This is a genomic window from Bradyrhizobium nitroreducens, assembly GCF_002776695.1.
Taxonomy (GTDB): domain Bacteria; phylum Pseudomonadota; class Alphaproteobacteria; order Rhizobiales; family Xanthobacteraceae; genus Bradyrhizobium; species Bradyrhizobium nitroreducens.
Genome location: NZ_LFJC01000003.1, coordinates 4,733,928 through 4,791,598, shown reverse-complemented (window position 1 = coordinate 4,791,598; position 57,671 = coordinate 4,733,928). Strand labels below are relative to the sequence as shown.

The window sequence follows — 57,671 nt, the reverse complement described above, 5'->3', positions numbered from 1 at the left end:
GCCCGACCAGCGCCGCGGTCTCGCAATCGCCGATCAGCGCATAGTCTTCGATCTTCTGGGTCAATGTCTTCCGAGCCTGGAAATCCCCGGCCGATCAACTCCCGCCATTCGACGAACGTTCCCGCGTCGCTGCTCGCAAGGCCGTGAGGTCAATCTTCGCGGCGATCTTGTCGAGCGCGACGGGAAGACGCTGGCGCCAGTTCGGGTGCTCGTCGATGGTGCCGGGAATATTGGGCTGGTCGATCACGCCGAGCAGATCCTCCATGGACACCGCGAGCAGCCGCGACGGCGTACGCGACAGGAAGGCGAGCACCGAATAGAGATCGTTGGCCTTGATGCCGTTCTGGCGCAGGATCTCGTCGAGGGCACCGAGCGCATCCCAGCGCGCCTGGTCGTTCTCGCCGGGATCGAGCCCGAGCGAGCGCTTCATCTTGAGGTCGCCGAAGGAGCGCCAGCCGGCATAGGTCGACAGGTCGTGCGTGTTCAGCGTGACCAGCGCATTGGGCCGGTAATGCTCGACGTTGCGGAAATGACCGGCTTCGTCACGCTCGAACATCATGACGAGGTAGGACCAGATGCCGAAATCCTGCATCATCTCGCGGAAGCCTTCCGGCACGGTGCCGAGGTCCTCGCCGATCACGATGCATTTGTGGGCCGCGCTCTCGCATGCCACGGCGCCGAGCAGCGCTTCGAACGGCATCTGCACATAGGCGCCGTTATCGGGCTTGAAGCCACGCGGCACGAGATAGAGCCGCTTCAGGCCGAGCACGTGGTCGAGCCTGATCGCGCCGGCATGGCGCATCGAGGCCGCGAGCATGTCGGCGAACGGCACGAAGGATTGTGCTTCCAGGCCGCCGGCATTAAAGCCCGCAAGGCCCCAGTCCTGGCCGATGGTGTTGAGCACGTCGGGCGGCGCGCCGACGGCGAGATGGCGGGAGATCGCCATCTGCTCGTTCCAGGCATCGAAGCCGTTGGACTGCACGCCGACGGCGACGTCGAGATAGAGCCCGACCCGCATGCCGAGCTGGCTGGCGAGATCCTTGGCCGCATGCAACTGGCTATCCGCCGTCCATTGCACGAATTCCACAAACTCGACCTCGCGCTTGTCGGGGCCGTTGCGCAAGCCTGCGCATTTAGCTTCGTCCGGTTGCCGCCATTCCGCGGGCCATTCCCACCACGGGCCGGTGAAACGATGACGCAACACCTCGAAACAGGCAAAGCGGGACAAGAGCGGCGCGCGGGCGGCGCGGAAGGCGTCGAACGCCTTGCGACGCGCCTCGCTCGCACTCGTCACGAAGCTGTTGAAGGCAGCCCGCAAGGCCAGCCATTTCAATGCCGCCATGTCCGCATAAGGCACGCGATCGCCTTCGCGCAGACGGGCGGCAGTCGCGGCCGCGTCGGGCACGAGGTCCGCCGAGAATTCGGGAATAGCCTCGACGTCGATATAGAGCGGATTGAGGAACAGCCGGCTGTTCGGCGAATACGGACTGCAATCGGCCGGGTGGTCGTCGAACAGCACGTGCAGCGGATTGAGCCCGACGCCGTCGGCCCCGAGCTGCTTGGCGAGCCGGACCAGATCGGCAAGGTCGGTGAAGTCGCCGATGCCCCAATTGCGGTTCGAGCGGACGCTGTAGAGCTGCACGGCGAGCAGCCAGCCGCGGTCGAAATCGCCGCCGAAGGCCCGCTCCGGCGCCACGATCATCGGCACCTCCTCCGTCCCACCCTCGGCATCGGTCAGGGCCAACCGGTGATAGCCGAGCGGCAGGCCGGCGGGCCAGGCGATCACGGGCTCGCGTGTCTCGCCTTGGGCAATCGATTTGCCGTTTGCGGTCAAATTCCATTTGAGCGGCGGCGCGCCGATTGCCGCCAATTCCGTGCGCGGATGTCCGAGCGCTCGGACCACGACCGGCCCGTTGACGAAGCGGTAAACCCGCTTCTCCGGCAGGGCGTCGAGGATGGACTTCAGGGCCACGGGGTCGGTGACCCGCAGCTTCCCGAGGGCATCGATGAATTCGGATTGAACGCCCTTGATCCGGGCTTGAGCTAAAAGATCCATACGGCACGCAGCTTGCAGGCCATGGTTTGGCCGGGGGCATCAATTTTAAGGAGGTCACAGAAGAGGTTAGTCAGGGGTAACTCGCAAACTGCGCTTGCCGTTCCCCAGGGAACCAATGACACACAAGCGGCTTTCTATAGTGGTACCAAGCGCGGGTTCCCGACAAGGGAAACGGGCTCCTGCTTTCTTGTCAATGGCATCACCGTGAACAAGACAATTCAAACTGTCGAAAGTGCCGCAGCCGGCAGCGCTTTCCTCATCGAAGACGTCTATCCCGCGATCGACGGCGGTCGCTTCCCCGTGAAGCGGATCGCGGGCGACCGCGTCGAGGTGTGGGCCGACGTCTACCGCGATGGCGACGCCGTGGTCCGGGCCGCGCTGATCTGGCGCCCCGAGCAGGAGCGGGACTGGCGGCATGAGCCCATGACCCATCACGGCAATGACCGCTGGTCCGGTGCGTTCACGCCGGTGGAGCCCGGCCAATATGTCTATGCGATCGAGGCCTGGACCGACGAGTACGCCACCTGGTCCCACGCCGTCCTGCGCAAGCAGCGGGCCGGCGCCGATATCAGCCTCGATGCGATCGAAGGGGCGGGCCTCCTGACCAAGGCGCATGGCGCGCAGGCCGCCGCGGCGATCATCGTCAGACAATGCGAGGATTATCTTCAAACCGGCGATGTCACCTCGCTGCTTGCGACCGAGCTCGGCGATGCCATGGCCGAGAGCCAGTCCCGGCCCGACCTGACCCGCTCACAGCCGTTCCCGCTGATGATCGACCGCGACAGAGCGCGATTTGGCGCCTGGTATCAGATGATGCCGCGCAGCCAGAGCCGGATCGCCGGCCAGCACGGCACGCTCCGCGACTGCATCGCGCGGGTGCCCGACATCGCGGCGATGGGTTTTGACGTACTCTATTTCACGCCGATCCATCCCATCGGCCGCAGCCGCCGCAAGGGCCGCAACAATGCGCCGGTGGCCACCGACGGCGAACCCGGCTCGCCCTACGCGATCGGCGCCGCCGAGGGCGGCCATGACGCGCTTCACCCCGACCTCGGCACCATCGAGGATTTTCGCGCGCTGGTCGCGACCTGCCTGGAATACGGCCTCGAGCTGGCCCTCGACTTCGCCGTGCAATGCTCGCCGGATCATCCCTGGCTGGCGCAGCATCCGGAATGGTTCAAATGGCGGCCGGACCGCTCGGTGCGGACGGCGGACGGCCCTTACTCCGACATCGTGATCCCCGATTTCAGCTCGGTCGACCGCATTGGGCTGTGGAATGCGTTTCGCGACGCCGTGCTGTTCTGGATCGACCATGGCGTCACCATCTTTGCCATCGACAATCACGACACCGCGCCGCTGGCGTTCTGGGACTGGCTGATCCGCGACATCCGCCGACGGCATCCCGAGGTAATCCTGTTCTCCAAGACGTTTGCGCGACCGAAGCTGATGCAGGGCCTCGCCAAGCTCGGCTTTGCGCAGTCATTTAGCTATTTTCCCTGGCGCACCTCGCGATGGGAGCTGGAGCAATATTTCGGCGAGCTGACGCGCTATCCCGCGCGCGACTTCTATCGTCCGAACCTGTTCGTCAACACGCCCGACCTGCTGCCCTATCATCTCCAGGGCGGAGAGGGCTGGGCCTTCAAGTCGCGCGTTGCGCTGGCGGCGACGTTGTCGGGCAGTTACGGCGTGTACAGCGGCTTCGAGCTGCTGGAGCACGAGGCCATTCCCGGCCGCGAGGAATATCTCGATTCCGAGAAATATCAGATCAAGCAGCGCGACTGGGACAAGGCCGGCAACATCAAGTCCTACATTGCCGAGCTCAACCGCATCCGCCACGACAACGCCGCGCTCCAGCAAACGGCGAATTTGCGTTTTCTGGACGCCGAAGACGGCGAGACGATCGCCTTCGTCAAGGAGGCGGCGGAGCCCGCCAACATTGTTCTCGTCGTGATTGCGCTCTCGGGCCACGTACGCGAGTTTTGGCTGCCGCTCGGCGACGTCACCGTTGACGCGAGCGGTCAGCGGCATCATGTCACGACACTCGAAAATCTCATCACCGGCGAACAGTCCCGCATCGAATGGGGCGGGATCAAATTGCGTATCGATCCCGACCGCGATCCGGCGCTCTTGTTCCGCTGCCTGGCGTAAGGGGTCACGCCATGAATGTTCTATCTTCCGTCGACACCAAGAAGGCCGAGGCTGCAGAAGTCGTGGACGAGCTCTGGTACAAGGACGCCATCATCTACCAGCTCCACGTCAAGGCCTTTGCCGACAGCAACAATGACGGCATCGGCGATTTCGCGGGCCTGACCGAGAAGCTGCCTTACCTCCAGGAGCTCGGCGTCACCGCGCTGTGGCTGCTGCCGTTCTACCCTTCGCCCGGCCGCGACGACGGCTACGACATCGCCGACTACGGCTCGGTCAATCCCGACTTCGGGACGATGAAGGACTTCAAGCGCTTCATCCAGGAAGCGCAGAAGCGGGGCTTGCGCGTCATCACCGAGCTCGTCGTCAACCACACCTCGGACCAGCACAAATGGTTCAAGCGCGCGCGCCGCAGCCATCCCGGCTCGAGCGCCCGCAACTGGTATGTCTGGAGTGACACCGACCAGAAATACCAGGGCACGCGCATCATCTTCACCGACACGGAAAAGTCGAACTGGACCTGGGATCACGAGGCCGGCGCGTTTTACTGGCACCGCTTCTTCTCGCACCAGCCGGATCTGAACTTCGACAATCCGCGCGTCGTCAGCGCGCTGATCCAGGTGATGAAGCGCTGGCTGGACGCCGGCGTCGACGGCTTCCGGCTCGACGCCATTCCCTATCTTTGCGAACGTGAGGGCACCTCGAACGAAAACCTTCCCGAGACGCATGCGATCATCAAGCGTCTACGCCAGGAGCTGGACTCCTACTCCAAGGGCAAGCTGCTGCTGGCCGAGGCCAATCAATGGCCGGAGGACGTGCAGGAATATTTCGGCCGTGGCGACGAGTGCCACATGGCCTATCATTTCCCGCTGATGCCGCGCATCTACATGGCGATCGCGCAGGAAGACCGTTTCCCGATCACCGACATCCTGCGCCAGACGCCCGACATTCCGGCGAGCTGCCAATGGGCGCTGTTCCTGCGCAACCATGACGAGCTGACGCTGGAGATGGTCACCGACGTCGAGCGCGATTATCTCTGGACCACCTACGCCAACGATCCGCGCGCCCGCATCAATGTCGGCATCCGCCGGCGCCTCGCGCCGCTGATGGACAACGACCGCCGCAAGATCGAGCTGATGAACTCGCTGTTGCTGTCCTTCCCGGGGACGCCGATCATCTATTACGGCGACGAGATCGGGATGGGCGACAACATCTATCTCGGCGACCGCAACGGCGTCCGCACGCCGATGCAGTGGAGCCCGGATCGCAACGGCGGCTTCTCGCGCTGCGACCCTGCCCGCCTCTACGCGCCGCTGATCATGGACCCGGTCTATGGCTACGAATCCGTGAACGTCGAGGCGCAGTCGCGCAGCCTGTCCTCGCTGCTCAGCGCCACCAAGCGGCTGATCTCGGTGCGCAAGTCGACGCTCGCCTTCGGCCGCGGCACCATGACCTTCATCCGCCCGGCCAACCGCGCCGTGCTCGCCTATGTCCGGCAATACCGTGACGAGGTGATCCTGTGCGTCGCCAATCTGTCGCGCGCGGCGCAGGCCACCGAGCTCGACCTGTCGCCGTGGAAGGACCGCATCCCGCAGGAGATGCTCGGACGGACGCGTTTCCCGGCGATCGGCGAATTGCCCTACATGATCACGCTGGGGCCGTATGGTTTCTACTGGTTCCAGCTTCAGGAGCGCGACAAGTCCGAGCCGGTCACGCCGCGCGCGGTGCCGGAGTTCGAGACGCTGGTGGTGCCCGTGAACTCCAACTGGGTGTCGCTCGCCCGCGAACGCGGCGTGTTCGAGCGCGACGTGCTGCCTGGCTTCCTGTCACGGACGCGGTGGTATCCCGAGCACAATCCCAAGCACATCAATACCACGCTGACCTCGGCGGTACCTTTCAGCGACATCGGCGACAACAGACCCTGGATCGCGTTCTTCGAGACGACGCGAGATGACGTCACGACGCGGTACGTGCTGCCCATGCAGATCGAGTGGGTGCGCTTCGACCGCGAGCGCTTCAACCCGAAGGCGCTCGCCGCCGTCCGCCAGGGCGCGCGCGAAGGCACCCTGCTCGACGTTGCCACCGACCAGATCTTCATCGGGCTTTTCCTGCGGGGTTTGTCGCAGAATTTGGTGGTGGACGAGAACAATCTGCGGCTCGAGTTCAAGTCGACCAGCCGGTTCGCCGACTATTCCATCAAGGAGCCCGAGCGCATCCGTGCAATCGAGCAGTCGAACAGCACGGCGCTGGTCGACAACCAGTACGTCGCCAAGATCTACCGGCGGCTGGAAAGCGGCATCAGCCCCGAGATCGAGATCGGCCATTATCTCACCGAGGTCGCGCGCTTTGCCAATACGCCGGCATTGCTCGGCAGCGTCGAGCTGCTCGAAGGCGATCGGCGCAGCGCACTCGGGGTGCTGCATGCCTTCGTCGAGAACCAGGGCGATGGCTGGACCGTGACCACCGGCTATCTCGATCGCTATATCGACGAGCAGCGCGTGATGGCGGCGGGCGAAGCACCGCGCGAGACCCAGGAGCAGACGCTTTATCTGCACTTCATCGCGCAGATCGGCAAACGGCTCGCCGAGATGCACGTCGCCCTGGCCGCGGCCAGGGCGACCGAGCTTGCTCCGGAGCCGGTCGGCTCTGCGCAGGTCGAACGGTTCGTGTCCGGTCTCAAGGCGCGGGCCGAGCGGGTTCTCCAGCGACTGGCCGACAGCCGCGACGGCCTGCGGGAGACGGACCGGCCGCTGATCGACCAGCTCATGTCGGTGCGCGCGGCCCTGCCCGACCACCTCAATGCGCTCTTGCCTTCCGGGATCGGCGGGTTGAACATCCGTCATCATGGCGACTTCCGCCTCGGGCAAACTCTGATCGTGAAGGACGATATCTTCATCATCGACTTCGACGGCGATCCGCGTCTGCCGCTGGCCGACAAGCGGCGCAAGGCGCCTGCCGCGCGCGACGTCGCCGGCCTGATCCGCTCGATCGATCTTTCGGTCAACGCAGCCCAGGGCCGCGCACTCACGGGCGCCTCCGACGAGCAAGGCCGGCTCACGGCCGCGCTCCGCGAATGGCGCGAGCGAGCCGTCGCAACCTTCCTCTCCGCCTATCGCGAAGCCACGACCGATCGGCGACTGTGGCCGGAGAACCGGCAATCCGCAGAAGGCCTGTTAAGGTTTTTCCTGCTTGATCAAGCGTTCGAAGACGTAGAGTACGAGCTGTCCCACCGGCCCGAGGGGCTTCATGCGCCGCTGACCGGACTGCTTCGCATTCTGTCCAGCACCGAGAGCGAAGCCCATGCCTAAATTGCCTGCCGAGGCCTATGCGATCATCGAGGGCCGCCACTCCGACCCCTTCCACTATCTCGGGCTGCATCCCGAGGGCGGCAGAAGCGTGGTGCGCGCGTTCTTGCCCGAGGCCTCCAATGTCGAGGCGGTCGGCGAACATGGCGAGGTCGCATCGCTCGACCGCGTGCACGATGCCGGGCTGTTCATCGGCGCCCTGCCGAACGGCTCGAAGCACTACCAGCTGCGCGCAAAGTTCGGCAACGACGTCGTCGAATTCGAGGACGCCTATCGCTTCCCGCCGATCCTGACCGATTTCGACCTCTATCTGCTCGGAGAAGGCACCCACCAGCGCCTCTATGACAAGCTCGGCGCGCATCCGATGCGGCTCGAGGGCATCGACGGCATCGGCTTCGTCGTGCTGGCCCCGAATGCGCGACGCGTATCCGTGGTCGGCGATTTCAATTTCTGGGACGGGCGGCGCCATCCGATGCGGGTGCGCGGCGCCGGCTATTGGGAATTGTTCATTCCGCACGCGAAGGCCGGCGATCACTACAAGTTCGAGATCATCGGACCTCACGGTCATCTGCTGCCGCTGAAATCCGATCCGCTGGCGTTTGCGAGCGAAGTGCGTCCGAAGACGGCCTCCGTCGTGTTCGACGAGGCGCATCTGCCGCGCCCACGACCCGCGCCCGACGGCATCAACGCGCTCTCGGCTCCGATGTCGATCTACGAGGTTCATCTCGGCTCCTGGCGGCGCAAGAACGGCGAAGAATGGCTCACCTATCGCGAGCTGGCCGAACAATTGCCGGCCTACGCCCGCGACATGGGCTTTACCCATCTCGAATTCCTGCCCGTCAGCGAGCATCCGTTCGACGGCTCCTGGGGCTATCAGCCGACCGGCCTCTATGCCCCGACCAGCCGCTTCGGGACCCCCGAGGATTTCGCCGCGCTGGTCGATGCCTGTCACCGCGAGGGCGTCGGCGTGTTGCTGGACTGGGTGCCCGGCCACTTCCCGGACGATCCGCACGGCCTCGGCAGCTTCGACGGCACCGCGCTCTACGAGCACGCCAATCCGCTGCAGGGCCGGCACCTCGATTGGGGCACGCTGATCTACAATTACGGCCGCACCGAAGTGACGAACTTCCTGGTATCGAACGCACTATTCTGGATGGAGCGCTATGCAATCGACGGCTTACGCGTCGATGCGGTCGCCTCCATGCTCTATCTCGACTACAGCCGGCCGCCCGGCGCGTGGATTCCGAACCAGTATGGCGGCCGCGAGAACATCGAGGCGATCAATTTCCTGCGCCGCTTCAACACCGAGGTCTTCGCCCGCTTCCCGCAGGCGACCACGGCGGCCGAGGAGTCCACCGCCTGGCCGCAGGTCTCGCGACCGGTCGAATTCGGCGGGCTCGGCTTCGGCTACAAGTGGAACATGGGCTGGATGCACGACACTCTGAACTACATCAGCAAGGATCCGATCCACCGCAAGCATCATCACGGCGAGATCCTGTTCGGCCTGCACTACGCGTTCTCGGAGAACTTCATCCTGCCGCTCTCGCACGACGAGGTCGTGCACGGCAAGCGCTCGATCCTCGGCCGCATGCCCGGCGACGAATGGCAGCGCTTTGCGAACCTGCGCGCTTATTACAGCTTCATGTTCGGCCATCCCGGCAAGAAGCTCCTGTTCATGGGTGCGGAAATCGCGCAGAGCCGCGAGTGGAATCACGACCAGTCGCTGGACTGGCACCTGCTCGAATACAAATACCATTCCGGCATTCAGGCGCTGATCCGGGACCTCAACCGTCTCTACCGCGCGGTGCCGGCGCTGCACCAGATGGACTGCGACCAGGCCGGCTTCGAATGGCTGATCACGGATGACGCCAACCGCAACGTGTTCGCCTGGCTGCGCAAGGGATTCGACGAGCACGCGCGGTGTCTCGTGATCATCAACTTCTCGCCCAACGTCTATCGCAACTATCGCGTTCGCGTGCCCTTCGCCGGAAAATGGAAGGAAGTTTTCAATTCGGACTCCGCCCATTATGGCGGCAGCAATGTCGGGAACATCGGCGAAGTTCATGCCGTTGAAGGCAAGACGCCCGAGCTCCGCCTCACCATTCCACCGCTCGCCGCGATCTTCCTCGTTCCGGAAAGTTGAAACATGCGCCTGACTGCTGGATCGCCCGCACGCCTCGGTGCAAGCTGGGACGGACGCGGCACCAATTTCGCGCTGTTCTCCGCCAACGCACAGAAGGTCGAGCTCTGCCTGTTCGACACCCAGGGCCGCCGCGAGCTCGAGCGTATCGAGCTGCCCGAGAGAACCGAGGACGTCTGGCACGGCTATCTCAACGACGTGTCCCCCGGCCAGCTCTACGGCTATCGCGTGCACGGCCCCTACGAGCCCGAGCACGGCCACCGTTTCAACGCCAACAAGCTACTGCTCGACCCCTATGCCAAGCGTCTGTCGGGGCGTCTGGTCTGGAGCGATGCGCACTTCGCCTATCGCACCGGAAGCCCGCGCGAGGATCTGTCGTTCGACCGGCGCGACAACGCGCGCGGCATGCCCAAGGCCGTCGTGGTTGACGAGACCTTCAACTGGGGCCGCCGCGAGATCCGCCCCAACGTTCCCTGGGAAGACACCGTGATCTACGAGGCTCACGTCAAGGGCCTGACCCAGAAGCGCGACGACGTGCCGCCGAACCTGCGCGGCACCTATGGCGGCCTGTCCTCACCGGCGATGATCGAGCATCTGAAGAAGCTCGGCGTCACCACAGTCGAGCTATTGCCGGTCCACAGCTTCGTCGACGACCGCATCCTGGTGGAGAAGAAGCTCGCCAATTACTGGGGCTACAACACACTGTCCTTCTTCGCGCCCGAGCCGCGCTACGCTCAGGACAACGCTCTCGATTCCTTCCGCACCACGGTGGCGCGGCTGCACGATGCCGGCATCGAGGTGATGTTAGATGTCGTCTACAATCACACCGCCGAGGGCAACCATCTCGGCCCGACGCTGTGCTACCGCGGCATCGACAACGCCTCCTATTACTGGCTGAACCGGGAGAATCCGCGCTATTACGACGACTTCACCGGCTGCGGCTCGTCGGTGAACCTGACCCATCCGCGCGTGCTGCAGATGGTGATGGATTCACTTCGCTACTGGGTCGAGGTCTGCCATGTCGACGGCTTCCGCTTCGACCTCGCCACCACGCTCGCACGTGGCCCGAACGGATTTGATCGCGGCATCTCCTTCCTGACCGCGATCCGGCAGGATCCGGTGCTGGCGAGCGTCAAGCTCGTCGCCGAGCCCTGGGATCTCGGCCTCGGTGGCTACCAGGTCGGCGCATTCCCGTCGCAATGGTCGGAATGGAACGATCGGTATCGCAGCGCCATGCGCCGCTACTGGAGTGGCGAAGGCAGCCTGATTGGCGACATCTCCAGCCGGATGACGGCGTCCTCCGATCTGTTCAACCACGACGGACGACGCCCGCGCGCCAGCATCAACCACATCACGGTGCATGACGGCTTCACGCTCGCCGACCTCTTCAGCTACAACGAGAAGCACAACGAGGCCAACGGCGAGGACAATCGCGACGGCTCCAACGACAACCACAGCAACAATTGCGGTGTCGAGGGGCCGACCGACGATCCTCAGATCCTCGGCTTGCGGCGTCAGCTTCGCAAGAACGTGCTGGCCTGCCTGATGCTGGCGCAAGGCGTTCCGCTGATCCTCGCCGGCGACGAGGTCGGCAACTCGCAATCCGGCAACAACAACGCCTATTGCCAGGACAACGAGATCGGCTGGGTCGGCTGGGACAATCTCGGCAAGGAGGGCGACGACATGGTCGATTTCGTCGCCCATCTCGCCGACATCCGCCGCCGGTTCTCGCAGCTGCGCAGCCACCGCTGGCTCGACGGCCGTCCCGCGGACGGCGTGTCCTACGGCGCGCTGTGGCTGACACCTGCCGGCGACGAGATGACGGAGAGCGACTGGACGTTCCCGGATGGACGGTTTCTCTCCTATGTGATGGGGCCGATGGAACCCGGCGGGGCCGCGATCTTTATCGTACTGAACGCCGCCCCCGAAGAGATCGCATTCAAATTGCCCAAGATGACCGAATACAAGAGCTGGCAGCAAATCCTGAACACGACGGATGCCAAGCTGAACACGATCGACTTCCTGCCCGGAAGCGACAGCAAGGCGCCGCCGCGCTCGGTGCTCGCCTTCGCGGGGGCGCTATGAGGCCATCCTTCGGGGCGAGGCCGACGAAGGACGGCGTTTCGTTCCGCCTGTGGGCGCCTGCCGCGCGCCGTGTCGATCTGCTGCTCGGCCGCAGACACGCGATGCAGCGCCGGCAGGATGGCTGGTACGTCACCGAGATTGCCGGCCTCACCGCCGGCACCCCCTACAAGTTCAGGATCGACGACGAGATCGACGTGCCCGATCCGGCTTCGGCTTTCCAGCCCGAAGATGTGTTCGGCCCCAGCGAGGTGATCGATCACGATGCCTATCCCTGGCGTGCGCGCGATTGGCGCGGCCGCCCGTGGGAAGAGACGGTGCTGATCGAGACCCACGTCGGCACGTTCACGCCGAAGGGCTCTTACCGCGCCATGATCGAAAAGCTCGATCATCTCGCCGCAACCGGCATCACCGCGCTGGAATTGATGCCGCTGGCGGATTTCGCTGGGCGCCGCGGCTGGGGCTATGACGGCGTGCTGTGGTATGCGCCCGACAGCGCCTATGGCCGCCCCGAAGACCTGAAGACGCTGATCGACGAAGCGCACCTGCGCGGGCTGATGGTGTTCCTCGACGTCGTCTACAATCATTTCGGCCCCGAGGGGAATTACCTCGGCCGCTATGCGCCGGCCTTCTTCACCGACGCGCATACGCCCTGGGGCAGCGCGATCGACTATCGCGTGCCGCAGGTGCGCGCCTTCGCGGTCGAGAATGCACTGTCCTGGCTCGGCGATTACCGTTTCGACGGCTTGAGGCTGGATGCCGCAAACCACATCATGGCAATCCCCGGCGAGCAGTCGATGCTGCAGGACCTCAGCGTCGCCGCCGGCGAGCTCGCCAAGGCGACCGGGCGGCACATCCATCTCGTGCTGGAGAACGGCGACAATCGCGCCAGCCTGCTCGATGCCGCGCAGCAGCCGCCGAACGGCAAATATCGGGCGCAATGGAACGACGACTACCACCACGTCTGGCACGTAATGCTGACGGGCGAGCTCGCCGGCTACTATGCTGATTACCAGACGCCGCGCATGGACCTCGCGCGCGCGCTCGCCTCCGGCTTCGTCTATCAGGGCGAGGTTTCGGAGTTCTGGGGCAAGAAACCACGCGGCGAGCCGAGCGGCGAGCTGCCGCCGGCGACATTCGTCAACTTCCTGCAAAACCACGATCAGATCGGCAACCGCCCGCTCGGCGACCGGCTCGAAAGCCTGGCTTCGCCGCAGCAGATCGAAGCGGCGCTCGCGGTGACCTTGCTGGCGCCGATGGTGCCGATGCTGTTTCAAGGCGAGGAATGGGGCTCGACGGTGCCATTCCCGTTCTTCTGCGACTTCCAGGGCGGGCTTGCCGACGCCGTGCGCAAAGGGCGCAGGCAGGAATATGCCTGGGCTTACGAGAAATACGGCGACGAGGTGCCCGATCCGCTCGACCCAGCCACGCTGCAATCGGCCGTGCTCGACTGGACCGGCCGCACCGAACAGCAAGATGCGCGACTTGCGCTGGTCCGTGACCTGCTCGCGCTTCGCGCCAAGGAGATCATGCCGCGGCTCAAGGGTGCGCGTTTTGGCGATGCCGAGGCAGCCGACAGCGGCCTGCTCACCGCGCATTGGCCGATGGGCGACGGCACGACGTTGCGGCTCGTCGCCAATCTCTCGGGCAAGGACATCGTGCGTCCCGGCGGAGCAACGGGCACGCCAATTTGGGGCGATGCGAGCGGCGACCGGCTGCCGCCGTGGTCGGTGACCTGGCATCTCGGAGGTTAGCGTGCCTCCTGCTATTCCTCTTGCGACCTATCGGCTTCAGCTCACCGCGAATTTCGACTTCGACAAGGCCGCGGCGGTCGTTCCCTATCTGAAGGCACTTGGGATCACGCATCTTTACGCCTCGCCGGTGATGAAGTCGCGCAAGGGCTCGACCCACGGCTACGACACCGTCGATCACAGCCAGTTCAATCCCGAGCTTGGCGGCGCGGCCGGCTTTGCCCGGCTGAGCGAGGCGCTCAAGGCACACGATCTCGGGCTCATCGTCGATTTCGTGCCGAACCATGTCGGCGTGCACTTCGCCGACAATCCGTGGTGGCTGGACGTGCTCGAATGGGGCCAGGCCTCGCCGCATGCGGTCTCCTTCGACATCGACTGGGATCTTCTGCCCTATCGCGCCCGCGGCGGCGTGCTGCTGCCGATCCTGGGGGCATCCTACGGCGAGGCGCTCGAGCGCGGCGATATCGAGCTGCGCTACGATCCGGATCAGGGCAGCTTCTCCGCCTGGTATTTCGAGCATCGCTTGCCGATCGCGCCTGAGCGCTATGGCGAGATCCTGCGCATGGTCGTGAAGGAAGCGGATGCCGCCGAGACGGAGGCCGGCAAACGCCTGCTGTCGCTAGCGGCGCGCTATACCGGACTGCGCCGCCCCAACCGCAAGGAAGCGCCCGCGTTCAAGACCGAGCTCATGGAGATCACGGGTGCCGCCGAGATCATCGCAGGCGGCCTCGGCGCCTATCGTGCCGGCAAGGATCGTCCCGCGCAGACGCTGGCGCTGCATCATCTTCTGGAGCGCCAGCATTACAAGCTCGGGCACTGGCGGCTCGCCTCCAGCGACATCAATTATCGCCGCTTCTTCGACGTCAACGGGCTCGCGGGTCTGCGCGTCGAGGACGCGAGCACGTTTGCCGCCACGCATCGGCTGGTGAAGCAGCTGATCGCCGACGGCAAATTGCACGGCATCCGGCTCGATCACATCGACGGCCTGCGCGACCCCGCACAATATTGCCAGCGGCTGCGCCGGCTGGTCCGCGACGCGCAAGGCAACGCAAAGCCGTTCTACACCGTGATCGAGAAGATCCTGTGCGAGCACGAAAGGCTGCCGCACTTCGCCGGCGTCCAGGGCACCACCGGCTATGAATGGATGAACGTCATCACCCAGGTGCTGGTGGACGCCAAGGGACTGGGGGCGCTGGACGAGACCTGGCGCCAGATCAGCAACCGACCACCACAGCTCGCGCCTTACGTCAAGGACGCCAAGCGGCGCGTGCTGGAGACGCTGCTCACCAGCGAATTCACCGTGCTGACGCGCCTGCTCGCGCGCATCGCCAACGGGCATTACTCGACCCGGGATTTCTCCGCCGACAGCCTGCGGCAGGCGCTCGAGCTCTATGTGCTGCATTTCCCGGTGTACCGCACCTATCTGACCAACAGCGGACCGACGGCCGCCGACCGCAAGCTGATCGACGACACCATCGCGCGCGCCCGTGCGGAATGGTTCGCTGCCGACGAAGGCATCTTCGACTTCCTGCGCGACGCGCTGACCATGGATCTGCTCAAGCCAGGTCGTCCGCCGCACAGCGCGCCGCGCGTGCGCCGCTTTGCGCTGAAGGTGCAGCAATTCACCGGGCCGGTGATGGCGAAGTCGCTGGAGGACACCGCGTTCTATCAGTTTCACCGGCTGCTGGCGCTGAACGAGGTCGGCGGCGATCCCGCCAGCACCGGCCTCGCCGTTCCCGCCTTCCACGAGGCCATGCAGGCCCGGGCCAGGGAATGGCCGCTGGGAATGACGGCGACCGCCACGCATGACACCAAACGCGGCGAGGATGCCCGCGCGCGGATCGCGGTACTCAGCGAAATGCCGGGCGAATGGACCAGCGCAGTTTCGCGCTGGAAGGTCTTGAACGCGCCGCACCTCGCGCTCCACGGCGATCTACGTGCGCCATCAGCGACGTTCGAATACATGCTCTACCAGACGATGCTCGGGGCATGGTCACTCCAGGAGCCGGTCGATGCAGGCTTCGTCGAGCGTATCCAGGCCTACGCGCTGAAGGCCGCGCGTGAGGGCAAGGAAGAGACCAGCTGGCTCAATCCGCACGAGGCGTATGAGAACGGCGTCAAGAGCTTCGTCGACAAGATCCTCGATCCCGTACTGTCGGGCGAATTCCTGAATTCACTGCAAACGCTGGCCCGGCGCGTGGCTCTCTTGGGCGCGCTGAACGCCATCAGCCAGCTCACTCTCAAGGCGACGCTGCCCGGCGTGCCCGACTTCTATCAGGGCACCGAATTCTGGGACCTGTCGCTGGTCGATCCCGACAACCGCCGTCCGATCGACTTCGCCGCTCGGCAGACGTCGCTGGGCGCGCTGGACGATCCGGATTGGAGCAATCTGACAAAGAGCTGGCCGGACGGTCAGATCAAGCTGGCCTGGACACGGCGTCTCCTCAGGTTGCGCAACGAGCTCGCCGACGTCTTCGCGCAGGGCAACTACCAGCCGCTCGCGGTACGCGGCACACATGCCGATCATGTCATCGCCTTCGCTCGCCGCCATGGCCGCAGCGCGGCGATCGTCGTGGTCGGGCGTCACTTCGCGCCGTTCACGCAAGCGGGCCGGGAATGGCCCGCGTCGGAAGGATTTGACGCCACAATCGACATTACCGGCTACAGCGCGAGGGGATTTGTCGGCCATGAATTGCCGCTCGCGCTGGCGTTCCGGGACTTACCCGCTTTCGTCATCGAGGCCCGCACGGCCAATGCGATCAGGCCGGCACGGCCGCGCGCGCGCGCCTGAAATCACGTTCCGCCGTCCTTGGTCAACAGCAACTGCCCGCGCTTCTTGATCGTGGCCTGCGCCATCTCGGCAAAGCGCTGCAACAGCCAGGGCAGCACAACCTGAACCTTGACATGGTCATCGCCGACATCGACCTGCCCCGTCGCGATCTGCCCCAGCGCGCGAATCCGAAAGGCCATGCTGTCGCCGGTCCAGCGCTCTTCCTCGACCTGCATCACGGGAATGCTGGAGGCGGCGCGACCCAGCCCGGTCTTGAGCCGGCGTACCGCCTCCTCCCGGCCGAGACGGTGCGGAATTGAAACAACAAGCGGTGCTGACATGGCCCTGCCCTATGGTGACGGATACTCACATAGTCATGCCGGCGGCGCGCCCAATGGTTCCATGCCAAGTTGATGAGCCGGCCGTGTTTCAAAGATGGAACTTTAAAACCTGCGGCAAGTTGCCCTCGCACAACGGGACAGGTTTATAACGACCCTTTCAACGAAGGGCTGGAGGAGATTCGCATGTCTATCGGCACGATCATTCTGATCATTCTGGTCATCGCCCTGCTTGGCGGCTTCAGCGGCATCGGCGGCGGACCGTTCTACGGCACCGGCTATTACGGCGGCGGCGGCCTCGGGCTCGTCATCGTCATCCTGCTGATCCTGCTGCTGCTGGGGCGGATCTAGGCGATATCTCGTAAGGTGGGCAAAGGCGCAACGCGCCGTGCCCACCTTCCCGTCGTGACGACAAAGATCGTGGGCACGCTTGCGCTTTGCCCACCCCACGGGAGTTGCGGCCGGAGCTGCGGCCTATTTCACTTTCCCCGCCAGCTTCTTGATCGCAGCTTTGATCGAGGTCGCGGCATCCTCATACCCTTCCCACGCCTTCGAGCGCGCCAGCAGGCCCGGCACTGTCCGCACCGTATATCGCTTCGGATCGAGATCGCTCTTCACCTGAGCCCACGTGACGGGCATCGAGACCGTCGCTCCCGCGCGGGCCCGCGGTGACAGCGGCGCAACCGCCGTCGACATCCGGTCGTTACGGAGATAGTCGAGAAAAATCTTTCCGCTGCGCAGCTTCTTGGACATGTTGAGCAGATAGCGCTCCGGATCGTCGTCGGCCATCCACTGGCAGATGCCCTGCGCGAAGGCCTTGGCTTCCTTCCAGCTCGCTTTTTCGCGGGCGCCATGCAGCAGCGGCACCACCACGTGCAGGCCCTTGCCGCCCGTGGTCTTGCAGAAGCTCTCCATGCCAATGGCGGTCAGACGCTGCCGCATCTCTTTGGCGGCATCCACGACATCGGCGAACTCGACGTCCGGCGCCGGATCGAGATCGAACACCAGCCGGCCCGGCGTATCATAGGCGTTTGGCGCGCAATTCCAGGGATGCAGCTCGACGCCACCGATCTGCGCGACGGCGGCGAGCCCTTCGACGCGGTCGATCTGCAAGTAAGGCTTACGATCACCCGAGACCTTGGCGAGCTCGAGCAGGTTCGACGTGCCCTGCATGGCGTGACGCTGAAAGAATGTCTCGCCGCCGATACCGTCGGGCGCACGCACGATCGAGCACGGACGCCCCGTCAGATGTGCGATCATCCAGGCCCCGACCGCCTCGAAATAGCGGGCCAGATCGAGCTTCGTCACGCCCTCGCCGTCACCGCCATCCGGCCACAGCTCCTTGTCCGGCTTGGAGATGACGACGCCCATCACCTCGGCGGTGCCAGCGTCCGTCGATCGCTTGGCCGTCTTCGCTGCGCGCTTGCTGGCTGCGGGTTCGGCGAGCACGGTGTCGACGGGCGTCTCCGCCTCGACCTCCTCGGCGGGCTTGTCCTGCCGCAGGCCCTTGAACGCGGCCTGGCGGATATTGCCATCCGCGGTGAAGCCGGCGAACTCGATCTCGGCGACGAGCTCCGGCTTCAGCCAGTGCACCTCGCGCGTCTTCTTCGGCGCATTCTTGCCGCCGAAGGGGCTTTCCTTGGCGGCCATGGCCTTCAGCGACGGCATGATCCGCTTGACCTTGTCGGCACCAAAACCAGTACCGACCATGCCGACGAAGGCGAGATGATCGCCGCGATGCACGCCCGCCATCAGCGAGCGGAATTTGCCGTTGGTGGTCTTCCAGCCGCCGATCACGACCTCATGACCGGCGCGGCACTTGGCCTTGGTCCAGCTCTCGGTGCGGCCGGAGCGATAAGGGGCGTCCAGCTTCTTCGAGACCACGCCTTCGAGCTCGAGCTTGCAGGCCGATTGCAGCACCGCATCGCCGCCGCTTTCGAAATGCTCGACATAGCGGATCTGGCTCGCCTTGCGCTTGCGCGCCCCCAGCAGCTTCTTCAGCTGCGCCTTGCGTTCGCCGAGCGGCGAGCGGCGATAATCTTGCCCCTCGGCGAATAGCAGGTCGAAGGCGAAGAAGATCAGCTCGTCGGTCTTGCCATCCGACAATGCAGCCTGAAGCGAGGAGAAATTCGGTGCGCCGTTGTGGTCGAGCGCGACGATCTCGCCGTCGATCATCACGTCCGGGAGCGACCCCGCCTCTTTCGCGATCGCCGCGAACTTGCCGGTCCAGTCGAGGCCCTTGCGCGTCTTCAGCGTTGCCTCGCCGTCCTCGACCCGAAGCTGCACGCGATAGCCGTCGAACTTGATCTCGTGGCACCAGCCCTCACCGGCTGGCGGCCGCTCCACGATCGTGCAGAGCTGCGGCGCCACGAAGTCCGGCATCTCCGCAACCTTCCTGGCGTTCGTCGCCGTCGTCGCTTTCTTCTTCACCGCCTTGCTCTTGACGGGCTTGCCGTCCTTCGCCGCCGTGCGCCGGGCCGGCTTGACCATGTGCCTTTTGGCTTCCTCGGCCCGGTTGGATTGCCAGACCGCGTCGGCCTTGCCCTTGGTGCCCTTCGCCAGCATGAACGGCCTTGGCGCTCGGCCCTTGCCCTCGGCGATCTGCTCCATCGCACGGCCAGAGGCGACCGACCTGTCCTCCTCGAGGATGTCGTTGTCCTTGCCTTCGCGGACGTATTCGTCGCGATGCTTGATCAGGAGCCAGTTGGTGCGCTTGCCGCCGCTGCGGTCGTTGCGCATGCGCACCAACACCCAGCTTCCGTGCAGCTTGTCGCCATGAAGGGTGAACTTCAAATCGCCCTTCTTGAAGCCGGCTTCCGGATCGTCGCACTCCCAGGTGCCGCGATCCCACAGCATCACCGTGCCGCCGCCATATTGCCCTTCCGGAATCGTTCCTTCGAAATCGCCATAGTCGAGCGGATGGTCTTCAACCTCGACCGCCAGGCGCTTGTCGTGCGGATCGAGCGAGGGCCCCTTCGTCACGGCCCAGGACTTGAAGACACCGTCAAGCTCGAGCCTGAGATCGTAATGCAGCCGGCTGGCATCGTGCTTTTGGATCACGAAACGCCGCTGCTTCGATGGCGCCACCGCTGTCTTGCCCGATGGCTCTGGCGTCTTCTCGAAGTCACGCTTCTTTCGGTAGGTCGAGAGTTTCTGCAGCACGACTGGTCCCGCTTCTCTTTCGGCATTGAGCCTATCACGGCCAAAGTCCCATCCGGAACCAAAACCCTGCGGGAGGGTTGGGGTTCCAAAACGCCTTGAAAACGCTGGAGAATGGAATGGCCCCGCGCGCCTATTGGAAGGGAACGTTGAAGCTGTCGCTGGTCAGCTGCCCCGTCGTGCTCTATCCCGCGACCACGGCGGCCGAGAAGACGCGGTTTCACTTGATCAATCGGGAAACCGGCAACCGGCTCAAGCAGCAGATGATCGATTCCGAGACCGGCGACGTCGTCGAGAGCGACCAGAAGGGCCGCGGCTATGAGTTGCGCAAGGGCAGATATGTCGAGATCGAGCCGGAGGAGCTCGAGGCGGTGCAGATCGAGAGCAACCACACCATCGACATCGAGAGCTTCGTGCCGAGCGAGGAGATCGACCAGCGCTACCTCAACCATCCCTACTACATCGCGCCCGACGGCAAGGCGGCGGTCGACGCCTTCGCCGTGATCCGCGACGCCATGAAGGACCAGGAGCGCGTGGCGCTCGCCAAGATCGTGCTCACCAACCGCGAGCACGTCATGGCGATCGAGCCGCTCGGCAAGGGCCTGCTCGGCACCACGCTGCGCTTTCCTTACGAGCTGCGCGACGAGGACCAGTTCTTCGACGACATCAAGAGCCCGAAGATCACCAAGGACATGGTCGAGCTCGCCGGCCACATCCTGCACACCAAGGCAGCGCATTTCGACCCCGGCAAGTTCAAGGACGACTACGAGACCGCGCTGAAGGCGCTGGTGAAGCGCAAGGCCAGCGGCAAGAAGATCGAATTGCCCGCCCCCGAGGAGCGGCCAAGCAACGTCGTCAGTCTGATGGACGCGCTGAAGCAGAGCCTGAAGGGCGGTGGCGGGAAGAAGACGGCGAAGTCGCACGCGCGCCGTGCCACCGGGCGACGGCCGGCTGCGAAGAAAGCGCACCGGTCGACGGCGCGGCACAGGAAGGCGGGCTAGCAACCCCACCGTCATTCCGGGGCGCCTCGAAGAGGCGAACCCGGAATCTCGAGGTTCCGGGCTCGATGCTTCGCATCGCCCCGGAACGACAGCTAGATCAATCCCCCGCCTTCAGCCGGTACCCGATCCCCGTCTCGGTCAGCACATATTGCGGCCGCTCCGGATCGGCTTCGATCTTCTGGCGGAGCTGGCGGACATAGACGCGCAGATATTGCGCGTCGGTCAGCTCGTCCCAGAGCTCCCTGAGCAGGAAGCGGTGGGTGAGCACCTTGCCGGCGTGCTGCACCAGCACGCGCAACAGATCATATTCCTTCGGCGAGAGCTTCACGTCACGATCCCCGACCTTGACGATGCGGCGGACGAGATCGACCGAGAGATCGCCGGTGCGGAACACCGGGCGCTCGCCCTTGACCTGAAGCTGGTGGCGCAGCGCAGCGCGCAGGCGCGCCAGGAGCTCGTCCATACCGAACGGCTTTGTCAGATAATCGTCGGCGCCGAGATCGAGCGCCTGAACCTTGCCGGCTTCGTCGCCGCGGCTCGACAGCACCACGATCGGCACGCCTTCGTTCCGGGCGCGGATGGTGCGCAGCAGCTCGTGTCCCTGAACGTCGGGCAGGCCGAGGTCGAGGATGATCAGTGCCGGTCCTTCGGCAAGCTTCTCCAGCGCGGTCTTTCCGTTCGACGCCTCCAGGATTTCGTAGCCTTGCGTCGTCAGCCCCATCCGCAGCAATTTTCGGATCGGCGGCTCGTCGTCGATGACCAGGACCTTGATCGGAGCAGCGCTCATGCGGCGGTATCCAATGCGCGGCTTTCTGCCGGAACGGGAAGACGGATTGTGAGGACAGCGCCACTCCGCTCGCTGCGATTGGCGGCCGAGATCGTGCCGCGCATTGCCTCGACGAAGCCGCGGGAGATGGCGAGGCCGAGGCCGGTGCCGGGGCGGACGTGATCGCCCTTCTGCACGCGATAGAACTTGTCGAACACGCTCTCGAGCTCCTCGGGCGGAATGCCGGCGCCCTCGTCCGCGATCTCAAGCACGACATGACCGCCGTCGCGCCGGCCGCGGATCGAGATCGTGGTCTCGGGTGGCGAGTATTTGGCGGCATTGTCGAGCAGATTGAACAGCACCTGCTCGAACAGCACGGCATCGAGCAGGAGCATCGGCAGATCGGCGGCCAGCTCCAGCTCGACCTTGTGCGCGGTGAGAATCTTGCTGGCGCGCCGCAGCGCGCTGCCGACGATCTCGCCGAGATCGTGCAGCGTCGCATTGGGCACGATGGCGCCGGATTCGAGCTTGGTCATGTCGAGCAGATTGGCAATGAAGCGGTTGAGCCGCTCGGACTCGTCGATGACGGTGGCGAGCAGATCGCGCTTCTCGGTGTCGGACAAGGCGCCGGCGAGATCGCGCATGGTCGAGGCCGCTCCCAACACGGAGGCGAGCGGCGTCTTCAAATCGTGGGAGATCGAGGTCAGGAGCGCGGAGCGAAGCCGTTCGGATTCGACGGTTCGCTTGACGCGGTCCATGTCCTCGACCAGCAGCACACGCTCGATCGCCAGCGCGCCCTGGTCGACGAGCGCATCCAGCAGCCGGCGCTGGTCCGGCGTCAGCAGCGGCCCGGTGCGGTCGTCGTCGATGCCGATGACGCCGATCGGGCCGCGCCCGGTGCGCATCGGCAGGAACAGCCGTTTTGCACCAGGTAGCGTGTCGGAGCCGCGGCCCGCCGGCCGATCGTTGCTCCAGGCCCAATTGGCCGCGGCGAGGTCGGCCTGGTCGAGCTGGTCCTCCGGCGGATAGCCGGATTTCACCGTGAGCAGCCCATCCTCAGGCAGCAACAGCACCACGCGAACTTTCAGCATCAATGCGATCTGATAGGCGGTCGCCCACAGGACGTCGTCGAGCGTGGCGGTACCGGCAAGCTTGCGGCTGAAGGCATAGAGCTGCTCGGTGGTCCTGATACGGCCGATCGCAGCATCGGCCTGCGTGCGCACGCGCGCCGCGACATTGGAGACGATCATCGCCACCGCCATGAACAGTACGAAGGCCGCGACATTCGTCGGATCGGTGATCGTGAAGGTGTAGATCGGCGGGATGAAGAAGAAATTGTAGCAGAGCGACGCCGCCACCGTCGCCAGCAGGGACGGCCACAGACCATAGCGCACGGCAACTGCCACCACCGCAGTCAGCAGCACGAGATCGACATTCTCGATGCCGAAATATGGCTGGATCAGCTTGGCGGCGCCAAGGCCGATCAGCACGATCCCGAGTGCCTTCAGATGTGGCAGCGGATTGAATGGCTCGGATCGCGCGGCGGTCTGCACCGCCGTCTTGGGCGCGTCCCCTGCCGGAAGCTCGTCGCCGGGAATGACATGAACGCTGATATTGCCGGCACGACGAACCAGATCGTGCACGACCGAGCCGCGCGTCAACTCGAACCAGCGCGAGCGGGTCGACTTTCCGATCACGATCTGGGTGACGTTGTTGCCTTGGGCGAAATTGACGACGTCGTCGGCTATGCGACCGCCGACAGCAGGAATCGTCAGTGCCTCGCCGCCCAGCGATTCCGCAAGCCGCAGCGTGTCCGCCAGCCGGTCGCGCTCCTCGTCGGACAATTGCAGGGACCGCCGGGTCTCGATCGAGATCGCGGTGAAGGGCGCATGCAGTCGGTCGGCCAGCCGCTTGGTGTAGCGCACGAGGCCGGCGGCGCGCGGGTCCTCGCTGACACAGACCAGGATGCGCTCGCCCACAGCCCAGGGACCGGCAATCGCGTTCGCCTGCATGTGGGTGAGAAGCTGCTCGTCGACCCGTTCGGCCGTCCGGCGCAGCGCAAGCTCGCGCAATGCCGTCAGATTGCCGGGCGAGAAATAGTGCTCCAGCGCCCGTTCGGCCTGCCTGGGCACATAGACCTTGCCCTCCTTCAGCCGCTGGATCAGGTCGTCGGGCGTGAGGTCGATCAGCTCAATCGCATCCGCGCGGTCGAACACCGAATCCGGCACGGTCTCGCGCACCCGCACATGGGTGATCTGGGCGACGACGTCGTTCAGGCTCTCGATGTGCTGGATGTTGACGGCAGTGTAGACGTCGATACCGTGGGAAAGCAACTCCTCGACATCGAGATAGCGCTTGGGATGGCGGCTGCCGGTCGCATTGGTGTGGGCAAGCTCGTCGACCAGCGCGATTTGCGGCCGGCGTGCGATCACGGCGTCGAGGTCCATCTCTTCGACCGTCTGACCGCGGTAGTCGAGCCTCTTGCGCGGGACGACTTCGAGCCCGCGCACCAGCGCCTCGGTCTCGGCGCGGCCATGGGTTTCGACAAAGCCGACCACGACGTCGATACCGGCCTTGCGCTTGGCGTGAGCGCTTTGCAGCATCTCGTAGGTCTTGCCGACGCCGGGGGCGGCGCCGACGAAGATCTTCAGCTTGCCGCTGACGCTGTCCTCCCGGCGCGCCGCTTCCAGCAGCGCCTCGGGGGACGGTCGTTGTTCGGGATCGCGGCGCTCTCGGACCATCAGGACGGCTTACTCGATTTGTCTTGTCCGGCTGCTTCCTTCACCTCTCCCGCGAAAGCGGGGCGAGGGAGAAGAAGGCTTTGCCGGCAACTATAATCGTCCGCGCGCCGCGAGCCTAGACCGCTACTTCGCCGCCACCCGATCGAGCGCAAGGTTCAATGCCAATACGTTAACCCGGGGTTCGCCAAGCAGGCCGAGCAGACGGCCCTGGATGTTGGAAGCCACAAGCTGTTTCACCGCCTCCTCCGGCATATTCCTGGCCTTGGCCACGCGGGGGATCTGGAATTCCGCGGCCTCCGGCGAGATATCCGGATCGAGGCCGCTGGCCGAGGTGGTGACGAGGTCGACCGGGACGGCGGCGTTCGGATTCTCGCCCTTGAGCTTGTCCACGTCCTCCTTCAGCCGGTCGGCCAGCGCCTTGCTGGTCGGACCGAGATTGGAGCCGCCCGAATTGGCGGCATTGTAGGGCGCGGACACCGTCTTGGTCGAATCATTCGGGTCCGGCGCGAGCGTCGCCGAGGGGCGGCCGTGGAAATATTTGTCGTCCTTGAACTCCTGTCCGATCAGGGCGGAGCCAACCACCTTGCCGTCCTTCTCGATCAGGCTGCCTTGCGCCTTCGCGGGGAAGAGCGCGCCGGCGATGCCGGTCATCGCGAGCGGATAGGCAAGGCCGGTGATGGCGGTGAGCACCAGCAAGAGGACGATGGCGGGGCGGATTTCTCTGAGCATGTTGGGTCTCCTGTTTCTTCCGTCATTGCGAGGAGCGAAGCGACGAAGCAATTCAGGCTCTCGATCGCGGATGCATCTCTGGATTGCTTCGCTTCGCTCGCGATGACGGGGTTAGGCCAGGTGCAAGGCGGTGACGACGAGGTCGATCGCCTTGATACCGATGAAGGGAATGGCGATGCCGCCGAGGCCGTAGATCAAGAGGTTGCGGCGGAGCAGCGCGCCGGCGCCGACTGCACGGTAAGCGACGCCTTTCAGCGCCAGCGGAATCAGCGCGATGATGACGAGCGCGTTGAAGATGATCGCCGACAGGATGGCGCTCTGCGGGCTCGACAGGTTCATGACGTTGAGCACATTGAGCTGCGGGTAGAACGCCAGGAACATCGCCGGGATGATCGCAAAGTACTTTGCGACGTCGTTGGCGATCGAGAACGTCGTCAGCGCGCCGCGCGTCATCAGCAGCTGCTTGCCGATCTCGACCACCTCGATCAGCTTGGTCGGGTTGGAATCGAGGTCGACCATGTTGCCGGCCTCGCGCGCCGCCTGGGTGCCGGTGTTCATGGCGACACCGACGTCGGCCTGCGCGAGCGCCGGCGCGTCGTTGGTGCCGTCGCCGCACATCGCAACCAGCTTGCCCTTGGCCTGCTCGTCGCGGATCAGCTTCAGCTTGTCCTCGGGCGTGGCCTGTGCCAGGAAGTCGTCGACGCCGGCCTCCGCCGCGATCGCGGCCGCCGTCATCGGGTTGTCGCCGGTGATCATGATGGTGCGGATGCCCATGCGGCGCAGCTCGGCAAAACGCTCGCGGATGCCGCCCTTGACGATGTCCTTGAGCTGGATGACGCCGAGCAGCTTGCCGTCCTTGGCCACAGCAAGCGGCGTGCCGCCGGCCTTGGCGATGTCATCAGCAATGGTCTGAACCTCGCGGCCGAGATCCGACAGCGCGGCCGGCTGGATTGCCCGTGCCGCGTTGCCCGAAGCAACCGCCAGCGGCGCACCGCCACTGACGTAGTTCAGCATGGCATCGACCGCGCCCTTGCGCACCGACGAGCCGCCGGCATCGACTCCGCTCATGCGGGTCTGCGCCGTGAACGGGATGAAGGTGGCACCTAACTCGGCCATGTCGCGGCCACGGATGCCGTACTTCTCCTTCGCCAGCACGACGATGGAACGGCCTTCCGGCGTCTCGTCGGCGAGCGAGGCGAGCTGGGCTGCATCCGCCAGCTCCTGCTCGGTCACGCCGCGCACGGGGCGGAACGCGGTGGCCTGCCTGTTGCCGAGCGTGATGGTGCCGGTCTTGTCGAGCAGCAGCGTGTCGACGTCGCCGGCGGCCTCGACGGCGCGGCCGGACATCGCCAGCACGTTGAAGCGCACCAGACGATCCATGCCGGCGATGCCGATTGCGGACAACAGCGCACCAATCGTCGTCGGAATCAGCGTCACGAACAGGGCGACCAGCACGATCACCGAGATCGAGCCGCCGGCATAGGCCGCGTAGCTCGGAATGGTAACGGTGGCGAACACGAAGATGATGGTGAGGCCGGCGAGCAGGATGTTGAGCGCGATCTCGTTCGGCGTCTTCTGCCGTTCGGCGCCCTCGACCAGCTTGATCATGCGATCGATGAAGGTCGAGCCCTGGGCGGCCGTGATGCGGACGCGGATCCAGTCGGACAGCACCTGCGTGCCGCCGGTCACGGCCGAGCGGTCACCGCCGGACTCGCGAATGACGGGCGCAGATTCGCCGGTGATGGCGGCCTCGTTGACGGAGGCGACGCCCTCGATCACCTCGCCGTCGGAGGGAATGGTGTCGCCGGCCTCGACCAGCACGAGATCGCCGACCTTCAGGCTCGTGCCCGGCACGAGCTTGACGTCCTGTCCGGCACCGGTCAGGAGCTTGGCCTGGCTCTCGGTCCGCGTCTTGCGCAGCGACTCGGCCTGCGCCTTGCCGCGGCCTTCGGCGACGGCTTCGGCAAGATTGGCGAACAGCACCGTGAACCACAGCCAGAGGATGATCTGGAAGGTGAAGCCGAGGCCCTCGCCGCCGGTGACGAGATCGCGCAGAAAAATCACGGTGGTGAGCGCGGCCACGATCTCGACCACGAACATCACGGGATTCTTGATCATGGACCGCGGATCGAGCTTGGCGAACGCCGCGCCGATGGCCGGCAACACGATCTTGGGATCCAGCATGGCCGAGACCGGCATGCGCTTGTTGGCTTTAGAAACTGGTTCCATGGAGGTCACTCCGAGAGATCTGGATCAGAAGACGTTGCCGGCATTCATCGCGAGATGCTCGACGATGGGACCGAGGGCAAGCGCCGGGAAGAAGGTCAGGCCGCCCATGATCAGGATGACGCCGACCACGAGGCCGACGAACAGGCCGCCGGTGGTGGGGAACGTGCCCATCGACGGCGGGATGGATTTCTTCTCGGCGAGCGCGCCCGCGATCGCCATGGCCGGAACGATCATCAGAAAGCGGCCGACGAACATCGCGGATGCGCCCGTCAGATTGTAGAACAGCGTATTGCCGGTAAGCCCTGCAAAGGCCGAGCCGTTGTTGCCGGTCTGCGATGAGTAGGCATAGAGCACCTCGGTGAAGCCGTGCGGGCCGGCATTGGCCATCGAGGCGACGCCCGTCGGCAACACGACCGCGACGGCCGACCAGCCCAGGATCATCAGCGGCAGGATCAGGATCGCGAGCATCGCCATCTTGACCTCGCGCGCCTCGATCTTCTTGCCGACATATTCCGGCGTGCGGCCGACCATCAGGCCTGCGACGAAGATCGCGAGGATCACGAACAGCAGCATGCCGTACATGCCGGCGCCGACGCCACCGACGATGATCTCGCCGAGCTCGATGTTGATCAGCGGGATCATGCCACCGAGCGCGGTGAAGCTGTCATGCATCGCGTTGACCGCGCCGCAGGAAGCGGCCGTGGTGATCACGGCGAACAGCGAGGACGCGACGATGCCGAAGCGGACTTCCTTGCCCTCCATGTTGCCGGTCAGGCCGAGCGCATGCAGCGTCGAGGTGCCGCTGGCTTCCGCCCAATAGGTGACGGCGACACCGGCCAGGAACAGCACGCCCATCACGGCGAGGATGGCCCAGCCCTGGCGCTGGTTGCCGACCATGCGGCCGAACACGTTGGTCAGCGCCGCGCCGAGCAGGAAGATCGACAGCATCTGCACGAAATTCGACAGCGCGGTCGGGTTCTCGAACGGATGCGCGGCATTGGCGTTGAAGAAGCCGCCGCCATTGGTGCCGAGCATCTTGATCGCGACCTGGGACGCCACCGGGCCAACCGCGATGGTCTGCTTGGCGCCTTCGAGCGTAGTGGCCTCGACATAATCGCCAAGTGTCTGCGGCATGCCTTGCGAGACCAGGAACAGCGTGAACACCACACAGATCGGCAGCAGGACATAGAGGGTGCAACGGGTCACGTCGACCCAGAAATTGCCGACCGTGCGCATCGATGCGCGCGCAAAGCCGCGGATCAGCGCCACCGCCAGCACAATGCCGGTCGCCGCCGAGAGGAAGTTCTGGTGCGTCAGGCCGACCATCTGGGTCAGATAGGACAGCGTGCTTTCGCCACCATAGTTCTGCCAGTTGGTGTTGGTGATGAACGAGATCGCCGTGTTGAAGGACAGATCCTCCGCGACCGCGCCCTGCCCGGCCGGGTTGAACGGCAGCACGGCCTGGAGCCGCATCACGCCGTAGATGATGAGGAAGCCGCCGACGTGAAACAGCAGCATGGCGACCGTGTAGGTCACCCAGTGTTGCTCGCGCTTCTCGTCGACGCCGGAAATCCAGTAGATGCCGGCCTCGATCGGCCGCAGCACCGGCGACAGGAACGTGCGCTCGCCGTTGAACACGCGCGTCATGTACCAGCCGAGCGGCTTGGTCAGTGCGACGATGATGACGCAGAAAAGAATGATCTGGAGCCAACCGATCACAGTCATGGCATTAACCCTTCAGACTTTGTGTCCGCCGTAGAAGCGGCAGGAACAACGCAAGCAGGCAGGCGACGAGCGCAGCGTCGGCCAGCAGCAGTTCGACAATCAGCAGCACGGGTCAGAACCGCTCGGGCCGCAGCAGCGCATAAGTGAGGTAGATCAGGAGGCCAAGCGACACGGCACCGGCGAGCAAATAATCGAAGATCATGATCCGCTCCGTCACAGCCGTTCGCAGGCATAGGTGTAGCCGATCGCAAGGGCGAAGAACGCGAAGCCCAGCGCCAGCATCAGAATGTCCATCATGGGGATACTCCTCGTTGCACTCCGCCAAGGAGGCAACTGTGTCTTTGTTTTCCAGCAGTCCGCTTGCGATGGATCATGCGCAACGCGGCTCCTGGCCGGAACTTTCACCGCGTTCAAGTGCCACCGCGGACATAGGTTTTCGAGATGAGGGCTATGGCGAAGTTATAGGAATCTCATAAAGGCGGGGCTGGTGGCGCCGGCCGAAGGCCGCGCGCGACGCGAGGCGGTCCATCGCGCCCCCTCCCCGCCCCATCCCCACACTTATGAAATCCCTATACTTTCCATCCCTTTCTCATCTCGTTTTCAAATGCCCTTTCAGCCATTTTGGGGAGGCCGGCCGACTGACCGACACCAATTCCGGGAGGCCTGACATGACCGCCGCTCTCCGACGCTATGATCCGTCATCACTCAGCGAACGTCTGCGCGATGCGCATACGATGTCGCGACCGCTGATGCTCGAAATCATCAACACGGTGTGCCGGCGCTTCCCCTCACTCGGACAGAGCGAGCGCACCGCGCGTGTGATGCGCCTGGTCGATGTGGAGGCCTGGGCCGACGCCGCGCTGGCGCTGATGGAGCTCGAACTGCCGCTGTGGCAGGTCCGTCGCATCGCCTATGACGAGGGTGAGTGGCATTGCGCACTCTCGCGCGAGCGCGAGTTGCCGGATTGGCTCGACGCTGCGGTGGAGGCTCGGCACGCCGACCTGGCGCTCGCGCTGCTGTCGGCCTTCCTCGAGGTCCAGGCATTGGCCGTTGAGACGGCGCGGCCAAGCGTTCCCACCGTGCGGCCTGCTCCGGACCCGTTCTACGAGCCCGTCGGCTGCGAAAATTTCAGCTGAGCCAGCGGGAGGTTCGCGCTTTGCCGCGATCTTCGGACATATCGCCGGCCCTGAGCCCGTCACGGGTGATCGCGCGCTTTGCCGTCCGCGTCGTACTCCTCTCCGGGTTTGCCGCGTTCGGCAGCATCGGCTTCGGACGGAGCCTCAAAGCCCTGCTCTGGATGTCCATCATCCTGTGTGCGGCTGTCGCCCTTCTGCGGCGCGAGCCGCCGTTCGGGGCCGCCCTCAACCATTGGGACGAATGCGCTTCGTTCGGCGCGCTGTTCGCGCTGGTTCATGTGGTCGATGGGATGAGCTGATCGCTGGCCTTTATGGCGCGCTTATGAGATCGCCGCGCAGCCTCACTCGAAATCATATCAGCTTGAAACGATATTGATCGGACGGTTGCGGGACATGCCCGCTACCTCCGTCAATCGGAAGGAACACATCCGTGAAACTCGTTGAACCTCCCTCGTGCAGCTCGCCCTCGACCATCGTCTTCATCGGCCGCAATCATAGCGGACAGTGGGTCGCGCAGGAACAGAACGGGCTCTATGGCGGCCTGTTCGTCAGCCGCGCCCAGGCCATCAAATACGCACTGTTCGAGAACGGCCAGCATCCCGAAACCATCGTCGAGCTGCCGCGCGAGATCGAGCTCGACATGGGCAAGAGCCCACGCAGCAACAACGCACGCCGCGCCGCCTGAGCGGGCGCAGACAAGCGAAAAGCCATGTTCACTCCCCCCTCAGCGTGGTTCACCGGCTTCATCCCGGACATGCCTACTCCGTTCGAAGCGGCGGGTACGATCGACCTCAAGGCGTTCGCAGCTCTTTGCGAGCGCCAGATCGCGGCCGGCGTTCCTGCGCTGGTGGTCTGCGAGACCGCTGGCGAGGCGCCGACGCTCTCGCCGGCCGAACAGGAGCTCGTCATTCGTACCGCGGTCGATGTCGCCCGCGGGCGTGTACGGATCATCGCCGGCGCGATGTCGAATGCGACCAGCCATGCCATCGAACTCGCGCGGCGGGCCGAAGCAGCCGCGGCCGACGCCGTCATGACGGTGGTGCCCGCCTACAACAAGCCGATGCAGGAGGGGATGCTGGCGCACTTCCGCGCGATCGCCGGCGCGACAGGCTTGCCCGTGATCCTGCACGACATTCCCTCCCGCACGTTGCGCCCGCTCGCCGACGAGACGCTTCTGCGTCTCGTCGAGTCCCGCCAGTTCGTGGGCCTGCGCGATGCAAGCTGCGACATCACCCGCCCGATGCGCATGGGCCGGCTGCTGCCAGCCGGCTTCCGCTTTCTTTCCGGCGACGACGTCACCGCCTTCGGCTACATCGCCGATGGCGGCGACGGCGCGATCTCGGAAATCTCCAACATCGCCCCCGACCTGTGCCGCACGATCTTCTCGCAGATCAGGCAGGGACGGCTGCAATCGGCACGTTACCTGCACAAACGCCTCATTCCGCTCATCGCCTGTCTCGTCAAGGACAGCCCGGCGGCGCTCAAGAACGCCCTGAGCGTGCTGGGTCTGATGTCGCCGGCCACAAGATTGCCGATCGTGCCGCTGGACGCTGCCGCGCAGCGGGAGATGGTGCGAGCCTTCGCCGCGATCGCCGACGAGGAACTGATCGATGGCGTCGGCGCCTGACGCGGCGCAGCCATTCGGTTGTCGCATGGCGCCATCAGCCGACGGACCTCGCAGGCTGCTTCGGGCCTGGCAACTGGCCATGCTGCGCTTTGCAGTGACGCTGGACGAATCCGACAGGCTCAACGTTGCGGCGCTTGCCGCGGAGCTCGATCGTCTCGGCGGCCGGCGCGAGCTTGACGATGCCCCGCATTTCTTCCGGCGGACCACCTCAAAACTCAGCGCGGCGATCAACGGGCAGCAACGGAACGCGGAAGCGACGCTGGACGATTTCTGCAACCAGATCGAAGAACCACGGCTGCGGCTCGCTTTCGCCGCAGCCATCGGCATCACGCATTCGGCCCCAGCGCCGTCCGAGGTTCGATCGAAGCAGCGCGCCGACCTCTTCAAAGGCTTGCCGTCACGACGTCCGGTTTCCTTATGACATTCCTATACGGCGGCCCCGACGCTCATCTCGCAATCCTACGCCACGAACATCATCATACGGGACAGATCGGCGCGGCTCTCGCCGCACCAAAGACGAGGACTTCCGAAAATGTCGATGCTGACCCATGGCCTCGAGCAGCCTGTCGCCTGGGCGGAGCGCCCGATGCGAATCCTGACGGCGCGCAAGGCGCAGCTCAAGCGCCTGGCGCTCGGCGCGCTGACCCTGCTCTCGATGGGCAGCGTGCTCACCGCGCTCATCGCACTGAGGACCGCAATCTATGTCTGGCGTCTGCCCGCCTGACCCGGCGCGGCAGATATCATGACCTTGCAGATGTGTGAGGAGGCCGCCATGGCCGCGATCGCTCTCCAAGCCGTACGCCACCTGCCGGAGACACGAACGACGGCGCCCGACATTGGCGCTGGAACGGCGCTCAAGCCGCTCGATCCCGATGTCGTCAGTGCCGCCATTCCCGCCTTCTTCATCGGGCATAACCATGCGGGCCTCTGGGTTGCCCGCGAGGCAAACGGACGTGCCGGCGGCCTCTTCCTGTTCAAGAGCTCGGCGATGGAATTCGCCAACCGCTGGAGCGCGCCGGTACGATGCGCATTGGTGTTTCCTGCCGGGACCTTCGAACTCGACATCGACAACCAGGGAAATCCGCTGGTCGCGCTGGCGGCACGATGGCTGGACGGGGTGAAGCGACATCTGGCCCGGCTTGGGAGGTAACGACATGATCGAGTTCAAGATCGTCATCCTGGTCGCGTTGATGGGCGCATTGCTGCTGGGCATGCACGTCACCGCGAGCCCAGCCTCGGACGGCTAGCATGCCGCTCATCAAGGGAAATCTGGAGCAGGCGGTCACGGTGACCATCCTGACCATGACGCTGAGCCTGATCTGGGGCGCGATCCTGACCCTCGTGATCACGCTTGTCGCGCGTGGGCTCGGCGTCTAGCTCCTCCGCTCCGCCTCGATCAGCCGCGCCAATTCCACCGCCGTGACCTCGATCGGCCGGCCGCTGCGCTCGACGCGGGCCTGGATCAACGCGCCCTGGAGCGCCGAGGTGCAGAGCACGGCCAGCGCTTCGGCGCGAGGTCTGGCAAAGCCGTCCGCGAGCAGCTTGTCGCGCAGGATCGATAATCGCGCCGCATAGGCCTTGCGACCGGCATCGGACACGGCTCGCTCGCGCGGCGCAAGCTCGAGCAGCACGGTCGTGATCGGGCAACCATTGCGAAAGCCGGAGCCCTGCATCCAGCCTGCCAGCAATCTGGCGTGCGCTCGCAACAGGTCGGCGGTCGTGCCGCACTCCTCCGCGAGCTTGGCGACCGTCGCCGCGACGCGGCGGCCCGCCTCCTCCACCGCCGCCACCGCGATCGAGGACTTCCCATCCGGAAAGTAATGGTAGAGCGAGCCCTTGGGCGCCCCGCTGACGTCGACGATGTCGTTCAGCCCGGTCCGGGCAAAACCCTGGCGGCGGAACAGCGTCACCGCGGCATTGATGATGGGCTGGCGGTGTTTCGGCACGGCCGGCATGGCGCTCTCCCGTCGCAAAAAATTATATTGATTGGTCTACATCAGCCTTCGACAGTCAAGCCGTAACAATGACAGGGAGCGGCAGATGACCAAGGGAGTGAGCTACCAGCTGAAAGACGGCGTCGCCCAGATCGGGCTCGACGACGGCAAGGTCAATGTGATGTCAACCGAGATGCTGGCGGCGATCGGCGCCGCCTTCGGTCGCGCCGAGACGGAAGCAGAGATCGTGGTGCTGCGCTCGGCGCGGCCCGGCATCTTCTCTGCCGGCTTCGACCTGAAGGTATTCGCGTCGGGCGATGCCGCCAACAGCCTCGAAATGGTCCGGGCCGGCGCCGAGCTCGCGCTGCGGCTGATGGCGTTTCCGCATCCGACGATCGGCGTGATGGAGGGCCACGCCTTTCCGATGGGAACGTTCCTGCTGCTCGCCTGCGACGTCAGGCTGGGCGCGCGCGGGCCGCATCGCATGGGGCTGAACGAGGTCGCGATCGGCATCGCGCCGCCGAGCTTTGCCATCGAGCTCGCGCGCAGCCGCCTGCATCCGGCCTGGCTCAGCCGCACCGCCACGCTCGGTGAAATGTACGAGCCCGAGGAGGCGCTGACCGCCGGCTTCCTCGATCGCGTGGTTGCACCGGAAGCCATCGAGGGCGCCCTTGCGGAGACCATCGCCGCGCTACGCGCCATCCACAAGCCATCACATGCAACCGCGAAGCAACGCCTGCGTCAGCCCGCGATGGATGCGATGCGCAGGGCGATCGACCGTGAATTGACCATGGCTGCCTACGCGGCGAGCAACCGGGCCCGCAGCGCGGTGGCGATGCCCGGTTGAGGCCATCCGTCTCGCGGAAAAGGCTTGAGCGAAAAGCTTTGGGCGAAGAACCTGGCCGATCTGGCGCAATTTCGCGGAACCGTGTAGAGCGGTTTCATGAGCACCAGCCACGTCAACGTCGTCGCCCACCCCCTGGTCCAGCACAAGCTCTCGCTGATGCGGGAGAAGGACCGCTCGACCAAGAGCTTTCGCGAAATCCTGAACGAGATCGGGATGCTGCTGGGCTACGAGGTGACGCGCGACCTGCCGCTGGAGCTGGTCGAGATCGAGACGCCGATCGCGGCGATGCAGGCGCCCAAGATCGCCGGCAAGAAGCTCACGCTGGCGCCGATCCTGCGCGCCGGCGTCGGCTTCCTCGACGGCATGCTCGCTTTGATGCCTTCGGCGCGCATCGCCCATATCGGGCTCTACCGCGACCCCGAGACATTGCAGGCCGTGGAATATTACTTCAAGGCGCCGCAGGACCTGTCCGACCGCACCGTGATCCTGATGGACCCGATGCTGGCGACCGGCAACTCGGCCTGCGCCGGCGCCTCCCTGCTCAAGGCTCGCGGCGCCCGCGACATCCGCTTCGTGTGCCTTCTGGCCGCGCCCGAGGGCATTGCGCAGTTCCAGAGCGAGCACCCCGACGTGCCGATCTGGACCGCCGCGATCGACGAGCGACTGAACGACCACGGCTACATCGTGCCAGGCCTGGGCGATGCCGGCGACCGGATGTTCGGCACCAAGTAGACAGGTCCGCACGATCGGGTTAGTTCGGTTGCCATGAATGCCAACGCGTTTTCACTGCAATCGCTGATCCGGTCAGATCCCGCCACCGATCCCGCCTTCGTATTCGACGGCACGCCGGTGTCACGCGCGGAATTCGCAGCCAAGATAGAGCAGACCGCGGCCTGGCTGGCGGCGCAGGGCATCGGCAAGGGCGACGTGGTCGCCGTCTGGCTGATCAACCGGATCGAGTGGCTTGCGCTGCTGTTCGCCGCCGCAAGGCGTGGCGCGATCGTGGCGGCCGTCAATACGCGCTATCGCAGTGCGGAAGTCGCGCATCTGCTTCAGCTGTCGGGCGCCAAGCTGATGGTAGTCGAGGCCGCGTTCCGCTCCATCGATTTTGCCGCGATCCTCGCCGACCTCGCCAAGGACGAAGTCCCCGCGCTGCAGAAGCTGGCAGTGGTCGGAGCCGAAGCGATTCCGGCGCAATGGCCCTGCGTGGGCTTCGATGCCTTCGACAGGTCGTATCCACCCACTCGCCCGGCCCAGGACGACATCGACCAACCGGTGCTGCTCTACACCACATCGGGCACCACCAAGGGGCCGAAGCTCGTCGCGCATTCGCAGCGGACGCTGGCGAGCCACGCCGCCTCCGTCGCCAAGGCGCTTCGGCTCGATCCGCAGCGTCATTCGCTGCTGGCCATGCTGCCGTTCTGCGGCACGTTTGGCATGACGAGCCTGCTCGGCTTCGTGGCAGCCGGTGCAGCCATCCACGTGCTCGACGCCTTCGAGGCGGCAGCGGCGCTGAAGATCCTCGACCAGCACAGGATCACGCACTCGTTCGGCTCGGACGAGATGTTCCGCCGCATCCTCGCCCTCACCGATGCGCCCCGGCCGTTTCCGCATCTCGAACTCTGCGGCTACGCAGCGTTTCAGCCCGGATGGCGCGAGCTGGCCGTGGAGGCCGAAGCGCGCGGCCTGCCGCTGTTCGGCCTCTACGGCTCGAGCGAGGTCCAGGCCCTGTTCGCGATCGCTCGCGCCAGTGACGCCTTTTCCGATCGCATCGAAGGCGGCGGCTGGCCGATGTCGCCCGACGCTAGCGTGCGCGTACGCGACACCGAGACCGGCGAGCTCGCGGCTCCCGGCGTCTCCGGCGAGATCGAGATCAGTGCGCCGTCGCGCTTCCTCGGCTATTTCAACAATCCGGATGCGACGCGCGATGCGATCACCGCGGACGGGTTCTTCCGCACCGGCGACCTCGGTCGTCTGCGCGGCGACGGCTCCTTCGTCTACGAGACCCGAGCAGGCGATGCGATGCGGCTCGGCGGCTTCCTCGTCGGGCCCGGCGAGATCGAGGACGAGCTCAAATCACATGGCGGCGTGGCTGACGCCCAGGTGGTTGCAGTCGATTTGAAGGGCCAGGCGCGCTGTGTCGCCTTCGTCATCCCGACAGCGGAGCCGCCGAACCAGGAGACGCTGGTCTCGCATTTGCGGGAGCGGCTCGCCGGCTACAAGGTGCCGGCCCGGATCTATCTCGTGGACGCCTTTCCCGTCACCGACAGCGCCAACGGCGTGAAGATCCAGCGCGCCAGGCTGCGCGCCATGGCAATGGAGCGCATCGCGGCCGAATAGCCCGTCCTATTTCAGATAGCTCGCAAGGTTCAGACTCAGGATCTTGCCAAGCGCCGAATAGGACGCAGTCAGTTGCGACTCGTAGGTCGAGAGCTCCGCCGTGATGGCGGCGACGTCGACGCTGGTGAGGTCGCTCGACAACGTCTCGGCATAGCTCTTGTAGTCGCTCTGGCGGGCGCTGGCCGTCTCGATCGAGGACGCCGCGCTGGAAAGCTTCGCCTGCACGGCTGCCGTGTCGTCGAGCGCAGTGCCGGCAAGATCGAGCGCGCTGGAGATGTCCGCGGATGAGAGCGAGGTGCTGTTGGCCACGAATTTCAGCACACGCATCACCTCCTCGAACGCCGAATTGTCGGCGGTGACACCATAGGAGACGGTTTCACCGGCACCGACACGCACCGAGGCGATCTCGTCGTCGCCAGCGTAGTAGCTGCTGTCCGCCGTGGTGAGGGACCCCGTCCCCGACGAAAAGCTCGTGAGATCGACCGGGGCCGTGTCCGTCTTGCCGCCGGCAAAGACATATTGGCCGTCATATTGGGTGTTCATGATCGACCCCATCTCCTCCAGCATCTGCTGGGCGGAGCTGATCACCGAGGTCGTCTCGGTCGAGCTTCCGGTCGAGGCGGCGCTGAGCTGGGAGCGAAGTTGAGTGATGATGTCGGTCATGGAGCCGACCGCCGAATACATCACCTGCACCTTGCTGTCGGCGAGCGTCGCGGCGTCGATATAGGACTGCGCGCGCGTCACCGAGACCTGGAGGTTGACGACGTGCTGGGCGTCCGAGCCGTAGCCGCCGAGATCGCTCGAGATGATGCCCGACGATTCCTGGACCTGCTTCTCGGCCATCACCGCCTGCACGCGCAGTGCGTCGGAGATCATCTTGCTCGACTGCGCGAAGGTCGCGACCCGCATCGCCACCATGTCCCACTGCCTCCTATGTCGACTGCACGGCGGAGAGCAGCGACGAATACATCGAGTTGATGGCCTGGATCAGCGCGGAAGCTGCCGAATATTTGTTCTGGAGCGTGCTGAGCTTCGCCGACTCCTCGTCCAGGTTGACGCCCGACTGCGACGACAGCGAGTTCGCATAGGTCGACTGCGCGGTCTCCTTGGCGGTGTAGTTGGTGGAGGCCTGCGACGACTTGCTCGCGACGTCGGAGACGACGGCCGAGGCGTAATCGGCGAGGGAGCCGGTGGTGGCGGCGAGCCCGCCGGTGGAGGAAAATGTCCGGGACTCCGTCAAGGCATCGTAGAAGGCATTGACGACGGTGGCAGACCCCGACGACAGCACCGAACCGCCGACCGTCAGGCTCGAGGAGGAGTCCAGTGTCGCGAGCTGAAGCTCGTTGGTCCCGGACAGGATTTTGCTGTTGACCGCGATATCCGAAGCGCTCGTTCCAGTTACCAAGTCGTTGAGACCGAAATACTCCGAAAACCCTTCGCCGGAGCTTCCCACCGAGCTCGTCATCTCGTTGATGGCGACGCCATTGCCGGAGCCGGTCGCCGTGATCGAGAGATGACCGTCCGAATCGACCGACGCGGAGAGTCCGGAGATGCCGTTGATCGCGGTGACGAGATCGCCGACCGTGGCATAGGACGACAGGTCGAGATCACCGTAGGAGACCAGATTGCCGCTCTGGTCGGTGGCGGCGATGCGCACCGTGCCGGTGGCGGAGAGCGCCGTGCTACTGGTGACGGCAGTCGTACCGGTCAGGCTGGTGGGCGCCGGCACCGAAGAGGCGCCGTTCGAGACGCTGTTCATGGCCGAGGCGAGCTGCTGTGCGAGCTGGTCGAGCTGGGACTGCGCCGCCGGCAGGGTCTTGTCGCGGAGCGTGACGAGCGCGCCGATGTCGCCGCCCGATATCTGGGAGGTGATATCGACGCCGTTCACCGTGATCGCGCTGAAGCCGCTCGACGACGAGCCGGCGGTGTAAGTCGTCGACGCCGTCACGTTGGCCGCGGCGGTATAGCTAATCGCGTGCGCCGAACTGTCGACCAGCGCCTGGCCGGACGTGGTATAGATCTGGAGATCGCCGTTCGACGCCGTGAAATAGCTGATGTTCATCTTGGAGGCGACGTCCTGGAGCGCGGTGTTGCGCTGGTCCTCCAGGTCCGCGGTCGACTGGCCGGCCGCCGCCGTCTGCTTGATCGCAGCGTTGAGATCCGCGATCTGCTCCAGATCCCCATTCACTTCGTCGATCGAGGACGAGATGTCCTGGTCGGCGTCGGAGCGCAGCTTCTGGATGCCGCTCGATGTCTCCCGCAACTGGCTCGCGACGTCGTCGAGCGCGCTGATGACGTTGGATTGCAGCGAGGCGCTGCTCGGCGTGCTCGCCAACGACGATAGCGCCGATTCCAGCGAGGCGATGCTGTTCGCGAGCGAGGTTCCCGTGGAGCTGTCGCCACTGCTGCTGGTCGAGCCGTAGAGCTTTTCGAGCGAGGTCAGATAGGTGTTGGTCGTATCGGCCGATCCGAGGTCGGAGGTTGCCCCGACCAGCGACTTCAACAGCAGCTTGTCGACCGTCGAGGTGATGCCGGTCACGGTGACGCCGGTGCCGACACCGTTGGTGACGCTGCTCGACTGGCTGGCGGTCTTCGCGGTGTAGCCCGTCGTGTCGGCGTTCGAGATGTTCGACGACGTCACGCTGATCTGCACCGACGTGGCCGACAGCCCGCTGAAGGCGATCGATCGTGCGATATTGAGTGACACGGCGGGATCCTCGACTCGTCAGGCGCTGCGGCTGGTGCCGCTGGAGACGGGGCGCGCCGCGACCCGGCCGGAGGCGCCATAGGGCGACACCGCCGCGATCTGCTCGCGGATCGCCTGCATGACGGCCTCGATCCGGCGGTTGCTGGCCTCGATCGCCGCGCGCAGGCGCACCAGGTTCTCGTCCATCGCCGCGCGCAGCTTCAGGATCCGCTCCATCAGCTGCTCGCGCAGGATCCGGTCCGGGACGTTCAGGCTGGTCGTACCCGCCGCGCACTCGGCAACGGTCCGTTCGAACATCTCCGCCAGGCGGTTCTTCTCGTCGACCTGCTTCAGGCGCGAGGCCGGCAGGCCCTTGGCGAGCTCCACATTCTCCTCGGCGACCAGCGCGGTCAGAACGTCGATGAGCGCGATCAGCGACTTGATCCGCGTGTCGCCGTGTGCAGCGCTCGTTCTCGTGGCTTTGGCTACAGTCATGGTCATCGCCTTCTTCTAGTTAGTCCGTCTGCCGCGGCTTACCTGCGCGTTACGCAGGTAAGCCCCGATCGCGCTCTTCCTGACGGTCGCTTGCCTCATCTCGCTCTCGATCTCCGCGCACTCCCGCAACAGGCCGCGGCGGGCCGTCTCGACCTCGTCGATCAGTGCTAGCAGTTGCCTGCGGTCGCGGCCCCTGACGGTCGTGGCCCGCGCCACCAGCCGTTGCAGCCGACGCAGCAACCCCTCTCCGGCATCCCTGGATTCCTCACTGCGCACCACTCACCTCATCGCCGAGATCAGGGTGTCGTACATCTTGTTGACGGTCGAGATGACCTGGGACGCCGCCGAATAGGCCTGCTGCGCCGAGATCATGCTGGAGAACTGGCTGCTGGTGTCGGTGGTCGAGGACTCCAGTTCGCTGCCGAAGATGGTGCCCGCGCCGTTCTCGCCGGAGGCCTGCAACGCGGCATTGCCCGACGTCACGGTCGCCGAATAGATCCCGTCGCTGGAAGCGGCGAGCCCGTTGGGAGCGGCGAAGGTCGCCACCGCGATCTTGTAGATCGCGATGGTCTGACCGTTGGAATAGGTGGCGTTGACCACGCCGTTATCGCCGATCGCGATGCTGGACAGCTTGCCGTAGGACAGGCCGTCGGAGTCGATGCTGGTGACGTTGACGGACGGCGTGGTCTCGCCGGAGGCATATTGCGTGAGGCCATCGGTCTTGCCGGCGGTACCGAGATCCATGGTGATCGTGCTGTTGGCCGCGCCATCGGTCCAGCCTGTGATCGAGACGGTCGCCGGGTCCGGGCTGGTACTGGCGAGCGAGCCGTCGCTGTTGAAAGTGATGTCGATCGTGCCGGAAGCCGTGCCCGTCGCGGTGGTGGTATCCGAGGTTGAGGTCGGGTTGGCGAAGCTCGCACTCCAGCTGTTGGTGCCGGTCTTGGACCAGGTGATCTGCATCGAGTTCGCGGCGCCGAGCGAATCGTAGACCGTCATCGAACTGGTATAGGTATCGCCGGTGGCCGCATCCGACGGCAAGTTGGCCGCAATCGTGGTCTTGGTCGTGGCACTGCCGCTGGTCGAGGCGACCTGGGTATTGATCGGTTCGAGATTGCTCGCCGACTCGCTGCCGACGACATTGCCGTCGGCGTCGGTGCGCCATCCCTCGAGATAATAGCCGTTGTTCTGGAGATAGCCGGCATTGTCGGTGGTGAAGGCACCGTTGCGGGTGTAGGCGACGGTGCCGCCCGACATGGCATTGGTCACCACGAAAAACCCGGAGCCCTGGATCGCGACGTCGGTGGCGTTGGAAGTCGCAGCCAGCAGGCCCTGCTGGGTGATGTTGGCGCGGCCCGAGACGGTGACGCCGCCCGAGGCGTAAGAGGTCGTGTTGCTCGACGCCGTCACGAGCGCGTCAAACATCCCGGACGTCGTCTTGTAGGCGGTCGTGTCGGAATTGGCGATGTTGTCGCTGATCATCGACAGGGACTGGCTCTGCGCACTGAGCGCCGAGATCGCCGAGGATAATGCGCCGCTGAGACTCATGATAAAACTCCGGAAGAAATCAGGATGTGACGCCGATGATGTTGGCGGCGCTGACGGAGACGCCGTTCACGGTCAGCGAGGGTGTCGAGGTCGAGGTGTCGATGCCGGTCACCGTGCCGGTGACGGTCGTGTAGTTGAGGACCGAATTGCCGGAGGAATTCGTCGCGGTCACCGAGATCGTGTACTGACCGCCGTCGGAGAGCTGGTTGCCGCTGGAGTCCTTGCCGTCCCAGGTGAAACTGTTGGAGCCGGAATTGCCGGTCCCGGTCCCCGTGTAGACGACGTTGCCGGAGGAATCCGAGATGCTGATCGAGACGTCGGACGCTGTCGAGGACAGCGAGTAGCCGAACGTCGCCGAGCCGTTGCTCAGCGTCGAGGTATCCGTCTTCGCCTCGACGGTGTGGCCGATGTAGTTCACCGAATTCAGCGTCACGAGGCTGGAGAACGAGCTCGCGAGCGAAGTAAGGTTGGAGTTGATCGACTGCTGGGAGGTGAAATTCGCGTAGGAGGTGAGCTGATTGACGAGGTCGGTGGTCGAGGTCGCATCCAGCGGATTCTGGTTCTGGAGCTCGCTGACGAGCAGGCTCAGGAAATCGCTGGACGTCAGCGTCGAATTGGACGACGTGCTCGACGACGACGTCGTCGTGGTCGCAGTCGTCGCAGAGCTCGTTGCGGAAACGGTCATCAGAAACTCCGGCTTTCCCGCGCTGCCTGCGACCAGGTGTTGGTCGGCGGCGCTTGAAATCTGTGTGCTGATGAAACGGGTGGGCGCGCGGATTCAGGCGGGGATTCACGCGCGCGAAAGCGGCATTCGACACGGCAAAATCTGCCGTGTGCGTGCGCGTCAGAAGAGCGATGTCAGGCTAATCTGTTGCCAGGAAGCTGCCCCGCTCTCTGCGCTCGCGACAAAGCAATCGCATGCGAGATGATGTCCGGGACGCCGACGTTTCCGCAACGCCGCGGCCGGGCTTGACCCGGCCATCCACGACTTTCTGAGTGGGTTACGTGGATGCCTGGGACAGGTCCGGGCATGACGACCTCTCGCGATCTGCAGCAGCTGTCGCAACTGCAGAGAGGCGAAGACAGGAGGCTGCGGATGGCGCCGTTCAGCTCTCCGCCGTCTCGCCCTCGGTGCGCGGCTCGGCAGTGTCGCCCTTCATTCTCGCAGCGGCAGCAACGATGCGGTCGGCTAGCCCTTTGGGGGCACGGACCGGTGGAGCTGCAAGCGCGAGGCGCAAGGCGCGCGCCTCTTCCAACAGGGCTTGCGCAGCGGACGAGTGCGCCAGCAGCTCTTCGGCGGGCAAGCGGCGATCGTCGGGCCAGAGGGACAGATCCTCGCCCAGCCGGTCGATCAGTTCCTCAAACTCGGTGACGTCCATCGCCCGCCGGTCCCGCCTTGTTAAGGCCGTCATAAAGCATTGCGAACGAGGCGGAAACCGGATTTCGGCGGCTTTGGGCACCAAAAGCGCCCGCAGCACTACGGAAAGCAGTCGAAACGGCAGGCTGCCCTTCCCTTCAATGCGAAAGAAGGGACCTCTTCAGCCCGAGCGGGCCGAATCGGCCGCGCCGGCCTTGCTGCTCCGCAACGTCGCATCGACGGACTCCCAGGCCTCCCGCAGTTCGGTCAGTCCGGCGATGATCCGCCGAAAACTCTCCCGGGCATGCGGCCGGCCGTAAGCCTTGAGGCTCGCCAGGATCAGGGCGTTGTAGGTCTGGAACATCCGTTCCGCCACAGCCCCGCCTCTGGTAAAATCGAGATTGTGGCTCAGCCCGCGCAGGATCGCGGTCGCCTTCATCAGGTGCTCGTGTCCCTCCTCGAAGCGCCGCCCCTCCTGGGCATTCAACGACTTCTGGAGGAAGGTAATCGCGCCACCCAGCAGCATCGACACCGCCTTGAGCGGCGGCACGCTGGTTGCCGCTCCCCGATAGGCCTGATTGGCCATGTACGCCATCGGATTGTTCATCGTCAGTTACTCGAGCTGGAATTGAGCAGGGCCTTGAGATAGTTGAGCGTGCTGTTGGCGCTCTCGATCGCCGCCTGGTACTTCGCGTATTGCGTCTCGAGCTGCGACTGCAGGGTCGACGCTGCGCTGTTGATGTCGTCAACCTTCTGTTGAAGCTCATCGTCGCGGGTCGTCAGGCTGGTAATCTGCGTTTGCAGCACGCCGGTCGAGGATGAGTAGTCCTTTGCAAGCCGATAGAGCTGCGTCGCGATGCCCGAGGTCGACGTCACCGAGATCGACTGCGAGGTCGAGCCGCTATAGGTGAAGGCCATGCCGGCATAGATCGAGCCGGAAGCGCCGATGATCGTGGTGCCGCTGACCGTGAACAGCGACGAGTCCCCGCCGACCGACGCCGAGGTGAGGTTGCCGTCGGAATCGACGGCCAGATCCAGAGTGAAGGATTGCGGCGACGTTCCGGTATTGACGACACTGAGTTGGCTCGACGACGTCGTGGTCTGTGCAGACAACAGCTTGGTCACGCCACTCAGGTTCGTACTCAGGATGTCCGACAGCGTGCTGGTGTCCAGTTCGAGTTCATTGCTCTCGTTGAAGGACAGGCCGAGATCGGCCATGGTCAGGCCGCCCACGGTCGAGTTCAATGCGTTCTGCAGCGCATCCATGATGTTGCGCATGGTGCCATCGCCGAACAGCACCGCGCTCGAATCCGCGGTACCGTCTGTCGAGGTCGCCTGCTGGCCAATCACCTCGTCGCGAAATGCGTTGTAGTTGGTGACGAACGTCTCCAGCGTCGATTGGATCTGGCTGGTATCGGTCTCGATGCTGATATTCAGCGTCGTTCCGTCCGGCGTGCTCTGGAGCAGGCTGAAGGTAACCCCGCTCAGGACGTCCGAGATGTCGTTGGTGTCGCGGGTCATCGCGATGCCGTCGAGCGTGAACTCGGCGGCCTGCGCCTCCTGAAGCACGTCGGTGAAGCTCCCCGAACTGTCGGTCACGCCGAGCTTGTTCAGGATGTCGTCGCCGGACGTGCTCGAATAAGTGATGTCGGCGGCATCCTCCGTACCCGTCAGCACCATCTGGAACGACGTGCTGGAGACCTGGACGATCGAGGCCTGGACGTTGGTGGTCGAGGTCTGGGCATTGATGGCATCGACGACGTCCTGAAGCGACATTGTGCTGGTGATGGTGATATCGGACGTAGCACCGCCCTCCAGACCGATGGAAAACGTGCCCGAATATCCGAGTTCGTCGGTCTGACTGGATTGCGAGGCGCCGGAAACCTTTTGAGCGGCGGCCAGCTGACTGATCGTGAGCGTGTGGTCGCCGGTCGCGGCCGCGCTCTTGAGCGTCATGGAGAGCGCCGACGAGGCGCTCACGTCGCCGGTGGAACTGATGCTCGCCGCGCGCGCCGCAAAGGCACTGGTGGACAGAGAGTTGACTACGGCGGTCGATAGCGAGGCCAGCCCCGACGATAACGTCTTCAGATCGGTCTGGAGCGTTTGATAGGCCGAGATCTTGGCCTCGTTGTTCGTAATCGTGGTCGAGATCGTGTCCGCCTGCGCGGTCTTCGCGTCGACGGCGGATTGGATCAGCGCCGTCCAATCGATGCTGCTCGAATTGGTGGTTCCGCTCGTCGTGACCGACACGCCCGAGGAAGTCGTGCTTGTGCTGCTGGTGCTCGAACTGACGCTGGCCACTTGCTTGTCCCCGACAGAGAGGATCGGGCCGGCATCATGCCGGCCCGATCAGTTGATCATCAGCTCAGCAGCTTGAGGAGGTACTGCGGCATCTGATTGGCGGCAGCGAGCGCCGACACGGCCGCCTGGGTCTTCACCTCGGCTGAAGACAGCTTGGACTGCTCGGCCGCGATATCCACGTCCTTGATCGCGGAGTTTGCCGACTGGAGGTTCTGCGTCTGGGTCGAAATCGAATCGGACGAGAAGTTGAAGCGCGATTCCTGGGCGCCGATCGAGGCGCGCGCGGCGGAGACCGTGTCGATCGCGGTATCGAGGGCGTCGAGCGCAGACGTTGCCCCGGACTGGGTGCTGACGTCGAGCGAGGTGACGGCGAGCGAGGACGCCGTGAGGCTGGTCAGCGTGATGTTGATGGTGTCGGAGCCGTCCGAGCCGACCAGCACGGACACGCCGGACGAGAACACGCTGGATCCGTCGAGCAGGCTCTGGCTGGAGTAGCGGGTGCCGGTCGCGATCGAGTCGATTTCGGAATTGAGCTGGGAGAATTCCGACTGGATGTAGGCGCGGCTGGAATCGGTCGTGGTGCCCGAGGCGGACTCGGAGGCCAGCGATTTCATGCGCGCGAGAATGTCGGAGATGTTCGAGGCGCCGCCGTCGGCGGTCTGGAGGATCGCGGTGGCCTGCGAAGCGTTGGTCGCAGCCTGCTGCAGCGTGGTCACGTCCGAGGAGATGCGCGTGGAGATCGCAAGACCCGCGGCGTCGTCGGATGCCGAGGTGATGCGCGAGCCGCTCGACAGCTTCGAGAGCGAGCTGCTCTCCTGCGCCGAGTTGACGTTGAGGTAGCGGACCGCGGCATTGGCGGCGGTGTTGGTGTTGATTGCGGGCATTGGTAGCTCCTGTGCTGATGGGCAGGCGTGCCGCATCGTGAAGATCGACTTACGACGACGCGGACCGCAGCCCCGTCCGTTCGCTCAAACGGCGGAGCGCAAGCAGATCAGGCGCGAAAATTTTCGCGGAGCAAATTTTATGGTTAGCAATCGGTAAACGCGGTGCGGATGTCGCGTTCGTGCTTGCGCAGCAATTGACGGAGCTGCTGGCGTCCGCGCTTGAGCAGCGACTCGACGGCGGCCACCGTGGTGTCCATCACCTGGGCGATCTCGCCGTTGCTCATGTTCTCATGATACGAGAAGATCACCGCGATGCGCTGCTGCTCGGGCAGGCGCTGCATCGCGAGCTCCAGCATGCCGTTCAGCTCGTTGCGCTCGATGATCTCGACGGCGCCGGGCTGACTGTCGGCGACCTCAGGCACCGTCTCGACATTCTCGTTGCGCGGCTTGCGGCGCAGATCGATGCAACGGTTGGAGATGACGCGGTAGAGCCAGGTGGAGAACTTGGCGCGGCCGTGCTGCCAGCGCCCGCGATGACTCCAGATCTTGAGCATGGTGTCCTGAACCACGTCCTCGGCGTCCGCCGCGTTGCCGACGATGCGCAGCGCGATCGCATAGGCGCGATCGATGTGACGCTCGACCAATGTGCGGAAGGCGGCTTCGTCTCCGGTCGCGAGCTTGTCGAGAAGCTCGCTGTCCTCGTCGTAGACGACGTCGGCCATCTCAGGCGTGCTGTCCGGCGCGAGCGGCACCGAGGGCGTCACCGGCACGATCGCATCGACCGGCGCGATGGCCGTCATCTCGGCCTCGGCGGGAGCCCAGACATCAGCAGCGTAACTCATCCCGCAACCTCCAACCTGCAATGCCGGTCGCGCACATGCCACACGGCTTCCAGGCGTTGAACGCAGGGGCCAAACAATCCAGGCGGATAATTTTTGTTATTTTTCAAGAAGTTAGCCGGTATCTTTTGCCGAGCATCGGGCAATAATTGCCGACCGCGCGATCATCTCGCGCATCAAGTCTGCAATCATCACATCGTCTCGCGCCATGGCGGATCATCCATCCTGAAGAGATGCATGCGGGAGAAAACGCTGACATTACGCGGCACTAGGCGATCAAACGCGACGCGCGCGCAGCGCATCAGGAAGCGATTGTTTCCGAGTGTGAATGAACGCGAGACGGCTTTCGCACTCGGCAATTTTTTCCGAATCACCTTTTTCGAACCTAGCGATTTTTTTGAATCTGTCAGTCGCGGCGAACACGTTTTTGAATCACGCGCGAATTTTTTTCGCGTTTGTGGCGCCTGACTCGACGCATGCGCGCGTTAATCGTCTTGGTGGACGGGGAATTGCAGCATGAAGTCGGCTACCGCCGGCGCGGAGCGCCGCGCGCAAATTGTTTCTGCTTGGTCGTTCGATGTTTTCGATACGTTTCTGCTGCGCGCATGCGCGACGGCAGATGGCGTATTTGAAAGGACTTACGAGCTATCGGGCATTTCACGATCTTGTCCGAATGTTTCCGCGAGTTTCGTTCAACATCGCATCCAGGCCGAATCGCGTGCACGCCGGACCGCGAAGGAGAAACGCGGCGCGAGCGAAGTGCACATCGGCGAGATCTATTCCTGCTTTCCGTTCAGGCTGTTCGGCCTTTCGCGAGCGGACCTGAACGATCTGGTCGAAGCCGAGTTCACCGCCGAGATCAAGCTCTGCCGCGCCAACCCGGACATGCTCGGGCAATATCTGGACATGAAGCGCGCCGGCCATCGTGTCGGATTCATCTCGGACACCTATTGGGACGGCGGCCGGCTGGCGCGGCTGCTGCGCGCTTGCCGTCCCGGGCTGGTCTGGGACTTCCTCTATGCGTCCTGCGACCATGGCACCGGCAAGAGCGAAGCCCTGTTCGCCACCTATCTCTCAGAGCAGGGAATTGACGCCGCCGCCTCGTTTCACGTCGGCGACAATGAGAAGGCCGATATCAGGGGAGCAAAGCGCCACGGCATTCATCCCCGCTATTATCCGCAGGCGACGGCGCAGCTGGCTTCGAAGTTTCAGCGTGAGACGGCGATGTTCGAGCTACTGTGCACCGGCGCGCCATCGCGGCTCGATCATGGAGCGCGAACCCTGCGGCGCATGGTCGCCGCGCGCAGCGCCGAGAGATCTCACGCCTTCCACCTCGGGCTGACCGTGCTCGGCCCTGTCATGGCCGCGTTCGACGCCTTCGTGACGCGGCGTTGCCAGGAGATCGCAGGTGCCGGCCGGCAGGTCGCGCTCGGCTTTCTTGGCCGTGACGGGTTTCTGTCGCACCGGATCCGGGAGGAGCTGCACGGCCCGACATCCGCCTATCTCGAGATCAACCGTCGCGTCAGCCTGATCGCCTCGGCCGACACGATGCAGCCGCTGGTCGACCTGCTCGCAAAGGTGTTCAAGATCGACGCGCCGACCTTCCACGACATGGTGAAGATCATGCCGCCAAAGGTCACGGCGTTCTTTGCCGCTTTTCCCGGCGGCGTCGCCTCCGGCGAGGAGCTCGCCGAGGCGCTTCCCGGACTGATTGATCCGGCCGAAATCGTCGCGCTCGCCGCGGGCCTGCGCGCCCGGCTGCTCGCCTATCTCCGTCACGCAATCCCCGGCTTCGACGACTGCACCGACCTCGTCATCGCCGATCTCGGCTATTCCGGCAGCGTGCAGAAGGCGCTGCGTCGCATCTTCGACCTCGAAGGCATCAAGATCCGCCTCCACGGCGCCTATCTGATGTCGCTCGATGACGCCTTCGACGATGTTGCCGGGGAGGACAGCGCGGCAGGCTTCATCTCCGACCTCGTGGTCACGCCGCACGTCAAGCGCATGCTGATCCGTAACGTCGCGCTCCTGGAGCAGGCCTGCTGCTCCGCCGACGGCTCGGTGCGCGATTACGACGGCGGTGCGGTGCTGCGTGAAGTCAATCCGCGTCCGCCGGAGCAGGTGGCGCTTGCCGCGGAGATCCAGGCCGGCGCGCTGGCTTTCGCAGGCAGCGCGGACGGCGTCGCGCGCGACTATGACCTCGCCCCCTATGCCGCGCCCGATGTCGCCGCGCGCTGGTGCGCGGCGACGCTGGCCCGGCTTCTGCTGCTGCCCGACGATGACGAGCTGGCGCTGCTCGGCACGTTGAAGCACGACGTCAATCTCGGCACCCACGCGCTCGCGCCATTGCTCGATCGGCAGTTCGTGCGCAACCAGATCACCGCCCGCGGCCTCTCGGCAGCCTGCACGGCCGCCGCGCCGCCGATGTGGCTCGCCGGCAGCTTCGCCGGCCTGTCGCCATCCTACAATTATCTCTACGTGCTGTTCGGCGCCAACCGCCTGCCCGCTGACGTCTTTGAGGAGCGGGCCGCCGGCCAAGCTCAGGTCGGACTATTCCGCACCGGCGGCGATGCAACGCTGGAGACGGTGACCGTCCATCGCACCGGCCTCCGCGAGCTGCGTCTGCGCGTCCCCCTGTCGCGTCGCATGGCGATCACCATGATCGCGCTGCCGCTGGCGAAATTCGCTCCCGAGGGACTGCTTCACGGCGTGACCATGCAGCGGGGCGACGACCTTCGTGACGCCGCCGAAAGCCAGAACGTGACCGCGATCGCGACCGACGGGCTGATCTTTGCCGGCGTGCAGCGGAATGGCGACCACTATCGCATCGAAGCTGAAGACGGCTGCCTGCTGATCCCCGTCGCCCCGATGACGCAGGAAATCGCGGTCTATTCCGTCGCGATCACCCCGCTCGAAGCCGACCCCAAATAGTGCGCCTGATCGCGCCGCCCCGGCCGTTGAAGTCCAAGGGCTTAACCGGGGGCACGGAATTGCGGGACGCGACGCAGACGAATCTTGATCAGTTGCTGCAGTCCGGCGGCGTCCGGCTCGGCCGGGCCCAGCACGACCGGCTGGGCTGGCTGGTCGGCCAATACGGCGCGCCAACGCTCGATGGCGTCCCGGACGGGCGGCACGGCGGCGTCATCATTCTGAAGGAACCGCCGAGCGGCGCAGCGGCCGAGCTGTTCTACCGTTCGCTCAATCCCGCCTGCGCCGTCGTCATTCCCCGAAGCGAAAACCCCGGCTTCGACTTCCTCAAATCCAAGCTGACCGAATTCGGCACCGTCGGCCCCTGCGGCGCGGACGGCCCGCACGAGATGTGGTGGGGCGGCATCGGCTGGTCGAGATTCCTCGCCGCCGCGGACGCCTCCGCCCTCCGGCCGCGGATCGTCTCCTGTCGTCCGCGCGGCGCCGACGCGGCCGCGTCCCTCCGCCTCCGCCATTCGCTCGAACGCCTGCAGCTCGATTGCCATATCGAAGCGATCGACACCCAGCTCGACGACCGCCTGCTCTGCTTCGAGAAGGCGGAGTTCATGGTGCGGATGTGGAACAAATATCGCGAGCCGCTGCTATTCATCGAGGCCGGCGCTGTCTTACGCGAGGCGCCCCTGCTGTCCTCCTTCCTCGGTTGCGACGTCGCCCTGCACAAATGGAACCGCTGGGAGATGTCGGCGCGCACGCTCTATCTCGGTCGCTCCGCACATGCGGAACGGCTGCTTCGCGCCTGGCAACAGCTGGCCGCCGCCTATCCCGCGGTCTGGGAAGGCTATCTGCTGGACCAGGCCTGGAGCCTGACGTCGTCGCAGGTGCCGCTCGATACGGTCTGGCTGCCGCGCTCCTATCACGCGCTGAAGGGCGACCTCGGCGCCTCGCGCGCGACGATCCTGCACGACCAGCAGACGACGACGCTGGAGCTCGGTCCCGATCCCGGCTTCGCAAGCATCGTGCGCACGGCGCGCCGCGCCGGTCGCACCGGCGCCCGCGACGCCTTCATGGTGATGACCTCGAAGGCCGCGACCGGAAGCGGCATCGCCGTGATCCTGCGCGACGTCTCGGCCAGCGACGCGGGTGCGGTGGCGGCGACCGTCGAGGCCGTGACCGGCGCCTATGCCGCCGATTGCGGCGGATACGGCCGGCTCGAACTGTCGCTCTGTGCCTGGCAGGACGATGTCGGTGCCGCGCGAGAAGCAGCGAGCCTCGCGCGCTACCGCATCCTGGAGATCGCCCCGGGACAGCGTATCGCCAACGATTTCTTCGCCAGCCACGCCTGCGACGATGCGGCCATGACCGCCCGCCAGCTCTTCCCCTGAGGGACCCCTCAAGATGCTCAAGACCATCATCCTGCTCACCGACACCGTGCAACAGCAGCAGCCGCTGGCCAATCTGCTCCGCGAGCACAATCGCGATCTGGCCTTCTGCTCGGCGCTTCGCGCATCGGACCTCAGCGCGATCGAGCCAGACGTGCTGAGCGAGGCGCGGTTGGTATCCTTCGCCGCCAACGTCGCCGTGCCCGAGAAATTCCTGCTCAAGCTCGGCTATGGCGCGTACAAATTCTACGCCACGCCGACGCAATATCCGGGCTTGCCGCCGGCGCCCGACGAGAGCGACGACGATCCCCGCTGCTACTCCGTGATCGCGCAGTCGATGACGATCTGGCCCGACTTCAAGAAGGTGGTCGGCCTCGAGACGGTGACGATCCCCGATGGCACCTTGCCCGCCGAGCGCGAGCGGATGGTGTTCTCCCGCCTCGCCCACCTGTTCTGGGGCATGTCGCACATGATCGCCGGCGAAGCGACCGACCTTCCGGGAATCATCGGCTCCAGCGAGAGCCAGCGTCCGACGGCCGCGATGATGAACTGAGCTAGCGCGCGCGAAGCCGCGCCGACAGCGCATCGCGGTGCTCGGGCGCGGCGATCGCGATCATGCGGCGCGCCCGCTCGGCAAGACCGCAGCCGCGCAACTCCGCGATGCCCCATTCGGTGACGATGGCGTCCACATCCGCGCGCGGCGTCGTCACGGTCTCGACATGGGCGACGATCCGGCTGCTCCCATCGGACGCCGTCGCCGGCAGCGCGATGATCGCTCTTCCGCCTGGCGAGGCATTGGCCCCGCGCACGAAGTCGAGCTGGCCGCCGATCGCGCCGACCGCGACGCCGTTCAGCGTCTCGGAATTGACGCTGCCGTCGAGCCCGACCTGGAGTGCCGAATTGATCGCGACCAGGCGGTTGATCCGCGCCAGCACGTTCTGGCCGTGCGTGTAAGACGTCGACCGCACCGCGACCGTCTTGTTCTCGTGCACGAAGCGGTAGATTCGCTGCGTGCCGATCACCTGATTGGTGACCGTGATTCCGGCATCGATCCCCTTCTCCGCATTCGTCACCGCGCCGCACGCGATCAGATCGACGACGGCATCGTTGATCAGGCCGGAATGGACGCCGAGATTGCGCAGGTGGGACAGCGACGAGAGGATCGCGTCCGGAATCCGCCCCACCCCGAACTGAAGCGTGCTGCCGTCGGCGATCAGGCTCGCCGCATGGGCGGCAATGCGCTTTGAGATGTCATCGGGTGGCGTCGAGGCCAGCTCGACGGGTAGCCGGCGCGCGGCCACGCGCATATGGATCGGCACCTCGCCGGGCCATTCGGCGCCAAACGTGAACGGCGCATCCGGATTGATCTCGGCGATAACGAGACGCGCGCCTCGCGCGGCCTCGATGACGTAGTCGTTCGAGAGGCTGGCGCTCAAGCGCCCGTCACCGTCCTCTGCAAGCTGCACCAGAACGACATCGGCCCCGTGGCGGCGTGTGGCGAAGTCGGCGCAAAAGGCGCTGTAATTGCTCGGGATCACATCGAGCCGCCCGGCCTTCGCAAGCCGTCGCGCGTTGCCGATCACGCCGTAGCTCTGGAACGTCACGCTGGGAGCGCACGCGGCGGAGAACGTGTCGGAAAATACCGGCCCGATCATCATACGAAACGGCGGAAGCTGCGCAGCCTGCGCCATCAGTGCTTCGGTCAGGGTGACGGGCTCGGCCGTCGCCTGCCCGCACACCACGAGATCGGCTTCCCGGATCAGGCCGGAGAAATCGATCGGCGACGAGTCCGCGGACATTGCGGGCGTGAGCTCAATACGACTTGGCGAGACCCAGCACCTTTTCCGCGATGAAGCTGAGCGCGAGTTGCGGGCTGACCGGTGCGATGCGCGGGATCAGCACTTCGCGCAGGTAACGCTCGACGTGGAATTCCTTGGCGTAGCCGAAGCCGCCATGCGTCATCACCGCCTGCTCGCAGGCATGGTAGCCGGCTTCGCCCGCGAAATATTTCGCAGCATTCGCACCGGCCCCGCAAGGTAAGCCCTTGTCGTATTGCCAGGCCGCCTGCATCACCATCAACCAAGCCGCTTCGAGCTCGACCCAGTTCACCGCGAGCGGATGCTGGATGCCTTGATTCTTGCCGATCGGCCGGTTGAAGACAACACGCGTCTTGGCATATTCGGTCGCGCGCGACAGCGCGAGTTTTCCCAAACCAACCGCCTCGGCCGCGATGAGAATTCGCTCCGGGTTCATGCCTTCGAGGATGTACTGAAAGCCCTTGCCCTCTTCGCCGATGCGGTCCTCCATCGGGATCTCGAAATCCTCGAAGAACAGCTCGTTGGAATCGACGATCTTGCGGCCCATCTTCTCGATCTCGTGGACCTTGATCCTGTTGCGGTCGAAGTCGGTGTAGAACAGGCTGAGCCCGTGGGTCGGCGAGCGCACCTCCTCCAGCGGCGTCGTGCGCGCCAGCAGCAGGATCTTGTGCGCGACCTGCGCGGTCGAGATCCACACCTTCTGGCCGTTGACGATGTAGCGGTCGTTCTTGGCGACCGCGCGGGTCTTCAGTTGCGTGGTGTTGAGGCCGGTGTTCGGCTCGGTGACGGCGAAGCACGCCTTCTCGCGGCCCTCGACCATCGGTGGCAGCATGCGCTTGCGCTGCTCCTCGGTGCCGAACACGACGACGGGGTTGAGGCCGAACACGTTGATGTGGACCGCGGAGGCGCCCGACATGCCGGCGCCGGATTCCGCGATGGTGCGCATCATGATCGCAGCTTCGGTGATGCCGAGACCCGAGCCGCCATACTCCTCCGGCACGCAGATGCCGAGCCAGCCGGCGTCGGCAAGTGCCTTGTGAAAATCATGCGGGAAGCCGCCGTCGTGGTCCTTCTTCAGCCAATAGGCATCCGGAAAGCCTTCGCAGATCTTTGCGATGGCGTCGCGAATGGCTTCCTGCTGGTCGGTGAGCGCGAAATCCATGTTCTTGTTCTCCTTCTTGGGAGCCGGGCTCCGATCCTAGCGCCCCATCTGCGAGGGCAGCCAGAGGATGATAGACGGAAACGCCACCAAAATCGCGATCGCGATCAGGTGCGCGATGAAGTGCGGGAAAGTGCCGTGAAACACTTCCGCCACCGGCCGCTTGGCGTAGCGGGCGACGATGAAGCAGTTGAGGCCGACCGGCGGGGTGATCATGCCGACCTCGGCGGTGACGATCTTGATGACGCCGAACCAGATCGGATCGAAGCCGAGCGTCTTGATCAGCGGCAGCACGATCGGCACGGTCAGCACCAGGATCGCGATCTGGTCCATGAACGAGCCGAGCACGATATAGCCGAACAGGATCAGCGTGATGATCACCCAGCGCGAGGTCTGCAAAGACCCGATCCAGGCGACGAGATCCTGCGTCACATGGGTGAGCGTGAAGAAATAGCCGAAGATCGAGGCACCGACGAGGATGGTCACGATCATGCAGGTGCCGTGGCAGGCGCTGAGCAAGGCCTTGTACAGCGAGCCCGGCGTCACCCGGCCCTTGGCGATGGCAAGCAGCAGAGCACCCGCGGCGCCAAGCGCCGAAGCTTCGGTCGGCGTCGCAACACCGAGATAGATCGTGCCGGTGACGAGCGAGAACAGCAGCGCCATCGGGCCGACCTGCCACAGCAACGAGAACCGCTCGCGCCAGGACACCGGCTCGATGCGGGGAGCACGCGACGGATCCTGCCAGACCAGGAAATAGATCGTCGCCATGATGGTGGCGGTGACGAGGGCCGCCGGAATGATGCCGCCGATCAGGAGCTGGCCGATATTGACCTCGGCGAGCAGGCCGAAGATCACCAGCGCCACGCTCGGCGGGATCAGCATCGCCAGCGTGCCCGAGATCGCGACGACGCCGGCCGCCATCTTGGGCTCGTAGCCCTGGCGGATCATGGCCGGAAGGCTGGTCGAAGACAGCGTCGCGGCCGAGGCCGTCGAGGTGCCGCAGATCGCGCCGAAGCCGGCGCCGGCGAGCGCCGTCGCCATGCCGAGCCCGCCCGGGATGCGGCCGACCCAGGCGGAGGCCGTCTTGAACATGTCGTCGGCGACGCCGGACAACAGCACGAGGTCCGCCATCAGGAGGAACATCGGAATGGTGATCAGCTCATAGGCCGACACCGTCGAGAGCGGCGCCGTCTGCAGAATGCCGAACAGGGTGCCGGTGCCGCCGACCATGAGGAGGCCGACCGAGCCGGCGAATCCCATGGCGAAACCGACAGGCGTGCCGATCGCCAGCAGGACGAAAAGCAGTGCAAGCACGAGGAGGACTGTCATCGCCGCCGCCGTTATTCGAAGGAGTGGGCTTCGCCGGTCTCATTGACAGGCGGCAAAGGAAACAGGTCTCGCCCCGAGACGAGGCTGAGGACGTTGCCGACGAGCTGCAGCGAAAGCCGCAGCACCAGCACGCCGCAACCGAACGGCACCAGCACAGCGGACATCCAGGTCGGCCAGGGAATGGCGCCGGCGAGCACGTCGTGCTGCTCGTAATTGTCCAGCGCCCGCTCGAACCCGACCTTGCAGATCAGGACGAACACAAACAGGCCGGTGAGCGCGGTGACGATCTCCGACAGCCGGCGGCCTACTGGTGGAAAGCGCGAGAGCAGGATGTCCACGCCGACATGCGCGTGAACCCGCAAGGTATCGGACAAGGTCAGGAAGAAGACGGCGGCCAGAAGATAGAGCCCGATCAGGTCGTAGGTGAAGGAGAACGGGCTGTTCAGGACGTAACGCATGAACACGTCGGCCACGACCAGCGCCATGATCGCGAAGAGCGCGATCGCAGCGATCACCGTCAGCGCGCGCTCCAGCACGCCGAGCACGTCCGTTGCCCGCTTGATCATCCCTGGCCTCCCCTCATCCGCTGCGACCGTGCCGCGCTACTTCGCGCCGCCCGCAGCGAGCAGACCTTCGAACTCCTTAAGGGCGGCAGAGGCCTGCTTGCCGCGGCCGTCCAGCGCGGTCGCCCATTCCTGCGCGACGCCCTTGAGCTTTTCCTTCATTTCCGCACGCGTCGCCTCGGGCAGCGCGGTGAAACTGATGCCCTGGTCCTTCATCTTCTGCTGCGTCGCGTCCTGCTCCTTGTCGACGTCGGCGCAGGCCCTCGGCGTGATCGCTTCGGACGCCGCGTCCATCGCCTTCTTCACGTCGTCGGGCAATTTGTCCCAGACCGATTGATTGATCGAGTAGGCAACGATGAAGCTGCCGAAGCTGACGCCTTCGGTGGCGTATTTGACGAGCTTGTCCAGACCATAGGCGGCGACGCTGTCCATGGGGAAGAGCAGCCCGTCCATGGTGCCGCGCGACAGCGATTCATAGGCGTCGGGCGCGGCCATGCGCACCGGCACCGCGCCGAGCGTGCGCACGGTCAGATCCTGCGCACCGCCGGTGGTGCGCAGTTTCAGGCCCTGCATGTCCTTGATGGTCTCGACCTTCGCCTTGGCGGTCCACACCTGATAGGGCGGCAGCACCACGGCCATCAGCAGCTTGATCTTGTTGGGCGCATATTCTTGTTTGGCGAGGATGCCTTCCCGCGCTGCCTTCCAATAAGCGAGCGTGCCCTGGCAGCTGGTTGCGAACGCGCCCGGCAATTGCGCGACCTCGGAAAGCGGCATCTTGTCCGAGACGTAGGACGGCCCGATGTAGCCGATGTCGACCACGCCGGACTGGGTGAGCCGCAGCATGTCGGTGGCCTTGCCGATCTGCTGGTTGGGATAATGTGTGAAGGTCACGGCGCCGTTGGTGCGCTTGGCGACATCGTCCATCCAGGGCTTCAGCATCAAACGGACGAGATAATGGTCGGCGGGGAAGCTGTCGGCGACTTTCAGCTCGAGCGCCTGCGCCGACAATGTCGAGACCGGCAGCGAGAACGCGAACGCCGCGGCGGCCCAGACCCAATTTCTCTTCATTTGCTTTTCTCCCTGACGCGCCCTCACGCCGAAGCGGCCGCCAATCGCTGCAGCCGGTCCGGCGTTACTTCTTGCTTGAGGAAGATGTACATATATGTGAATTTATCTGTCAAGTATATGAACTATGCATGGAGCCATGCGTCGAAGACCTCTGCCGACGAATTGACACCTTCAATTTGTGAACTCTAACTCCACCCATATGAATTCATCCCACGAGGCCTCATGGGACCGCTCGCCGGCTTCACCATTCTCGACCTGACCTCGGTGCTGATGGGCCCCTACGGCACGCAGGTGCTGGCCGACATGGGCGCTGATGTCATCAAGGTCGAAAGCCCCGAGGGTGACATCGTCCGCCAGATCGGTCCCGGCCGCGCGCCGGGCATGGGCGGGATGTTCCTCAATGCCAATCGCGGCAAGCGCAGCATCGTGCTCGACCTCAAGAAGCCGGAAGGCCGCGAGGCGCTGCTGCGGCTGGCGAAGCGCGCCAACGCGCTGGTCTA

The 57,671-nt window shown here is 64.8% G+C and carries 49 protein-coding genes (2 of these 49 cut by a window edge); 23 read left to right on the top strand and 26 right to left on the bottom strand.

What is annotated here, in order from left to right; translation table 11 throughout:
- Positions 1 to 64, bottom strand: the start of a protein-coding gene (locus TSA1_RS23105) for a glycoside hydrolase family 15 protein (RefSeq protein WP_100178339.1). It extends 1,736 nt beyond the left edge of the window; 64 of the gene's 1,800 nt are visible here — the first part of the coding sequence; it begins with the start codon at positions 62 to 64; its stop codon lies beyond the left edge, outside the window.
- A 30-nt stretch (positions 65 to 94) separates the two neighbouring features.
- Positions 95 to 2,056, bottom strand: coding sequence for a 4-alpha-glucanotransferase (malQ, locus tag TSA1_RS23100; protein ID WP_100178338.1), 1,962 nt, complete (start codon positions 2,054 to 2,056; stop codon positions 95 to 97).
- A 204-nt stretch (positions 2,057 to 2,260) separates the two neighbouring features.
- Between malQ and TSA1_RS23095 the strand changes: the two genes are divergently transcribed.
- The 6 genes from TSA1_RS23095 to treY are packed head-to-tail and all read left to right on the top strand — an operon-like array spanning position 2,261 to position 16,270.
- A complete protein-coding gene (locus TSA1_RS23095; protein ID WP_100178337.1) occupies positions 2,261 to 4,204 on the top strand; it encodes a maltotransferase domain-containing protein in 1,944 nt (647 codons plus the stop codon).
- 11 nt (positions 4,205 to 4,215) lie between these two features.
- The gene (gene treS, locus TSA1_RS23090) at positions 4,216 to 7,509 is read left to right on the top strand and encodes a maltose alpha-D-glucosyltransferase (protein WP_100178336.1); all 3,294 of its coding nucleotides are present in this window, start codon (positions 4,216 to 4,218) and stop codon (positions 7,507 to 7,509) included.
- Positions 7,502 to 9,649, top strand: a complete 2,148-nt coding sequence (gene glgB / locus TSA1_RS23085) for a 1,4-alpha-glucan branching protein GlgB (RefSeq protein WP_100178335.1) — start codon at positions 7,502 to 7,504, stop codon at positions 9,647 to 9,649. The genes treS and glgB overlap by 8 nt, the downstream gene beginning before the upstream one ends.
- Before the next feature lie 3 nt (positions 9,650 to 9,652).
- Positions 9,653 to 11,731, top strand: a complete 2,079-nt coding sequence (gene glgX, locus TSA1_RS23080; RefSeq protein WP_100178334.1) for a glycogen debranching protein GlgX — start codon at positions 9,653 to 9,655, stop codon at positions 11,729 to 11,731.
- Positions 11,728 to 13,482: a malto-oligosyltrehalose trehalohydrolase gene (gene treZ, locus TSA1_RS23075; protein WP_100178333.1), complete on the top strand. Its 1,755-nt coding sequence runs from the start codon at positions 11,728 to 11,730 to the stop codon at positions 13,480 to 13,482. The genes glgX and treZ overlap by 4 nt, the downstream gene beginning before the upstream one ends.
- Before the next feature lies 1 nt (position 13,483).
- Positions 13,484 to 16,270, top strand: coding sequence for a malto-oligosyltrehalose synthase (treY, locus tag TSA1_RS23070; protein WP_100178332.1), 2,787 nt, complete (start codon positions 13,484 to 13,486; stop codon positions 16,268 to 16,270).
- A gap of 2 nt (positions 16,271 to 16,272) precedes the next feature.
- On the opposite strand, the gene TSA1_RS23065 is transcribed toward treY, so the two are convergent.
- Positions 16,273 to 16,590: a polyhydroxyalkanoic acid system family protein gene (locus tag TSA1_RS23065; protein WP_100178331.1), complete on the bottom strand. Its 318-nt coding sequence runs from the start codon at positions 16,588 to 16,590 to the stop codon at positions 16,273 to 16,275.
- 183 nt (positions 16,591 to 16,773) lie between these two features.
- Between TSA1_RS23065 and TSA1_RS23060 the strand changes: the two genes are divergently transcribed.
- Positions 16,774 to 16,938 carry a DUF3309 family protein gene (locus tag TSA1_RS23060; protein WP_007595743.1) on the top strand — a complete coding sequence of 55 codons (165 nt, stop codon included), beginning with the start codon at positions 16,774 to 16,776 and terminating at the stop codon, positions 16,936 to 16,938.
- Positions 16,939 to 17,061: 123 nt separating this feature from the next.
- On the opposite strand, the gene ligD is transcribed toward TSA1_RS23060, so the two are convergent.
- Complete coding sequence (ligD, locus tag TSA1_RS23055) at positions 17,062 to 19,749, bottom strand: DNA ligase D (protein WP_100178330.1); 2,688 nt, start codon at positions 19,747 to 19,749, stop codon at positions 17,062 to 17,064.
- Between the two features lie 116 nt (positions 19,750 to 19,865).
- On the opposite strand from ligD, the gene ku reads away from it, so the two are divergent.
- A complete protein-coding gene (gene ku / locus TSA1_RS23050) occupies positions 19,866 to 20,747 on the top strand; it encodes a non-homologous end joining protein Ku (RefSeq protein ID WP_100178329.1) in 882 nt (293 codons plus the stop codon).
- A 97-nt stretch (positions 20,748 to 20,844) separates the two neighbouring features.
- On the opposite strand, the gene TSA1_RS23045 is transcribed toward ku, so the two are convergent.
- The 6 genes from TSA1_RS23045 to TSA1_RS23020 form a co-directional block, all read right to left on the bottom strand.
- Entirely contained in the window at positions 20,845 to 21,534 is a 690-nt protein-coding gene (locus TSA1_RS23045) for a response regulator (protein WP_100178328.1), read from the bottom strand.
- Positions 21,531 to 24,254 carry a sensor histidine kinase gene (locus TSA1_RS23040; protein ID WP_100178327.1) on the bottom strand — a complete coding sequence of 908 codons (2,724 nt, stop codon included), beginning with the start codon at positions 24,252 to 24,254 and terminating at the stop codon, positions 21,531 to 21,533. The genes TSA1_RS23045 and TSA1_RS23040 overlap by 4 nt, the downstream gene beginning before the upstream one ends.
- Positions 24,255 to 24,377: 123 nt before the next feature.
- Positions 24,378 to 24,983 carry a K(+)-transporting ATPase subunit C gene (locus tag TSA1_RS23035; RefSeq protein WP_100178326.1) on the bottom strand — a complete coding sequence of 202 codons (606 nt, stop codon included), beginning with the start codon at positions 24,981 to 24,983 and terminating at the stop codon, positions 24,378 to 24,380.
- Between the two features lie 111 nt (positions 24,984 to 25,094).
- Complete coding sequence (gene kdpB / locus TSA1_RS23030) at positions 25,095 to 27,212, bottom strand: potassium-transporting ATPase subunit KdpB (RefSeq protein ID WP_100178325.1); 2,118 nt, start codon at positions 27,210 to 27,212, stop codon at positions 25,095 to 25,097.
- 24 nt (positions 27,213 to 27,236) lie between these two features.
- Complete coding sequence (kdpA, locus tag TSA1_RS23025; RefSeq protein WP_100178324.1) at positions 27,237 to 28,937, bottom strand: potassium-transporting ATPase subunit KdpA; 1,701 nt, start codon at positions 28,935 to 28,937, stop codon at positions 27,237 to 27,239.
- Between the two features lie 112 nt (positions 28,938 to 29,049).
- Positions 29,050 to 29,139 (bottom strand): K(+)-transporting ATPase subunit F, encoded by a 90-nt coding sequence (locus TSA1_RS23020; protein WP_100181294.1) that lies wholly within the window; start codon positions 29,137 to 29,139, stop codon positions 29,050 to 29,052.
- Between the two features lie 466 nt (positions 29,140 to 29,605).
- On the opposite strand from TSA1_RS23020, the gene TSA1_RS23015 reads away from it, so the two are divergent.
- The 8 genes from TSA1_RS23015 to TSA1_RS40945 all read left to right on the top strand — a co-directional run bounded on the left by TSA1_RS23015 (position 29,606) and on the right by TSA1_RS40945 (position 33,077).
- Positions 29,606 to 30,073, top strand: coding sequence for a hypothetical protein (locus TSA1_RS23015; RefSeq protein ID WP_174719036.1), 468 nt, complete (start codon positions 29,606 to 29,608; stop codon positions 30,071 to 30,073).
- A 20-nt stretch (positions 30,074 to 30,093) separates the two neighbouring features.
- Complete coding sequence (locus TSA1_RS23010) at positions 30,094 to 30,372, top strand: hypothetical protein (RefSeq protein WP_174719035.1); 279 nt, start codon at positions 30,094 to 30,096, stop codon at positions 30,370 to 30,372.
- A 131-nt stretch (positions 30,373 to 30,503) separates the two neighbouring features.
- Positions 30,504 to 30,758: a hypothetical protein gene (locus TSA1_RS23005; RefSeq protein WP_174719034.1), complete on the top strand. Its 255-nt coding sequence runs from the start codon at positions 30,504 to 30,506 to the stop codon at positions 30,756 to 30,758.
- Between the two features lie 24 nt (positions 30,759 to 30,782).
- Positions 30,783 to 31,700 carry a 4-hydroxy-tetrahydrodipicolinate synthase gene (gene dapA, locus TSA1_RS23000; protein WP_100178321.1) on the top strand — a complete coding sequence of 306 codons (918 nt, stop codon included), beginning with the start codon at positions 30,783 to 30,785 and terminating at the stop codon, positions 31,698 to 31,700.
- 79 nt (positions 31,701 to 31,779) lie between these two features.
- A complete protein-coding gene (locus TSA1_RS22995) occupies positions 31,780 to 32,121 on the top strand; it encodes a hypothetical protein (RefSeq protein WP_245448396.1) in 342 nt (113 codons plus the stop codon).
- A 111-nt stretch (positions 32,122 to 32,232) separates the two neighbouring features.
- Entirely contained in the window at positions 32,233 to 32,424 is a 192-nt protein-coding gene (locus TSA1_RS22990) for a hypothetical protein (RefSeq protein ID WP_100178320.1), read from the top strand.
- A gap of 48 nt (positions 32,425 to 32,472) precedes the next feature.
- Positions 32,473 to 32,850: a hypothetical protein gene (locus TSA1_RS22985; protein WP_430649771.1), complete on the top strand. Its 378-nt coding sequence runs from the start codon at positions 32,473 to 32,475 to the stop codon at positions 32,848 to 32,850.
- A gap of 98 nt (positions 32,851 to 32,948) precedes the next feature.
- Positions 32,949 to 33,077: a hypothetical protein gene (locus TSA1_RS40945; protein WP_283814382.1), complete on the top strand. Its 129-nt coding sequence runs from the start codon at positions 32,949 to 32,951 to the stop codon at positions 33,075 to 33,077.
- On the opposite strand, the gene TSA1_RS22980 is transcribed toward TSA1_RS40945, so the two are convergent.
- Positions 33,074 to 33,655 carry a TetR/AcrR family transcriptional regulator gene (locus tag TSA1_RS22980; protein WP_100178318.1) on the bottom strand — a complete coding sequence of 194 codons (582 nt, stop codon included), beginning with the start codon at positions 33,653 to 33,655 and terminating at the stop codon, positions 33,074 to 33,076. The genes TSA1_RS40945 and TSA1_RS22980 overlap by 4 nt on opposite strands.
- A gap of 85 nt (positions 33,656 to 33,740) precedes the next feature.
- Between TSA1_RS22980 and TSA1_RS22975 the strand changes: the two genes are divergently transcribed.
- The 3 genes from TSA1_RS22975 to TSA1_RS22965 all read left to right on the top strand — a co-directional run bounded on the left by TSA1_RS22975 (position 33,741) and on the right by TSA1_RS22965 (position 36,821).
- Complete coding sequence (locus TSA1_RS22975) at positions 33,741 to 34,481, top strand: crotonase/enoyl-CoA hydratase family protein (RefSeq protein WP_100178317.1); 741 nt, start codon at positions 33,741 to 33,743, stop codon at positions 34,479 to 34,481.
- A gap of 96 nt (positions 34,482 to 34,577) precedes the next feature.
- On the top strand, positions 34,578 to 35,213 hold the full coding sequence (gene upp / locus TSA1_RS22970; protein ID WP_100178316.1) for a uracil phosphoribosyltransferase: 636 nt from the start codon (positions 34,578 to 34,580) through the stop codon (positions 35,211 to 35,213).
- A 33-nt stretch (positions 35,214 to 35,246) separates the two neighbouring features.
- Entirely contained in the window at positions 35,247 to 36,821 is a 1,575-nt protein-coding gene (locus TSA1_RS22965) for an AMP-binding protein (protein ID WP_100178315.1), read from the top strand.
- Between the two features lie 6 nt (positions 36,822 to 36,827).
- Here the strand turns inward: TSA1_RS22965 and TSA1_RS22960 are convergent, their stop codons facing one another.
- The 10 genes from TSA1_RS22960 to TSA1_RS22910 all read right to left on the bottom strand — a co-directional run bounded on the left by TSA1_RS22960 (position 36,828) and on the right by TSA1_RS22910 (position 46,931).
- Positions 36,828 to 37,739 carry a flagellin gene (locus TSA1_RS22960; RefSeq protein WP_174719033.1) on the bottom strand — a complete coding sequence of 304 codons (912 nt, stop codon included), beginning with the start codon at positions 37,737 to 37,739 and terminating at the stop codon, positions 36,828 to 36,830.
- A 13-nt stretch (positions 37,740 to 37,752) separates the two neighbouring features.
- On the bottom strand, positions 37,753 to 39,528 hold the full coding sequence (gene flgK, locus TSA1_RS22955) for a flagellar hook-associated protein FlgK (protein WP_100178314.1): 1,776 nt from the start codon (positions 39,526 to 39,528) through the stop codon (positions 37,753 to 37,755).
- An 18-nt stretch (positions 39,529 to 39,546) separates the two neighbouring features.
- Complete coding sequence (locus TSA1_RS22950; protein ID WP_430649801.1) at positions 39,547 to 40,002, bottom strand: flagellar protein FlgN; 456 nt, start codon at positions 40,000 to 40,002, stop codon at positions 39,547 to 39,549.
- 279 nt (positions 40,003 to 40,281) lie between these two features.
- Complete coding sequence (gene flgE, locus TSA1_RS22940; protein ID WP_100178312.1) at positions 40,282 to 41,547, bottom strand: flagellar hook protein FlgE; 1,266 nt, start codon at positions 41,545 to 41,547, stop codon at positions 40,282 to 40,284.
- Positions 41,548 to 41,566: 19 nt separating this feature from the next.
- A complete protein-coding gene (locus TSA1_RS22935) occupies positions 41,567 to 42,232 on the bottom strand; it encodes a flagellar hook assembly protein FlgD (RefSeq protein ID WP_100178311.1) in 666 nt (221 codons plus the stop codon).
- 421 nt (positions 42,233 to 42,653) lie between these two features.
- Positions 42,654 to 42,926, bottom strand: a complete 273-nt coding sequence (locus TSA1_RS22930) for a hypothetical protein (protein WP_100181289.1) — start codon at positions 42,924 to 42,926, stop codon at positions 42,654 to 42,656.
- 159 nt (positions 42,927 to 43,085) lie between these two features.
- Positions 43,086 to 43,511, bottom strand: coding sequence for a flagellar export chaperone FliS (locus tag TSA1_RS22925; RefSeq protein WP_174719032.1), 426 nt, complete (start codon positions 43,509 to 43,511; stop codon positions 43,086 to 43,088).
- Positions 43,512 to 43,513: 2 nt separating this feature from the next.
- Positions 43,514 to 45,205: a flagellar filament capping protein FliD gene (gene fliD, locus TSA1_RS22920; RefSeq protein WP_100178309.1), complete on the bottom strand. Its 1,692-nt coding sequence runs from the start codon at positions 45,203 to 45,205 to the stop codon at positions 43,514 to 43,516.
- A gap of 59 nt (positions 45,206 to 45,264) precedes the next feature.
- The gene (locus TSA1_RS22915) at positions 45,265 to 46,089 is read right to left on the bottom strand and encodes a flagellin (protein WP_100178308.1); all 825 of its coding nucleotides are present in this window, start codon (positions 46,087 to 46,089) and stop codon (positions 45,265 to 45,267) included.
- A gap of 143 nt (positions 46,090 to 46,232) precedes the next feature.
- Positions 46,233 to 46,931 (bottom strand): RNA polymerase sigma factor, encoded by a 699-nt coding sequence (locus TSA1_RS22910; protein WP_100178307.1) that lies wholly within the window; start codon positions 46,929 to 46,931, stop codon positions 46,233 to 46,235.
- Positions 46,932 to 47,444: 513 nt separating this feature from the next.
- Between TSA1_RS22910 and TSA1_RS22900 the strand changes: the two genes are divergently transcribed.
- From TSA1_RS22900 to TSA1_RS22890, 3 genes are all read left to right on the top strand, one after another.
- Positions 47,445 to 49,859, top strand: a complete 2,415-nt coding sequence (locus TSA1_RS22900) for a hypothetical protein (RefSeq protein ID WP_100178306.1) — start codon at positions 47,445 to 47,447, stop codon at positions 49,857 to 49,859.
- Positions 49,860 to 49,951: 92 nt separating this feature from the next.
- Positions 49,952 to 51,238, top strand: coding sequence for a hypothetical protein (locus TSA1_RS22895; RefSeq protein WP_245448395.1), 1,287 nt, complete (start codon positions 49,952 to 49,954; stop codon positions 51,236 to 51,238).
- 13 nt (positions 51,239 to 51,251) lie between these two features.
- On the top strand, positions 51,252 to 51,788 hold the full coding sequence (locus TSA1_RS22890; RefSeq protein ID WP_100178305.1) for a hypothetical protein: 537 nt from the start codon (positions 51,252 to 51,254) through the stop codon (positions 51,786 to 51,788).
- A 1-nt stretch (position 51,789) separates the two neighbouring features.
- Here TSA1_RS22890 and TSA1_RS22885 read toward each other — a convergent pair whose 3' ends face one another.
- Genes TSA1_RS22885 through TSA1_RS22865 form a run of 5 tightly spaced genes read right to left on the bottom strand, consistent with a single transcriptional unit; the run spans position 51,790 to position 57,171 of the window.
- A complete protein-coding gene (locus tag TSA1_RS22885) occupies positions 51,790 to 53,034 on the bottom strand; it encodes an acetyl-CoA hydrolase/transferase family protein (RefSeq protein WP_100178304.1) in 1,245 nt (414 codons plus the stop codon).
- A 13-nt stretch (positions 53,035 to 53,047) separates the two neighbouring features.
- On the bottom strand, positions 53,048 to 54,214 hold the full coding sequence (locus TSA1_RS22880; RefSeq protein WP_080134126.1) for an acyl-CoA dehydrogenase family protein: 1,167 nt from the start codon (positions 54,212 to 54,214) through the stop codon (positions 53,048 to 53,050).
- Positions 54,215 to 54,250: 36 nt separating this feature from the next.
- Entirely contained in the window at positions 54,251 to 55,540 is a 1,290-nt protein-coding gene (locus tag TSA1_RS22875; protein WP_100178303.1) for a TRAP transporter large permease, read from the bottom strand.
- 11 nt (positions 55,541 to 55,551) lie between these two features.
- Positions 55,552 to 56,106, bottom strand: a complete 555-nt coding sequence (locus TSA1_RS22870) for a TRAP transporter small permease (RefSeq protein ID WP_100178302.1) — start codon at positions 56,104 to 56,106, stop codon at positions 55,552 to 55,554.
- A gap of 36 nt (positions 56,107 to 56,142) precedes the next feature.
- Complete coding sequence (locus tag TSA1_RS22865) at positions 56,143 to 57,171, bottom strand: TRAP transporter substrate-binding protein (protein WP_100178301.1); 1,029 nt, start codon at positions 57,169 to 57,171, stop codon at positions 56,143 to 56,145.
- A gap of 222 nt (positions 57,172 to 57,393) precedes the next feature.
- Here TSA1_RS22865 and TSA1_RS22860 point away from each other — a divergent pair, with 222 nt between their 5' ends.
- On the top strand, positions 57,394 to 57,671 hold the beginning of the coding sequence (locus TSA1_RS22860) for a CaiB/BaiF CoA transferase family protein (RefSeq protein ID WP_100178300.1). The gene runs 925 nt beyond the window's last position; 278 of the gene's 1,203 nt are visible here — the first part of the coding sequence; the start codon lies at positions 57,394 to 57,396; its stop codon lies off the right edge, out of view.

Excerpts from the sequence above, each read along its gene's own strand:
- malQ (WP_100178338.1), bottom strand. The coding sequence starts at position 2,056 with ATGGATCTTTTAGCTCAAGCCCGGATCAAGGGCGTTCAATCCGAATTC.
- treS (WP_100178336.1), top strand. The coding sequence starts at position 4,216 with ATGAATGTTCTATCTTCCGTCGACACCAAGAAGGCCGAGGCTGCAGAA.
- glgB (WP_100178335.1), top strand. The coding sequence starts at position 7,502 with ATGCCTAAATTGCCTGCCGAGGCCTATGCGATCATCGAGGGCCGCCAC.
- glgX (WP_100178334.1), top strand. The coding sequence starts at position 9,653 with ATGCGCCTGACTGCTGGATCGCCCGCACGCCTCGGTGCAAGCTGGGAC.
- treZ (WP_100178333.1), top strand. The coding sequence starts at position 11,728 with ATGAGGCCATCCTTCGGGGCGAGGCCGACGAAGGACGGCGTTTCGTTC.
- TSA1_RS23065 (WP_100178331.1), bottom strand. The coding sequence starts at position 16,590 with ATGTCAGCACCGCTTGTTGTTTCAATTCCGCACCGTCTCGGCCGGGAG.
- TSA1_RS23060 (WP_007595743.1), top strand. The coding sequence starts at position 16,774 with ATGTCTATCGGCACGATCATTCTGATCATTCTGGTCATCGCCCTGCTT.
- ku (WP_100178329.1), top strand. The coding sequence starts at position 19,866 with ATGGCCCCGCGCGCCTATTGGAAGGGAACGTTGAAGCTGTCGCTGGTC.
- TSA1_RS23045 (WP_100178328.1), bottom strand. The coding sequence starts at position 21,534 with ATGAGCGCTGCTCCGATCAAGGTCCTGGTCATCGACGACGAGCCGCCG.
- TSA1_RS23040 (WP_100178327.1), bottom strand. The coding sequence starts at position 24,254 with ATGGTCCGAGAGCGCCGCGATCCCGAACAACGACCGTCCCCCGAGGCG.
- TSA1_RS23035 (WP_100178326.1), bottom strand. The coding sequence starts at position 24,983 with ATGCTCAGAGAAATCCGCCCCGCCATCGTCCTCTTGCTGGTGCTCACC.
- kdpB (WP_100178325.1), bottom strand. The coding sequence starts at position 27,212 with ATGGAACCAGTTTCTAAAGCCAACAAGCGCATGCCGGTCTCGGCCATG.
- kdpA (WP_100178324.1), bottom strand. The coding sequence starts at position 28,937 with ATGACTGTGATCGGTTGGCTCCAGATCATTCTTTTCTGCGTCATCATC.
- TSA1_RS23020 (WP_100181294.1), bottom strand. The coding sequence starts at position 29,139 with ATGATCTTCGATTATTTGCTCGCCGGTGCCGTGTCGCTTGGCCTCCTG.
- TSA1_RS23015 (WP_174719036.1), top strand. The coding sequence starts at position 29,606 with ATGACCGCCGCTCTCCGACGCTATGATCCGTCATCACTCAGCGAACGT.
- dapA (WP_100178321.1), top strand. The coding sequence starts at position 30,783 with ATGTTCACTCCCCCCTCAGCGTGGTTCACCGGCTTCATCCCGGACATG.
- TSA1_RS22995 (WP_245448396.1), top strand. The coding sequence starts at position 31,780 with ATGCTGCGCTTTGCAGTGACGCTGGACGAATCCGACAGGCTCAACGTT.
- TSA1_RS22990 (WP_100178320.1), top strand. The coding sequence starts at position 32,233 with ATGTCGATGCTGACCCATGGCCTCGAGCAGCCTGTCGCCTGGGCGGAG.
- TSA1_RS22985 (WP_430649771.1), top strand. The coding sequence starts at position 32,473 with ATGGCCGCGATCGCTCTCCAAGCCGTACGCCACCTGCCGGAGACACGA.
- TSA1_RS40945 (WP_283814382.1), top strand. The coding sequence starts at position 32,949 with ATGCCGCTCATCAAGGGAAATCTGGAGCAGGCGGTCACGGTGACCATC.
- TSA1_RS22980 (WP_100178318.1), bottom strand. The coding sequence starts at position 33,655 with ATGCCGGCCGTGCCGAAACACCGCCAGCCCATCATCAATGCCGCGGTG.
- TSA1_RS22975 (WP_100178317.1), top strand. The coding sequence starts at position 33,741 with ATGACCAAGGGAGTGAGCTACCAGCTGAAAGACGGCGTCGCCCAGATC.
- upp (WP_100178316.1), top strand. The coding sequence starts at position 34,578 with ATGAGCACCAGCCACGTCAACGTCGTCGCCCACCCCCTGGTCCAGCAC.
- TSA1_RS22965 (WP_100178315.1), top strand. The coding sequence starts at position 35,247 with ATGAATGCCAACGCGTTTTCACTGCAATCGCTGATCCGGTCAGATCCC.
- TSA1_RS22960 (WP_174719033.1), bottom strand. The coding sequence starts at position 37,739 with ATGGTGGCGATGCGGGTCGCGACCTTCGCGCAGTCGAGCAAGATGATC.
- TSA1_RS22950 (WP_430649801.1), bottom strand. The coding sequence starts at position 40,002 with ATGACTGTAGCCAAAGCCACGAGAACGAGCGCTGCACACGGCGACACG.
- flgE (WP_100178312.1), bottom strand. The coding sequence starts at position 41,547 with ATGAGTCTCAGCGGCGCATTATCCTCGGCGATCTCGGCGCTCAGTGCG.
- TSA1_RS22935 (WP_100178311.1), bottom strand. The coding sequence starts at position 42,232 with ATGACCGTTTCCGCAACGAGCTCTGCGACGACTGCGACCACGACGACG.
- TSA1_RS22930 (WP_100181289.1), bottom strand. The coding sequence starts at position 42,926 with ATGGACGTCACCGAGTTTGAGGAACTGATCGACCGGCTGGGCGAGGAT.
- TSA1_RS22925 (WP_174719032.1), bottom strand. The coding sequence starts at position 43,511 with ATGAACAATCCGATGGCGTACATGGCCAATCAGGCCTATCGGGGAGCG.
- TSA1_RS22915 (WP_100178308.1), bottom strand. The coding sequence starts at position 46,089 with ATGCCCGCAATCAACACCAACACCGCCGCCAATGCCGCGGTCCGCTAC.
- TSA1_RS22910 (WP_100178307.1), bottom strand. The coding sequence starts at position 46,931 with ATGAGTTACGCTGCTGATGTCTGGGCTCCCGCCGAGGCCGAGATGACG.
- TSA1_RS22900 (WP_100178306.1), top strand. The coding sequence starts at position 47,445 with ATGAAGTCGGCTACCGCCGGCGCGGAGCGCCGCGCGCAAATTGTTTCT.
- TSA1_RS22890 (WP_100178305.1), top strand. The coding sequence starts at position 51,252 with ATGCTCAAGACCATCATCCTGCTCACCGACACCGTGCAACAGCAGCAG.
- TSA1_RS22885 (WP_100178304.1), bottom strand. The coding sequence starts at position 53,034 with ATGTCCGCGGACTCGTCGCCGATCGATTTCTCCGGCCTGATCCGGGAA.
- TSA1_RS22880 (WP_080134126.1), bottom strand. The coding sequence starts at position 54,214 with ATGGATTTCGCGCTCACCGACCAGCAGGAAGCCATTCGCGACGCCATC.
- TSA1_RS22875 (WP_100178303.1), bottom strand. The coding sequence starts at position 55,540 with ATGACAGTCCTCCTCGTGCTTGCACTGCTTTTCGTCCTGCTGGCGATC.
- TSA1_RS22870 (WP_100178302.1), bottom strand. The coding sequence starts at position 56,106 with ATGATCAAGCGGGCAACGGACGTGCTCGGCGTGCTGGAGCGCGCGCTG.
- TSA1_RS22865 (WP_100178301.1), bottom strand. The coding sequence starts at position 57,171 with ATGAAGAGAAATTGGGTCTGGGCCGCCGCGGCGTTCGCGTTCTCGCTG.